The sequence below is a fragment of the Pseudomonas sp. 22189 genome, from assembly GCF_052045635.1.
In the GTDB taxonomy this organism is placed as follows: domain Bacteria; phylum Pseudomonadota; class Gammaproteobacteria; order Pseudomonadales; family Pseudomonadaceae; genus Aquipseudomonas; species Aquipseudomonas parakoreensis.
In genome coordinates this window covers 55683-111302 of sequence record NZ_JBQEPG010000001.1, presented here as the reverse complement: position 1 = coordinate 111302, position 55620 = coordinate 55683, and the positions used below count along the sequence as shown (strand labels likewise).

Annotated in this window: 54 protein-coding genes, 4 tRNA genes, 2 pseudogenes and 1 riboswitch (2 of these 61 running past the window's edge); of the genes and pseudogenes, 23 read left to right on the top strand and 37 right to left on the bottom strand. The window is 59.8% G+C overall.

Features of this window, described 5'->3' with window-relative positions; genetic code table 11:
• Window positions 1-229: the start of a phosphonate metabolism protein/1,5-bisphosphokinase (PRPP-forming) PhnN gene (phnN, locus tag ACTJKS_RS00570; RefSeq protein WP_108183539.1), read on the bottom strand. It extends 341 nt beyond the left edge of the window; only the first 229 of its 570 coding nucleotides appear in the window; it begins with the start codon at window positions 227-229; its stop codon lies off the left edge, out of view.
• 388 nt (window positions 230-617) lie between these two features.
• Here phnN and ACTJKS_RS00565 point away from each other — a divergent pair, with 388 nt between their 5' ends.
• Window positions 618-944: an Arc family DNA-binding protein gene (locus ACTJKS_RS00565; RefSeq protein WP_003178899.1), complete on the top strand. Its 327-nt coding sequence runs from the start codon at window positions 618-620 to the stop codon at window positions 942-944.
• A gap of 147 nt (window positions 945-1091) precedes the next feature.
• Here the strand turns inward: ACTJKS_RS00565 and mgtE are convergent, their stop codons facing one another.
• Window positions 1092-2534, bottom strand: a complete 1443-nt coding sequence (mgtE, locus tag ACTJKS_RS00560) for a magnesium transporter (RefSeq protein WP_007963078.1) — start codon at window positions 2532-2534, stop codon at window positions 1092-1094.
• A 321-nt stretch (window positions 2535-2855) separates the two neighbouring features.
• Between mgtE and ACTJKS_RS00555 the strand changes: the two genes are divergently transcribed.
• Window positions 2856-3374: a cell envelope protein SmpA gene (locus tag ACTJKS_RS00555; RefSeq protein ID WP_440828788.1), complete on the top strand. Its 519-nt coding sequence runs from the start codon at window positions 2856-2858 to the stop codon at window positions 3372-3374.
• Between the two features lie 18 nt (window positions 3375-3392).
• Here the strand turns inward: ACTJKS_RS00555 and ACTJKS_RS00550 are convergent.
• From ACTJKS_RS00550 to ltaE, 8 genes are all read right to left on the bottom strand, one after another.
• A tRNA-Arg gene (locus ACTJKS_RS00550) sits at window positions 3393-3469 on the bottom strand.
• A 72-nt stretch (window positions 3470-3541) separates the two neighbouring features.
• Window positions 3542-3618: transfer RNA gene (locus tag ACTJKS_RS00545), tRNA-Arg, on the bottom strand.
• A 71-nt stretch (window positions 3619-3689) separates the two neighbouring features.
• Window positions 3690-3766: transfer RNA gene (locus ACTJKS_RS00540), tRNA-Arg, on the bottom strand.
• Between the two features lie 107 nt (window positions 3767-3873).
• A tRNA-Ser gene (locus ACTJKS_RS00535) sits at window positions 3874-3964 on the bottom strand.
• A 62-nt stretch (window positions 3965-4026) separates the two neighbouring features.
• Window positions 4027-4215: a carbon storage regulator CsrA gene (csrA, locus tag ACTJKS_RS00530; protein ID WP_002554426.1), complete on the bottom strand. Its 189-nt coding sequence runs from the start codon at window positions 4213-4215 to the stop codon at window positions 4027-4029.
• Between the two features lie 189 nt (window positions 4216-4404).
• The gene (locus ACTJKS_RS00525) at window positions 4405-5646 is read right to left on the bottom strand and encodes an aspartate kinase (RefSeq protein ID WP_025112914.1); all 1242 of its coding nucleotides are present in this window, start codon (window positions 5644-5646) and stop codon (window positions 4405-4407) included.
• A 90-nt stretch (window positions 5647-5736) separates the two neighbouring features.
• The gene (alaS, locus tag ACTJKS_RS00520) at window positions 5737-8355 is read right to left on the bottom strand and encodes an alanine--tRNA ligase (RefSeq protein WP_086794684.1); all 2619 of its coding nucleotides are present in this window, start codon (window positions 8353-8355) and stop codon (window positions 5737-5739) included.
• A 146-nt stretch (window positions 8356-8501) separates the two neighbouring features.
• Entirely contained in the window at window positions 8502-9506 is a 1005-nt protein-coding gene (gene ltaE, locus ACTJKS_RS00515) for a low-specificity L-threonine aldolase (protein WP_108183540.1), read from the bottom strand.
• A gap of 199 nt (window positions 9507-9705) precedes the next feature.
• A riboswitch (FMN riboswitch) is annotated at window positions 9706-9877 on the top strand.
• 101 nt (window positions 9878-9978) lie between these two features.
• On the opposite strand from ltaE, the gene ACTJKS_RS00510 reads away from it, so the two are divergent.
• Entirely contained in the window at window positions 9979-10488 is a 510-nt protein-coding gene (locus ACTJKS_RS00510; RefSeq protein WP_041066540.1) for a 6,7-dimethyl-8-ribityllumazine synthase, read from the top strand.
• A gap of 129 nt (window positions 10489-10617) precedes the next feature.
• Here ACTJKS_RS00510 and astE read toward each other — a convergent pair whose 3' ends face one another.
• From astE to acs, 14 genes are all read right to left on the bottom strand, one after another.
• Window positions 10618-11628 carry a succinylglutamate desuccinylase gene (gene astE, locus ACTJKS_RS00505; RefSeq protein ID WP_108183541.1) on the bottom strand — a complete coding sequence of 337 codons (1011 nt, stop codon included), beginning with the start codon at window positions 11626-11628 and terminating at the stop codon, window positions 10618-10620.
• A gap of 12 nt (window positions 11629-11640) precedes the next feature.
• Window positions 11641-11928, bottom strand: coding sequence for a hypothetical protein (locus ACTJKS_RS00500; protein WP_041066534.1), 288 nt, complete (start codon window positions 11926-11928; stop codon window positions 11641-11643).
• Between the two features lie 57 nt (window positions 11929-11985).
• Complete coding sequence (gene astB, locus ACTJKS_RS00495; RefSeq protein WP_108183542.1) at window positions 11986-13332, bottom strand: N-succinylarginine dihydrolase; 1347 nt, start codon at window positions 13330-13332, stop codon at window positions 11986-11988.
• Between the two features lie 137 nt (window positions 13333-13469).
• Window positions 13470-14939: a succinylglutamate-semialdehyde dehydrogenase gene (gene astD, locus ACTJKS_RS00490; protein ID WP_262948263.1), complete on the bottom strand. Its 1470-nt coding sequence runs from the start codon at window positions 14937-14939 to the stop codon at window positions 13470-13472.
• Window positions 14936-15961, bottom strand: a complete 1026-nt coding sequence (gene astA, locus ACTJKS_RS00485; RefSeq protein WP_027612638.1) for an arginine N-succinyltransferase — start codon at window positions 15959-15961, stop codon at window positions 14936-14938. Before astA ends, astD begins: the two co-directional genes overlap by 4 nt.
• A 51-nt stretch (window positions 15962-16012) precedes the next feature.
• Entirely contained in the window at window positions 16013-17032 is a 1020-nt protein-coding gene (aruF, locus tag ACTJKS_RS00480) for an arginine/ornithine succinyltransferase subunit alpha (protein ID WP_025112905.1), read from the bottom strand.
• Between the two features lie 240 nt (window positions 17033-17272).
• Window positions 17273-18493 carry an aspartate aminotransferase family protein gene (locus tag ACTJKS_RS00475; protein ID WP_047295848.1) on the bottom strand — a complete coding sequence of 407 codons (1221 nt, stop codon included), beginning with the start codon at window positions 18491-18493 and terminating at the stop codon, window positions 17273-17275.
• A gap of 410 nt (window positions 18494-18903) precedes the next feature.
• Window positions 18904-19896 carry a transcriptional regulator ArgR gene (gene argR, locus ACTJKS_RS00470; protein WP_047295850.1) on the bottom strand — a complete coding sequence of 331 codons (993 nt, stop codon included), beginning with the start codon at window positions 19894-19896 and terminating at the stop codon, window positions 18904-18906.
• A 246-nt stretch (window positions 19897-20142) separates the two neighbouring features.
• A complete protein-coding gene (locus ACTJKS_RS00465) occupies window positions 20143-20907 on the bottom strand; it encodes an ABC transporter ATP-binding protein (RefSeq protein ID WP_003227281.1) in 765 nt (254 codons plus the stop codon).
• 27 nt (window positions 20908-20934) lie between these two features.
• Window positions 20935-22047, bottom strand: a complete 1113-nt coding sequence (locus ACTJKS_RS00460) for a M14 family metallopeptidase (RefSeq protein ID WP_262948261.1) — start codon at window positions 22045-22047, stop codon at window positions 20935-20937.
• 1 nt (window position 22048) lies between these two features.
• Window positions 22049-22747, bottom strand: coding sequence for an ABC transporter permease (locus tag ACTJKS_RS00455; protein ID WP_262948260.1), 699 nt, complete (start codon window positions 22745-22747; stop codon window positions 22049-22051).
• A complete protein-coding gene (locus ACTJKS_RS00450) occupies window positions 22744-23433 on the bottom strand; it encodes an ABC transporter permease (protein WP_003227287.1) in 690 nt (229 codons plus the stop codon). Before ACTJKS_RS00450 ends, ACTJKS_RS00455 begins: the two co-directional genes overlap by 4 nt.
• A gap of 91 nt (window positions 23434-23524) precedes the next feature.
• Window positions 23525-24298: an ABC transporter substrate-binding protein gene (locus ACTJKS_RS00445; RefSeq protein ID WP_027612633.1), complete on the bottom strand. Its 774-nt coding sequence runs from the start codon at window positions 24296-24298 to the stop codon at window positions 23525-23527.
• A 732-nt stretch (window positions 24299-25030) separates the two neighbouring features.
• Window positions 25031-26986, bottom strand: coding sequence for an acetate--CoA ligase (gene acs, locus ACTJKS_RS00440; protein ID WP_047295856.1), 1956 nt, complete (start codon window positions 26984-26986; stop codon window positions 25031-25033).
• Window positions 26987-27404: 418 nt separating this feature from the next.
• Here acs and ACTJKS_RS00435 point away from each other — a divergent pair, with 418 nt between their 5' ends.
• The 5 genes from ACTJKS_RS00435 to ACTJKS_RS00415 all read left to right on the top strand — a co-directional run bounded on the left by ACTJKS_RS00435 (window position 27405) and on the right by ACTJKS_RS00415 (window position 32476).
• Window positions 27405-27665 carry a DUF2790 domain-containing protein gene (locus tag ACTJKS_RS00435; protein ID WP_003227290.1) on the top strand — a complete coding sequence of 87 codons (261 nt, stop codon included), beginning with the start codon at window positions 27405-27407 and terminating at the stop codon, window positions 27663-27665.
• Between the two features lie 553 nt (window positions 27666-28218).
• Window positions 28219-29469, top strand: a complete 1251-nt coding sequence (locus ACTJKS_RS00430; RefSeq protein WP_003227292.1) for a ribonucleotide-diphosphate reductase subunit beta — start codon at window positions 28219-28221, stop codon at window positions 29467-29469.
• A gap of 349 nt (window positions 29470-29818) precedes the next feature.
• Entirely contained in the window at window positions 29819-30352 is a 534-nt protein-coding gene (locus tag ACTJKS_RS00425; RefSeq protein WP_108183545.1) for a BRO-N domain-containing protein, read from the top strand.
• A gap of 113 nt (window positions 30353-30465) precedes the next feature.
• On the top strand, window positions 30466-31179 hold the full coding sequence (locus tag ACTJKS_RS00420; RefSeq protein ID WP_108183546.1) for an HNH endonuclease: 714 nt from the start codon (window positions 30466-30468) through the stop codon (window positions 31177-31179).
• 313 nt (window positions 31180-31492) lie between these two features.
• Window positions 31493-32476 (top strand): hypothetical protein, encoded by a 984-nt coding sequence (locus ACTJKS_RS00415; protein WP_262948259.1) that lies wholly within the window; start codon window positions 31493-31495, stop codon window positions 32474-32476.
• A gap of 97 nt (window positions 32477-32573) precedes the next feature.
• Here the strand turns inward: ACTJKS_RS00415 and ACTJKS_RS00410 are convergent, their stop codons facing one another.
• On the bottom strand, window positions 32574-32936 hold the full coding sequence (locus ACTJKS_RS00410; protein ID WP_108183548.1) for a hypothetical protein: 363 nt from the start codon (window positions 32934-32936) through the stop codon (window positions 32574-32576).
• 71 nt (window positions 32937-33007) lie between these two features.
• On the bottom strand, window positions 33008-33823 hold the full coding sequence (locus ACTJKS_RS00405) for a sulfite exporter TauE/SafE family protein (protein ID WP_262948258.1): 816 nt from the start codon (window positions 33821-33823) through the stop codon (window positions 33008-33010).
• 111 nt (window positions 33824-33934) lie between these two features.
• On the opposite strand from ACTJKS_RS00405, the gene ACTJKS_RS00400 reads away from it, so the two are divergent.
• Both ACTJKS_RS00400 and ACTJKS_RS00395 read left to right on the top strand, forming a co-directional pair.
• Window positions 33935-34702: an AraC family transcriptional regulator gene (locus tag ACTJKS_RS00400; RefSeq protein ID WP_262948257.1), complete on the top strand. Its 768-nt coding sequence runs from the start codon at window positions 33935-33937 to the stop codon at window positions 34700-34702.
• Window positions 34703-34795: 93 nt separating this feature from the next.
• Window positions 34796-35110 carry a hypothetical protein gene (locus tag ACTJKS_RS00395; RefSeq protein ID WP_108183551.1) on the top strand — a complete coding sequence of 105 codons (315 nt, stop codon included), beginning with the start codon at window positions 34796-34798 and terminating at the stop codon, window positions 35108-35110.
• 60 nt (window positions 35111-35170) lie between these two features.
• Here the strand turns inward: ACTJKS_RS00395 and ACTJKS_RS00390 are convergent, their stop codons facing one another.
• Window positions 35171-36226, bottom strand: coding sequence for an MBL fold metallo-hydrolase (locus tag ACTJKS_RS00390; RefSeq protein ID WP_262948256.1), 1056 nt, complete (start codon window positions 36224-36226; stop codon window positions 35171-35173).
• A gap of 216 nt (window positions 36227-36442) precedes the next feature.
• Here ACTJKS_RS00390 and ACTJKS_RS00385 point away from each other — a divergent pair, with 216 nt between their 5' ends.
• The 4 genes and pseudogenes from ACTJKS_RS00385 to ACTJKS_RS00370 all read left to right on the top strand — a co-directional run bounded on the left by ACTJKS_RS00385 (window position 36443) and on the right by ACTJKS_RS00370 (window position 39306).
• Window positions 36443-37051 (top strand): TetR/AcrR family transcriptional regulator, encoded by a 609-nt coding sequence (locus ACTJKS_RS00385; protein ID WP_262948255.1) that lies wholly within the window; start codon window positions 36443-36445, stop codon window positions 37049-37051.
• 142 nt (window positions 37052-37193) lie between these two features.
• Window positions 37194-38054, top strand: a pseudogene (locus ACTJKS_RS00380) (PAS domain-containing protein); the annotation flags it as partial.
• Between the two features lie 51 nt (window positions 38055-38105).
• The gene (locus ACTJKS_RS00375; protein ID WP_371260358.1) at window positions 38106-38600 is read left to right on the top strand and encodes a methyl-accepting chemotaxis protein; all 495 of its coding nucleotides are present in this window, start codon (window positions 38106-38108) and stop codon (window positions 38598-38600) included.
• 172 nt (window positions 38601-38772) lie between these two features.
• Window positions 38773-39306 carry a DUF1003 domain-containing protein gene (locus tag ACTJKS_RS00370; protein WP_198759452.1) on the top strand — a complete coding sequence of 178 codons (534 nt, stop codon included), beginning with the start codon at window positions 38773-38775 and terminating at the stop codon, window positions 39304-39306.
• Here the strand turns inward: ACTJKS_RS00370 and ACTJKS_RS00365 are convergent, their stop codons facing one another.
• On the bottom strand, window positions 39307-40248 hold the full coding sequence (locus ACTJKS_RS00365) for a LysR family transcriptional regulator (protein ID WP_041066609.1): 942 nt from the start codon (window positions 40246-40248) through the stop codon (window positions 39307-39309). It lies immediately after the preceding gene.
• A 49-nt stretch (window positions 40249-40297) separates the two neighbouring features.
• On the opposite strand from ACTJKS_RS00365, the gene ACTJKS_RS00360 reads away from it, so the two are divergent.
• Complete coding sequence (locus ACTJKS_RS00360) at window positions 40298-40999, top strand: CTP synthase C-terminal region-related (seleno)protein (protein WP_108183556.1); 702 nt, start codon at window positions 40298-40300, stop codon at window positions 40997-40999.
• The gene (locus ACTJKS_RS00355; protein ID WP_041066466.1) at window positions 40996-41307 is read left to right on the top strand and encodes an antibiotic biosynthesis monooxygenase family protein; all 312 of its coding nucleotides are present in this window, start codon (window positions 40996-40998) and stop codon (window positions 41305-41307) included. Before ACTJKS_RS00360 ends, ACTJKS_RS00355 begins: the two co-directional genes overlap by 4 nt.
• Window positions 41308-41444: 137 nt before the next feature.
• Here the strand turns inward: ACTJKS_RS00355 and ACTJKS_RS00350 are convergent, their stop codons facing one another.
• On the bottom strand, window positions 41445-41771 hold the full coding sequence (locus ACTJKS_RS00350; RefSeq protein ID WP_108183557.1) for a DUF2025 family protein: 327 nt from the start codon (window positions 41769-41771) through the stop codon (window positions 41445-41447).
• Between the two features lie 222 nt (window positions 41772-41993).
• Here ACTJKS_RS00350 and ACTJKS_RS00345 point away from each other — a divergent pair, with 222 nt between their 5' ends.
• The 3 genes from ACTJKS_RS00345 (at window position 41994) to ACTJKS_RS00335 (ending at window position 44920) form a co-directional block, all read left to right on the top strand.
• Window positions 41994-43118 (top strand): glycerophosphodiester phosphodiesterase, encoded by a 1125-nt coding sequence (locus ACTJKS_RS00345; RefSeq protein WP_086791922.1) that lies wholly within the window; start codon window positions 41994-41996, stop codon window positions 43116-43118.
• 159 nt (window positions 43119-43277) lie between these two features.
• Entirely contained in the window at window positions 43278-43583 is a 306-nt protein-coding gene (locus ACTJKS_RS00340; protein WP_041066459.1) for a PepSY domain-containing protein, read from the top strand.
• A 161-nt stretch (window positions 43584-43744) separates the two neighbouring features.
• Window positions 43745-44920: a GAF domain-containing sensor histidine kinase gene (locus ACTJKS_RS00335; protein WP_108183558.1), complete on the top strand. Its 1176-nt coding sequence runs from the start codon at window positions 43745-43747 to the stop codon at window positions 44918-44920.
• 146 nt (window positions 44921-45066) lie between these two features.
• On the opposite strand, the gene ACTJKS_RS00330 is transcribed toward ACTJKS_RS00335, so the two are convergent.
• The 3 genes and pseudogenes from ACTJKS_RS00330 to ACTJKS_RS00320 all read right to left on the bottom strand — a co-directional run.
• A complete protein-coding gene (locus ACTJKS_RS00330) occupies window positions 45067-45513 on the bottom strand; it encodes a hypothetical protein (RefSeq protein WP_108183559.1) in 447 nt (148 codons plus the stop codon).
• A gap of 110 nt (window positions 45514-45623) precedes the next feature.
• The gene (locus tag ACTJKS_RS00325) at window positions 45624-46328 is read right to left on the bottom strand and encodes a methyl-accepting chemotaxis protein (protein ID WP_371260357.1); all 705 of its coding nucleotides are present in this window, start codon (window positions 46326-46328) and stop codon (window positions 45624-45626) included.
• 228 nt (window positions 46329-46556) lie between these two features.
• Window positions 46557-46667: pseudogene (locus ACTJKS_RS00320) on the bottom strand (hypothetical protein); the annotation flags it as partial.
• An 855-nt stretch (window positions 46668-47522) separates the two neighbouring features.
• Between ACTJKS_RS00320 and ACTJKS_RS00315 the strand changes: the two are divergent.
• A complete protein-coding gene (locus ACTJKS_RS00315; RefSeq protein ID WP_198759457.1) occupies window positions 47523-48545 on the top strand; it encodes a transporter in 1023 nt (340 codons plus the stop codon).
• 196 nt (window positions 48546-48741) lie between these two features.
• Window positions 48742-50358, top strand: coding sequence for an inorganic phosphate transporter (locus ACTJKS_RS00310; protein ID WP_041066444.1), 1617 nt, complete (start codon window positions 48742-48744; stop codon window positions 50356-50358).
• A 110-nt stretch (window positions 50359-50468) separates the two neighbouring features.
• Here the strand turns inward: ACTJKS_RS00310 and ACTJKS_RS00305 are convergent, their stop codons facing one another.
• Complete coding sequence (locus tag ACTJKS_RS00305) at window positions 50469-51365, bottom strand: LysR family transcriptional regulator (protein WP_108183561.1); 897 nt, start codon at window positions 51363-51365, stop codon at window positions 50469-50471.
• Between the two features lie 120 nt (window positions 51366-51485).
• On the opposite strand from ACTJKS_RS00305, the gene ACTJKS_RS00300 reads away from it, so the two are divergent.
• Window positions 51486-52241, top strand: coding sequence for an SDR family NAD(P)-dependent oxidoreductase (locus ACTJKS_RS00300; RefSeq protein ID WP_108183562.1), 756 nt, complete (start codon window positions 51486-51488; stop codon window positions 52239-52241).
• Between the two features lie 170 nt (window positions 52242-52411).
• Here the strand turns inward: ACTJKS_RS00300 and ACTJKS_RS00295 are convergent, their stop codons facing one another.
• Entirely contained in the window at window positions 52412-52849 is a 438-nt protein-coding gene (locus ACTJKS_RS00295; RefSeq protein ID WP_262948252.1) for a multidrug/biocide efflux PACE transporter, read from the bottom strand.
• Window positions 52850-52938: 89 nt separating this feature from the next.
• On the opposite strand from ACTJKS_RS00295, the gene ACTJKS_RS00290 reads away from it, so the two are divergent.
• The gene (locus ACTJKS_RS00290; protein ID WP_108183564.1) at window positions 52939-53793 is read left to right on the top strand and encodes a LysR family transcriptional regulator; all 855 of its coding nucleotides are present in this window, start codon (window positions 52939-52941) and stop codon (window positions 53791-53793) included.
• A 106-nt stretch (window positions 53794-53899) separates the two neighbouring features.
• Here ACTJKS_RS00290 and ACTJKS_RS00285 read toward each other — a convergent pair whose 3' ends face one another.
• The 3 genes in view from ACTJKS_RS00285 to ACTJKS_RS00275 are tightly spaced (at most 40 nt apart) and all read right to left on the bottom strand, a layout consistent with a single transcriptional unit that may run on beyond the window.
• Entirely contained in the window at window positions 53900-55129 is a 1230-nt protein-coding gene (locus tag ACTJKS_RS00285) for an RNA polymerase sigma factor (protein ID WP_108183565.1), read from the bottom strand.
• Entirely contained in the window at window positions 55122-55466 is a 345-nt protein-coding gene (locus tag ACTJKS_RS00280) for a YciI family protein (protein WP_262948251.1), read from the bottom strand. The genes ACTJKS_RS00285 and ACTJKS_RS00280 overlap by 8 nt, the downstream gene beginning before the upstream one ends.
• A gap of 40 nt (window positions 55467-55506) precedes the next feature.
• On the bottom strand, window positions 55507-55620 hold the 3' end of the coding sequence (locus ACTJKS_RS00275) for a YybH family protein (protein WP_108183567.1). Its footprint extends 312 nt past the window's final position; only the last 114 of its 426 coding nucleotides appear in the window; its start codon lies beyond the right edge, outside the window; the stop codon is at window positions 55507-55509.

Sequence of the window (55620 nt, the reverse complement as noted above, 5' to 3'; positions counted from 1 at the left end):
CCAGCCCATTGGCGTGCCAGGAAAGCGAGAAATCCCCGGCCTGCTGACGTCGTTCGAATTCTTCGGGCGTTACGCCGATGGCATCCTCTCCCACCGATTCCGCTGATCGGGTAATCACCCTGCGGATGATTTCGCAGTTCAACTGGCGCAATGGCTCACGCGCGGCCTCGATCAGGCTGTCCTTGCCTGAACCGGAAGGTCCCATCAGATAAATAAGCCTGCCATCCATCCTGAAAACGCCCTCCAATGGGGGTTTGCCCTAGTAAATCGGCAAATTGCCACTATCCTGTACAAGTAGGGATCAAGGATTGAAAGCCGCATAGCATGCACGTTCTGACGTCTTCGGACATCAATAGATGTGCAACAGGAAGCGGCCAGTGATGCGGGCCAAGGCAAAGTTTTCAAACCAGTCCGCATTTCTGATAATTGGTGCTGGCATTACGCCTTTACCCAGCTCAATATTTGTCACAGAATTGACGCCAATGATCTGGCAATTTTGAGGCATGATGCGGGCCTCTTAACAATTCAGGTTGAACCATTTGGCGCGGATGCTTGTCCTATCACACATCCTGCGGCCAATCCCGAGAACCGCTCCCCTGAACTAACCGGTTAAATATATGCGCCCATTGAAACAGGCAATTTATTCCAGCCGTACGGCTGACAAGTTTGTCGTACGTCTGCCAGACGGAATGCGTGAACGCATTGCCGAGGTGGCTCGCAATCATCATCGCAGCATGAACTCCGAAATCATTGCGCGCCTTGAGCAGAGTCTTATTCAGGAAGGCGCACTGGGCGAAGAACTGAGCATGCGCCTGGACAGTCCGGAGCTGTCGCTGCACGAGCGTGAGCTGCTGCAACGCTTCCGTCAGCTGTCGCACCGTCAACAGAACGCTCTGGTGTCGCTGATTGCTCACGACGCCGAGATGGCCGCAGACGCGTCCTGAGTAACACCGAACATCTCAAGCCAGCTTAAGTGCTGGCTTTTTTTTGCCTGAAATCTACCCCCTCGCCACAGATCAATACACAAGCACAGATAACTATACAGGCACAAAAAAGCCCGCCATTTCGGCGGGCTTTTGCATGGTGGCGAATCAGAGCAGAAAGATCGTCGCCAACCCCAGGAAGATGAAGAAGCCACCGCTGTCCGTCATGGCCGTGATCATCACGCTGGCGCCCATCGCCGGGTCGCGGCCCATCTTGGCCAGTGTCATTGGGATCAACACCCCCATCAGCGCCGCGAGCAGCAGGTTGAGGGTCATCGCCGCCGTCATCACCACGCCCAGCGACCAACTGCCGTAAAGCAGGTAGGCGACCACACCGATCACCCCGCCCCAGACCAGACCGTTGATCAACGCTACCGCCAACTCCTTGCGCATCAGTCGTGAGGTGTTGCCGGTACTGACCTGGTCCAGCGCCATGGCGCGCACGATCATGGTAATCGTCTGGTTACCGGAGTTCCCCCCGATACCCGCCACGATCGGCATCAGCGCCGCCAGCGCCACCAGCTTCTCGATCGAGCCTTCGAACAGACCGATCACCCGCGACGCGACAAAGGCAGTGATCAGGTTGATTGCCAGCCACGCCCAACGGTTGCGCAGGGATTTCCAGACGGAGGCGAAGATGTCTTCCTCTTCGCGCAGACCCGCCATGTTGAGGACTTCGCTTTCGCTCTCCTCACGAATCAGGTCGACCATTTCGTCGATGGTCAGACGGCCGATCAGTTTGCCGTTCTTGTCGACCACCGGGGCCGAGATCAAGTCGTAACGCTCGAACGCCTGAGCAGCGTCATAGGCGTCCTCGTCCGGGTGAAAACTCACCGGATCGCTGGCCATGACTTCAGCCACCTGTTTCTCGGGGTCGTTGACCAGCAGACGCTTGATCGGCAGTACGCCCTTGAGCACGCCGTCGTAATCGACCACGAACAATTTGTCGGTGTGGCCCGGCAGTTCCTTGAGACGACGCAGGTAACGCAAAACCACTTCGAGGCTGACGTCCTCACGGATGGTCACCATCTCGAAGTCCATCAGCGCACCGACCTGCTCCTCGTCATAGGACAAGGCCGAACGCACGCGCTCGCGTTGCTGCTGGTCGAGCGTTTCCATCAGCTCATGGACGACGTCTCGCGGCAGCTCGGAGGCCAGGTCAGCAAGTTCGTCGGCGTCCATGTCCTTGGCCGCAGCCAGGAGCTCGTGATCGTCCATGTCGGCGATCAGCGTTTCACGAACGGAATCGGATACTTCGAGAAGAATGTCGCCGTCGCGATCAGCCTTGACCAGCTGCCAGAGCGTCAGACGGTCGTCCAGCGGCAGGGCTTCAAGGATGTAGGCAACGTCGGCGGAGTGCAGATCATCGAGTTTGCGTTGCAGTTCGACGAGGTTCTGCCGGTGAACCAGGTTCTCGACCCGGTCGTGATGCGCGCCTTCCTGGCGATGAGTCAGGTCTTCGACGACCTTTTGGCGCTGCAGCAGCTCAACCACCTGAGCCAGGCGATCCTGCAGGCTTTCCTGGGTTTTCTTTACTTCGATTTCGGACATAGGCGAACTCCACTCCCAGCAGCGGGGCACGCCGGAAGGATCAATCAGTCAATTCATGATTGGTGAAACGGGCTACTGAGTAACTACTGGGTAAGTCCATGGAGGTTTTCCATAAGCCCCGGCGGGGCTGACGGGCGCAATGATACACCGCCTGACGGTTTTAAACGTTAAAAAATCGCGGTCGAAACAAGTGCTTGCGCGACAAAGTTGAGCGCTGTCCTGACCCGTGCAGATGCGACGACTCATCTTGAAAAGAAAACACACCGGCGTTGAAAAATGTAGCGACTACCCTTGAGCGTAGACCGTCACGGAGGACGTCGAATGCTATCCAGAACATCCCGTTTTGTAGTCGCCAGCCTGCTCTGCCTGCCACCCGCCGGGGCCGCTACCACCCTTCACCGATGCGAAGCGCCCGACGGCGGCATCACCTTCACCAGCCTGAGTTGTGCCAACGATGAACAGCTCTCGGTGCAGCAGGTTCACCCTTACATGCCCGGCTCCGTCGTGCCGATCATGCCGGAACACAATCACGAAGAAATATCCGGCATGGCAATCAAGGGACGTGAACCAGGCATCGTTGGCCGCCTGGAGGACAAATGCGGCAACCTGATCAATGCCAGGCAGCGCCGCGAAGCGATCATCAATCGTCGCGTTATCGCCGGTATGAGCCAGCGGGATGTCGAGAGCGCTCTCGGCAAACCGGACAAGGTGAATATTCGAACGTCGACAACGAGCTATCGCTATGACCTGAAACGAGGCCGTAGTGCTCAAGTCGATTTTGATGAGAGGGGATGCGTGAAAGGAAAAACCAAATCGCAGACAACAAAAAGCCCGCGTTAAACGCGGGCTTCTTGAATATGGTGCACTCGACAGGATTCGAACCTGTGACCGCTCGGTTCGTAGCCGAGTACTCTATCCAGCTGAGCTACGAGTGCATTTTGTGTTTTTAAACCAGACCACAACTGGCTGAAGCCAAGTTACCTGCATCACTGCAACTAACTCTTAAATGGTGCACTCGACAGGATTCGAACCTGTGACCGCTCGGTTCGTAGCCGAGTACTCTATCCAGCTGAGCTACGAGTGCATTTGTGTTTTTTGACCAGACCACAACTGGCTGAAGCCGAGTTCTTTATATCGCTATAAACAACTCTTAAATGGTGCACTCGACAGGATTCGAACCTGTGACCGCTCGGTTCGTAGCCGAGTACTCTATCCAGCTGAGCTACGAGTGCATTTGTTGCGCCGCATTATAGCCCGTCTAATCTCTATTCCAACCACTTTTTCTAATAAATTCAACAACTTACAGAAAAAGCCAGATTACAACGTACTAAGCAAATAATGGCGGAGAACGGGGGATTCGAACCCCCGACACCCTTTTGAGGTGTACTCCCTTAGCAGGGGAGCGCCTTCGGCCACTCGGCCAGCTCTCCGCAACACGGGGCGTATATTAACCACCTTCTTCCCCGTTTGCAAACATAAAAATCGATAAAAATTAATGGCTTGGTTCTTCGTCCTTCTCTTTCTTTATACGCAGGTAAATTTCCTCACGGTGCACGGCAACCTCTTTCGGGGCGTTGACGCCGATACGCACTTGATTTCCTTTGACGCCGAGCACGGTCACGGTGATTTCGCCATCACCGATAATCAGGCTTTCTGCGCACCGACGAGTCAGAATCAGCATACCTTTCTCCTCACGCATTTCATTTCAGGGACAACAGTCTGCAAAAAAAAGGCACCCGACCTACAACCGGAGCGATCGTAGCCCTACATGCCTGAGTATTGACCAGCGCGAGCAAAAGAACAGTTCAGGGGGCTCGCGCCATTCAAAAAATAAAGGGCGCGGTCAGACCGCGCCCTTCAGGTGACCGGATTACTCGCCCTGACGGGCCGGAGCGTCCAGTTCGAAAGCCGTGTGCAGGGCGCGCACAGCCAGTTCCAGATATTTCTCTTCGATCACCACGGAAACCTTGATTTCCGACGTCGAGATCATCTGGATGTTGATGCTTTCCTTGGCCAGGGATTCGAACATGCGGCTGGCCACGCCTGCGTGGGAACGCATGCCGACGCCGACGATCGAGACCTTGGCAATCTTGGTATCGCCTACGACTTCACGGGCACCGATCTCGCGAGCGGTGTTTTCCAGCACGGTCTGTGCGGCCTGGTAGTCGTTGCGGTGCACGGTGAAGGTGAAGTCGGTGGTGTTATCGTGCGCGACGTTCTGCACGATCATGTCGACTTCGATGTTCGCGGCACTGATCGGGCCGAGAATCTTGAACGCCACGCCCGGGGTGTCTGGCACGCCACGGATGGTCAGCTTGGCTTCATCGCGGTTGAAAGCGATGCCGGAAATGATCGGCTGTTCCATGGTTTCCTCTTCATCAATAGTAATGAGGGTACCCGGACCCTCCTTGAAGCTGTGCAGTACGCGCAGCGGAACGTTGTACTTGCCGGCGAACTCCACCGCACGGATCTGCAGCACCTTGGAACCGAGGCTGGCCATTTCCAGCATCTCTTCGAAGGTGATCTTGTCCAGACGCTGAGCGACTGGCACCACGCGCGGGTCAGTGGTGTAGACACCATCGACGTCGGTGTAGATCTGGCACTCGTCAGCCTTCAACGCAGCCGCCAGTGCCACGCCCGTGGTGTCGGAACCGCCACGACCGAGGGTGGTGATGTTGCCGTGCTCGTCGACGCCCTGGAAACCGGCGACAACCACCACGCGACCTGCTTTCAGATCACCGCGAATCTTCTGGTCATCAATCTGCAAGATACGCGCTTTATTGTGCGCACTGTCTGTCAGGATCCGCACCTGATTACCGGTGTACGACACCGCCGGCACACCGCGCTTGATCAGTGCCATGGCCAACAGGGCAATCGTCACCTGCTCACCGGTGGAAACGATCACGTCCAGCTCACGCGGAACCGGTTGCACGTCGCCACTGATTTGCTTGGCCAGATCGATCAGACGGTTGGTTTCGCCGCTCATTGCAGACAGCACAACCACCAGGTCATCGCCGGCATCGCGGAATTTCTTAACCTTGTCGGCGACCTGCTCGATTCTCTCGACAGTGCCGACCGAGGTGCCTCCAAATTTCTGTACGATCAAAGCCATTTCAAAGCCGCCTCTGCCCATGAAGGGCGCCCAATAATCACTCGAACAGCCGCCGGACCCGCCACTAGACTGCGGGCCCGGCGGGCCGTCTTATAAACCCTGCTCGACGAATGGAACGGTCAGCGCCAGGGCGCCATCCAGTGCGCCGGCGTCGACACCGCCGCCCTGCGCCATGTCCGGACGACCACCGCCCTTCCCGCCCACTGCCGCAGCAGCCTGTTTCATCAAATCACCGGCTTTGAGTTGGCCAGTCAGGTCCTTGGTTACGCCTGCAACCAGTACGACCTTTTCCTCATGGACACTGCCGAGCAGGATCACTGCGCGGCCGAGTTTGTTTTTCAGCTGATCGACCAGCGCCAGCAGCGCCTTGCCGTCCTGACCATCCAGACGTGCAGCCAGAACCTTCACGCCTTTGACGTCGACTGCCGAGTTCGACAGATCGTCGCCGGCGGCGCTGGCGGCCTTGGCCTGCAACTGCTCGAGTTGCTTTTCCAGCGCGCGATTGCGCTCCAGCACAGCCGACAGCTTGTCGATCAGATTGTCGCGGCTGCCCTTGACCAGGTTGGCCGCTTCCTTGAGTTGTTCTTCAGCAGCGTTCAAGTAGGCCAGTGCTGCAGCACCGGTGACTGCCTCGATACGACGCACGCCCGATGCCACACCGCCTTCGCTGATGATTTTCAGCAGGCCGATGTCGCCGGTACGGTTGGCGTGGATACCGCCACACAGCTCGACGGAAAAATCGCCGCCCATGCTCAGCACGCGCACGTTGTCGCCGTACTTCTCGCCGAACAGCGCCATCGCGCCTTTCTGCTTGGCGGTTTCGATGTCGGTTTCTTCGGTTTCAACCGCGGAGTTCTTGCGGATCTCGGCGTTGACGATGTCTTCCAGCGCTTTGATCTGCTCAGGCTTGATCGCTTCAAAGTGGCTGAAGTCGAAGCGCAGACGCTGGCTATCCACCAACGAACCCTTTTGCTGAACGTGCTCGCCCAACACCTGACGCAGCGCAGCGTGCAGCAAGTGAGTCGCGGAGTGGTTCAGCGAGGTCGCGTGACGCACTTCGGCATCGACGTGGGTTTCCACTGGCGCGCCGATGGTCAGGCTGCCGGAATCCAGCACGCCGTGGTGCAGGAACGCGCCGCCGGTCTTGGTGGTGTCACGGACGTCGAAACGTGCGTTACCGGCCTGCAGGAAACCGCAGTCGCCGATCTGGCCGCCGGATTCAGCGTAAAACGGCGTCTGGTTCAGCACGATCACCGCCTCTTCGCCTTCACTCAAGACGTCGACCGACTGGCCATCTTTATAGATAGCGACGATTTTTGCCGAGCCGCTGGTGTCGGTGTAGCCGGTGAACTCGGTAGCCACATCAACCTTGACCAGGGTGTTGTAATCCAGACCGAACGAGCTGGCCGAACGCGCACGCACACGCTGGGCTTCCATTTCACGCTCGAAGCCGACTTCGTCGACGGTCAGGCCACGCTCGCGAGCGATGTCAGCCGTCAGGTCCATCGGGAAACCGTAGGTGTCGTAGAGTTTGAACACTACGTCGCCCGGCACCACGGTGCCTTTGAGTTCCAGCAGATCCTGTTCGAGGATCTTCAGGCCGTGCTCCAGGGTCTTGGAAAACTGCTCTTCTTCAGCCTTGAGTACGCGCTCGATGTTGCTCTGCTGCTTCTGCAGTTCCGGGAAGGCTTCGCCCATCTCGGCGACCAGCGCCGCGACGATCTTGTAGAAGAAGCTGCCAGTGGCGCCCAACTTGTTGCCGTGACGGCAGGCGCGACGGATGATCCGGCGCAGCACGTAACCGCGACCTTCGTTGGACGGCAGTACACCGTCAGCGATCAGGAAGCCGCACGAACGGATGTGGTCGGACACCACTTTGAGCGACGACTGATCGCCGTTTTCGCAGCCGATGGCTTCAGCCGAGGCTTTGAGCAGGTTCTTGAACAGGTCGATGTCGTAGTTGGAATTGACGTGCTGCATCACCGCACTGATCCGCTCCAGGCCCATGCCGGTGTCGACCGACGGCGCTGGCAACGGATGCAACACGCCATCGGCGGTGCGGTTGAACTGCATGAACACGTTGTTCCAGATCTCGATGTAACGGTCGCCGTCTTCTTCCGGCGAACCCGGTGGGCCGCCCCAGATGTGGTCGCCGTGATCGTAGAAAATCTCGGTGCAGGGGCCGCACGGGCCGGTATCGCCCATGGTCCAGAAGTTGTCGGAGGCGTAAGGCGCGCCTTTGTTGTCGCCGATGCGGATCATGCGCTCGACCGGCACACCGATTTCTTTGGTCCAGATGTCATACGCTTCGTCGTCGGAGGCGTAGACGGTGACCCAGAGTTTTTCCTTCGGCAGTTTCAGAACGCCAGTCAGGAAGGTCCAGGCAAAGGTAATCGCGTCGTGCTTGAAATAGTCACCGAAGCTGAAGTTACCGAGCATTTCGAAGAAGGTGTGGTGACGAGCGGTATAACCGACGTTTTCCAGGTCGCTGTTCTTGCCACCGGCACGCACGCACTTCTGGCTGCTGGTTGCGCGGGTGTACGCGCGCTTTTCCTGGCCCAGGAAGCAGTCCTTGAACTGGTTCATCCCCGCGTTGGTGAACAGCAGGGTTGGGTCGTTGCCCGGAATCAAAGAGCTGGAGGCTACACGGGTGTGGCCTTGCTCTTCGAAGAAGCGAAGGAAGGCTTCACGGATTTCTGCGCTTTTCATTAGGTTCTTCCACGGAGGCTGCGGCCAAAGGCCTGTACGAAACGTCAACAGACGAAACGACGGCAAAGGGCCGCATTATATCGGCCCTTCGCGCGGGGTACAGCGTGTTTATACGATAGTAACGGTCAATTGGACGGCTAACGCTGTCACTTGCGCGAAAACTCGACGAATGTCGCGATCACTTGTTCGATTTGCGAGCGATTGACGTCCATGTGCGTGACCATGCGCAAGCGCGCGGCGGCGCTCAAATTGATCCCGCGCTCGGCGGCAAACGCTTTAAGCGCTTCGGCACGGTCGCCCATTTGCACGTAGACCATGTTGGTCTGCACCGGCTCGACGCTGAACCCGGCCTCGCGCAGGCCTTCAGCCAGAAATTTCGCATTGGCATGGTCATCCGCCAGACGCTCGACGTGGTGATCCAGCGCGTACAGCCCCGCCGCCGCGAGCAAACCGGCCTGACGCATGCCGCCGCCGACCATTTTGCGCAGGCGGCGGGCCTTGCCGATCAACTCGGCTGAACCGCACAGCACCGAACCCACCGGCGCGCCAAGGCCTTTGGACAGGCACACCGACACCGAATCAAAGTACTGAGTGATTTCCCGTGCATCGACGCCCAGCTTGACCGCGGCGTTGTAAAGGCGCGCGCCGTCGAGGTGCAGTTGCAAGCTTTTATCCTGAGTGAAGCGCCGGGCGCGGGCCAGATACTCCAGCGGCAGCACTTTGCCTTGCATGGTGTTTTCCAGCGCCAGCAAACGGGTCCGGGCGAAATGGAAGTCGTCCGGCTTGATCGCTGCCGCGACCTGATCCAGATCCAGCGAACCGTCGGCCTGCACTTCCAGCGGCTGCGGCTGGATCGAGCCGAGCACCGCCGCGCCACCGCCTTCGTACTTATAGGTGTGCGCCTGCTGGCCGACGATGTATTCGTCGCCACGTTCGCAGTGCGCCATCAGGCCCAGCAGGTTGCTCATGGTGCCGGTCGGCACGAACAGCGCAGCGGCGAACCCCAGGCGCTTCGCCAGTTCCGCCTCCAGACGATTGACCGTCGGATCTTCGCCGTACACATCGTCACCGGTGGCCGCCGCCGTCATCGCGTCGAGCATGGCAGGAGTCGGTTGGGTAACGGTGTCGCTGCGAAGATCGATAATGCTCATGAACCTGGCCTCAGAGTCAGCAGGGGAAATCCCTTTTCGAAGGTGAATTACTGCGGTCATGGCGCCGATTAATCAACCCTTGGGGCAAGAATTCTCGCCACGAACATTCAACAAACTCGATAGCAATCATCACAAAGGCGCAATGCACCGCTCGCTGATCTGTGATAAAAACGCTGCGCCGCCCGAGAACGGGCGGCAAAAACGTTCTCAGGGCGGGGTGTAATTCCCCACCGGCGGTAATTGCGCGCAACGCGCATAGCCCGCGAGCGCTTGACGACGGACACTGCATTGGCGGCGCACGACGACAAGGTCAGCAGACCCGGTGTGATTCCGGGGCCGACGGTCATAGTCCGGATGAAGAGAGAACGGGATTGACACCAAAGGGCCGCCCGCGCGCCTGTGTGCTCGTGCGTACCCTTGAATCCCTTTCGATTCATAACGCCCTGTTTTTTACACAAACAGGAGTCAGAACATGCAACCCACCGCTATCGACAGCAAAAGCAAACACCCCCACGGCGAACGTGTTGCGTTCATCCAGGCCTGCTGGCACAAGGAAATCGTCGACCAGAGCCGTAAGGGCTTCGTCGCCGAAATGCTCGTTCAGGGTTATCAGGAATCGGACATCGATTTCTTTGAAGTCGGCGGCGCCTTTGAAATGCCTCTGCACGCCAAGTTGCTGGCCAAGACCGGCCGTTATGCCGGCATCGTCGCGGCTGCTCTGGTCGTGGACGGCGGCATCTACCGTCACGAGTTCGTTGCCCAGTCAGTGGTCAGCGGCCTGATGCAGGTGCAGCTGGAAACCGAAGTGCCGGTGTTCTCGGTATCGCTGACCCCGCATCACTTCCATGCCGGTGAAGAGCACCAGAAATTCTTCTTCGAGCACTTCGTGCACAAGGGTCAGGAAGCGGCGCGGACTTGCGCGGATACGCTGCAGAAGGTTCGCGCACTGCGTCGCAGTGAGCCGCGCGCAGTCGCCGTCTGACCACAACGCTCCCCTGTAGGAGCTGTCGAGTGAAACGAGGCTGCGATCTTTTGATCGTCTAAAAACAAGATCTAAAGATCGCAGCCTTCGGCAGCTCCTACAGGAATTTCTGTCAGCTCAGAGACGGCATCAGGCGAGGTTTTCGTCGGTGGCCGGCACGATCAGAATGCCCGCGCGCAAGCCGTTCTTGACCTTGGGGTTCGGGAAGATGATTCGTGCGCCCTCTTCCTCGATGATCCAGCGGGTGTTGGCCAGATCTTCGGCCAGCAGATAACCCACATCCAATTCAGAAAAGTTCTCGATGTCCGCCGGCAGGTTCAGGCGGAAGGCATCGCTGTGCTTGATGATCTCCCGCGCGACGCTGAACAGCTGCAAACCGTCCAGGCCTTGTTCGGCCAGATCCGGCTCATTGCCTTCGATGATCTGCTTCAGACGGGTTTCCAGGCGCGAAACATCCACCCCTTGGTTCTGCCCGAACGGCCGTGCCTTGCCCAGCTCAAGAGTGAAAGCCTCGGCACCGAGCTTGTCGTAGGTGTAGGAACTGAACACGATCGACGGCTTGTTCTGCAGCAGCACCGCTTCCATCCCGGCGGCGCGCAGACGCGCCAGTTCGCGGCGCGAATGCTGGCGTCCTTCTTTCCACGGATACAGGGCGAACTGCTCGATCTTCGAACCACGAATCGCGGTGTGCAGGTCGTAGTGCAGACGCTGACGGTCTGGCAGGCTGAAGAAACTCGCCGCCAGCCGTTCCAGCTCGCAGGCGCGGATGGCTTCGGAACCACTGGTTTGTTCATGCCGGCCGTTGAACAGCCGATTGACGTCCTGCTCGACGAAGCGCTCGCCCTTGCGGATCGCTTCCGGGTTGCCGAACAGGAACAGAATGCGTGCGCGCGGCTTCAGATCGCCGCGAGCGATGTCATGCAGCAGCCGGTCGAGCAATTCGATCGGCGCTGTTTCGTTGCCGTGAATACCTGCCGACAGCAGCAGGTCCAGGCCATTGTCGCGCGCTTCGGGTGGCCGGACTTCCAGCGCACCCTCGCTCAACCAGCGCATGCGCACGCCTTCGACAGTCAGTTGAGTCTTCTCCGCCGGTTCGCGGCCGGCGAGGGTCAGTTCAAGCAGTTTGCCGAGGGCGAGCATAGAGCGGTTTCCTTAGTGATCGTGGTTGCAATCCGGGCCGTGCACGTGGTCTTCGTCGCCGACGTCAGCCGGTTCCATCTCCAGTTGCAGACTGACCAGATTAGTTGCCAGTGGGCGCAGCAGCAGGTTGGCGTACTCTTCGTCACCTTCCTCGACGTCCACGCCGATCAGCAGTTGGCCACGGCCGTCCTGCTGGATCCACAGCTCTTTGCCTTGCCACATGACCGCGACGCGGGTGCACGAGGTTTGCAGTTGCGTGCCGTCGGTGTCTTCAAGGATCAGCTGCAGGGAATCGCTCATGTTTTTACTCTCTTGGGGAGACAAGCCGCGCGTCGCGTTCAGGCGACGCGCCGGCCATCAATTGATCTGGAATGGATAAACCGCGCCCAGTTTAAGGATTTGCGTCAGTTCATCCAGTGCCGTCCGGCATTCAAGCAGCAATTGCGGGTCCGCCAGATCGGTTTCGCTCAGGCGGTCGCGGTAGTGCTTTTCAACCCATGCGGTCAACGAACCGTACAACGGTGCGGTCATGATAACCCCTGGGTTGACTGCTGCCAGCTCGGTTTCGTTGAGCGCGACGCGCAGTCGCAGGCACGCCGGGCCGCCGCCGTTCTGCATGCTTTGCTTGAGGTCGAAGACTTTGACTTCGCGGATCAGGCCGCCGGAGCTGGTCAGACCTTGCAGGTAGTTCCACACGCGCTCGTTGCCACGGCACTCCTCCGGCACGATCAGCAGCATCGAGCCATCCGGACGCGACAGCAGCTGGCTGTTGAACAGATAGGAACGCACCGCATCATCCACGGTGACCGCCGAACGCGGCACGCAGATCGACTGGAACTGGCCGCCGACCTTGGCCAGTTTGCCCTGCAACTCGGCCAGCATCTGTTCGGTGTCGAGGAACGCGTCCTCGTGATAGAACAGCACCTCGCCGTTACCCACCGCGATCACGTCGTTGTGGAATACGCCCTGGTCGATCACCGCCGGGTTTTGCTGGGCGTAAACCACGCCTTCGTCACGCAGACCGTGCAGACGCGCCACCGCTTGCGACGCTTCCAGAGTCTGGCGCGCCGGGTACTTTTGCGGCGCCGGGTAGCGAGTGTCGAACGCACTGCGACCGAACACGAAGAACTCGACACCGGCCTCGCCGTACTCACGGCAGAAGCGCGTGTGGTTGGCCGCGCCTTCGTCACCGAATTGCGCCACCGCCGGCAACGCGGCGTGGTGGGCGAAGTGCTGCTGATCAGCGAACATCGCACCGAGCACGCGGCTGGTGGTCGGGTGTTCGATACTGCGGTGGTATTTGCAGTTGAGGTTGGCGGCGGTGAAGTGCACGCGACCGTCAGCAGTATCGGCACTCGGGCTGACGGTGGCGGCGTTGGCCACCCACATGCTCGACGCCGAGCAACTGGCAACCAGCAACGGCATGGCTTCTTTCGCGGCGCGTTCGATCACTTGCGCGTCGGTGCCGCTGAAACCCAGACGGCGCAACGCGGCCACGTCCGGACGCTCCTGCGGCGCCAGCACGCCTTGCTGAAAGCCCATTTCCATCAGCGCTTTCATTTTCGCCAGGCCTTGCAGCGCCGCTTCCTTCGGGTTCGAGGACTGCTGGCTGTTGCTCTGGGACGCAACGTTGCCGTAGGACAGACCACCGTAGTTATGGGTCGGCCCCACTAGACCGTCAAAATTGACTTCATAGGATTTCATCAGCGAGGCTCCACGAGAATCTGTTGTTATAGGCTTCAGTAACTATTCTTTGAGACCGCGGCGCGGCCATCGCTGGCAAGCCAGCTCCCACAGGGATCTCATCGCACTTGTGGGAGCTGGCTTGCCAGCGATAGGCATCACGCCATTTTCACGCCAGGCGTCAGGGCCGCCGGCAACACCAGACTTGGGGTTTCTAGCGAGGCCACCGGGTACGCGCAATAATCCGCCGCGTAATAGGCACTGGCGCGATGGTTGCCCGAAGCGCCGACACCACCGAACGGCGCGCTGCTCGCGGCACCGGTCAGTTGTTTGTTCCAGTTGACGATACCGGCGCGGCTTTCCAGCCAGAACTGCTGATAACGATCTTCGGAATCCGACAGCAAGCCAGCCGCCAGGCCATAAGCGGTATCGTTGGCCTCAGCGATCGCCGCAGCGAAATCGGCGTAGCGGATCACTTGCAGCAACGGGCCGAACAGTTCTTCGTCCGGGCGCTCGGCCACAGCGGTCACATCAAGAATGCCCGGGGTCAGCAAGGCCGATTGCGCTTGCGGCTGAGTCATCGCCAGCAGCGATACCGCGCCATTGGCCAACAGATGTTGCTGGGCATCCATCAGCGCTTTCGCCGCGCCAAGGGAAATCACCGAGCCCATGAACGGCGCCGGCTGTTGATCGAACGCACCGACTTCGAGGGTCGCGCTGACGTCCACCAGACGCTTGAGCAGGCTGTCGCCCCACGCGCCTTGCGGCACCAGCAGACGACGCGCGCACGTGCAGCGCTGGCCGGCAGAGATGAAGGCCGACTGAATGATCGTGTAAACGGCTGCGTCCAGATCAGTGACCTGATCGACCACCAGCGGATTGTTGCCGCCCATTTCCAGCGCGAGGATCTTGTCCGGACGCCCGGCAAACTGCTGGTGCAGGTGATTGCCGGTACGGCTCGAGCCGGTGAAGAACAGACCGTCGATGCCCGGGTTCGCCGCCAGGGCGATACCGGTTTCGCGAGCGCCTTGCAGCAGGTTCAACACGCCGGCCGGCAGACCGGCTTCAATCCAGCACTTGACCGTCAGCTCGGCGACTTTCGGCGTCAGCTCGCTTGGCTTGAACAGCACACTGTTACCGGCCAGCAGCGCCGGCACGATGTGGCCGTTCGGCAAGTGGCCCGGGAAGTTGTAAGGGCCGAACACCGCTACCACGCCGTGTGGTTTGTGGCGCAACACGGCGGTGGCGTCGCCCAGCGGGCCGCTCTTCTCGCCGGTACGTTCGCGGTAGCTCTGCACCGAGATCGCAATCTTGTTGACCATGCTGGTGACTTCGGTCGCGGCTTCCCACAGGGGCTTGCCGGTTTCCTCGCCGATGGTGCGGGCCAGTTCGTCGCTGTGGTTTTTCAGGGCCGCGGCAAAGGCTTCGAGGACGCTGATGCGCTCATCCAGCGAACGCCGCGCCCAACCCGGAAAGGCCTGGCGCGCCGCCTGCACGGCGGACTCGACCTGAGCGGCGGTGGCGCCCTCCCCCGACCACAGCACTTGCTGGGTCACCGGGTTCAGCGACTGGAAGGCTTCGCCCTGACCGGCCAGCCATTCACCTGCGATGTATAGCGAATTCATTATTTCGACTCCCGAGCAGCAGACAACGCCACGGCGCGCACTTGATCGCCGGCGTTGAGTTGAAGACGTTTGGCGGTCAGCGGATCGACCACCAGCGTGCCGGCAGCCAGACGGGCCGGGGCAGCCGTAATGCGGCAGTCTTCGCGCTTGCGGTTATGGATGATGAACGGCGTGGCGTCATCGCCCGGCGTACCGATCGCCAGCACCAGCGCTTCGCTGTCGCGCACCGCGCGGATCTTGCTGGTTTCGCACTCGATGGCCGGGCCGGCATCGAAGATATCGACGTAGCCCTGATAGCTGAAACCTTCGCTCTTGAGCATCGCCAGCGCCGGCTCGGTGTCCGGGTGCACCTGACCGATGACGTTGCGCGCATCCGGCGACAGGAAGCAGGTGTACAGCGGGAATTTCGGCATCAGTTCGGCGATGAACGCCTTGTTGCCGACGCCGGTCAGGTAATCGGCCTGGCTGAATTCCATCTTGAAAAAGTGCCGACCGAGGCTTTCCCAAAACGGCGAACGACCGGCCTCATCGGAAACACCACGCATCTCGGCGATGATTTTGTTGCCGAACAGTTCCGGAAACTCGGCGATGAACAGCATGCGTGCCTTGGACAGCATGCGGCCGTTCAGGCCGGTGCGGTAATCGGCGTGCAGGAACAGCGAGCACAGCTCGGAGTTGCCGGTCAAGTCGTTGGCGAGGAACAGCGTCGGAATCTCGCGATAAATGTTCAGCTCTTGCGAGGCGCTGACGGTCAGGCCGACGCGGAAGTTGTACCACGGCTCACGCAGACCGACCGCGCCGGCAATGGCGGAAATCCCCACCACGCGACCGTTGTCGTCTTCGAGCACGAACAGGTAGTCCGCATCGCCACGGCCGGCTTCGCCGCGAAAGGTCTTCTCGGCCCAGCCGACCCGGTGAGTCAGGCGTTCTTCGTTGGCCGGCAACGTGGTCAGGCCGGTGCCGGTGCTGCGGGCCAGGTCGATCAGCGCGGATAAATCGCTGCTGCGTACGGGACGAACAATCATGCTATCTCCTCAAACGGGCCGCCTTCGCCACCCGTGAAACTCGCTAAGGCGTTAAACCGCCACCAGGCGCACGCTGGCACCTTCACCGACGCCCAGGGCTTCGGCTGCTTCCAGATCCAGGGTCACCGGTTTACCCGGCGCGTAATCGAGTTCCAGCAGCACCGCGCGGTAATCCTGCAACTGCGCGTTGGCCACCAGGTACTGGCGCCCGGCACCTTTGACCGGCTCGCCGATCTTCACCGGCACCACACGGCTCTGGGCGATCGAACGGATCCCCGAAACACGCGCATGCAGGGTCGGGCCACCGTCGAAAATGTCGATGTAGTGATCGGTCTCGAAGCCTTCGCGCATCAGGATGTCGAAGGTGATCTGCGCACGCGGGTGCACCTGGCCCATCGCTTCCTGAGCGGAATCCGGCAACAGCGGCACGTAGATCGGGTAATGCGGCATCAGCTCGGCGAGGAACGTGCGGCTCTTCAGGCCACACAGGCGCTCGGCCTCGGCGTAGTTGAGGTCGAAGAAGTTGCGGCCGATTGCATCCCAGAATGGCGAGTCGCCGTTCTCGTCGCTGTAGCCGACAATCTCGGTCACCACCGAATCGGCGAAACGCTCCGGGTGACTGGCAACGAACAGCAGGCGACCACGGGAGTTGAGCTCGGCCCACGGCGACCCCACCAGTTCACGCTGCACGTAGAAACTGGTCAGCAAGCTGTTGCCGGTCAGGTCGTGGCATTGCGAAAGCACGTGGATCTTGTTGTGGATCTTCAGCTCACGGGAGGCGTGAACGAAGGTCTCGTTGCGAAAACTGTAAAACGGCTCCGAGTAGCCGGCCGAGGCGACAATGGCCGAGCAGCCGACCAGTTTGCCGGTGGCGGTGTCTTCGAGGACGAAGAAGTAGCTCTCCTCGCCGTTGAAACTCACTTCGGCAGCAAACGAGGCTTCGCTTGCGGCGATCTTGTCGCTCAGACGTTCCACGTCATCCGGCAAGGAAGTGACACCAATCGGACTGTCCGCAGCCAGACGCTGTACCTCGCCCAGATCAGCCATTTGCGCAGGGCGCATCACCAGCATGGTGTCACTCCTTTCTCTTATAAAAATTTACTGAAGAAAACACCGGACACTGTGGGAGCGGGCTTTTGTGGTGAGGGGATTTATCCCCGATGGGGCGCGTAGCGGCCCTCAAAAAGCTTGGGGCTGCTGCGCAGCCCATCGGGGATAAATCCCCTCACCACAAGCCCGCTCCCACATTTGATATTGCCCGGTATCAAAATTGGGTTCGACGCCCGAGATCCTCAGGCGTCGAAGGGTCTATCAGGCTTGCGTCAGTGCGGCGGCGGCGCGTTCGAAGCGGTCCAGACCAGCGTCGATATCGGCGTCTTCCACCACCAGGCTCGGGGCAAAACGAATCACGTCCGGGCCGGCCTGCAGAATCATCAGGCCTTCTTTTTCAGCGGCGTTGAAGATGTCCTTGGCTTTGCCTTTCCAGGCATCGCTCAGCACGCAACCGATCAACAGACCGAGGCCACGCACCTGAGTGAACAGGCCGTACTTCTCGCCAATCTGCTGCAGGCGGGTCTTGAATTTGTCGTGCTTGGCGTTGACGCCGTTCAGCACCTCAGGGGTGTTGATCACGTCGATCACCGCTTCGGCTACCGAACACGCCAGCGGGTTGCCGCCGTAAGTGGTGCCGTGGGTGCCGACCACCAGATGCTTGGCCAGCGCTTCGGTGGTCAGCATCGCGGCGATCGGGAAACCGCCGCCCAGGCTCTTGGCGCTGGTCAGAATGTCCGGGGTCACGCCGTAGTGCTGGTAGGCGAACAGATGGCCGGTACGGCCCATGCCGGTCTGCACTTCGTCGAACACCAGCAGCGCGTTGTGCGCGTCGCACAGTTCACGGGCACCTTGCAGGTAAGCCAGTTCGGCCGGCAGTACACCGCCCTCGCCCTGGATCGGTTCGAGCACGACCGCACAGGTCTTGTCGGAAACCGCCGCTTTCAGCGCGGCCAGATCGTTGTAAGGAACGTGGGTGATGCCGGTGATTTTCGGACCGAAACCGTCGGAGTACTTCGACTGGCCACCAACGTTGACGGTGAACAGGGTACGGCCGTGGAAGCTGTTGAGCGCAGCGATGATCTCGTACTTCTCGCTGCCGAACCGGTCGAACGCCACGCGACGGGCCAGCTTGAAGGCGGCCTCGTTGGCTTCGGCGCCGGAGTTGCAGAAGAACACGCGCTCGGCGAACGTGGCGTCGATCAGCTTGTGCGCCAGGCGCAGGGCCGGCTCGTTGGTGAACACGTTGGACACGTGCCACAGCTTGTTCGCCTGTTCGGTCAGCGCACCGACCAGCGCCGGATGCGCATGGCCCAATACGTTAACGGCAATCCCGCCGGCGAAGTCGATCAGCTCGCGGCCGCTCTGGTCCCAGACGCGGGAACCGGCGCCACGCACCGGAATAAAAGCGGCAGGCGCGTAGTTGGGAACCATTACCTGGTCGAAATCGGCGCGTTCTACCGCAGCGTGCTCAACGGACATCGGAGTCTCCTGAAGAGGAACACCCGCCTGAAACTGGCGAGCGATGGGGGGATTGTAAGGACAGTTTTCAGCCCGGCCTTGTCGCCAAGCGACAACTTCTTATAGCGCAAACCCCGGATTTTCCCGGGTTTACGGCAATGCGACATATAGCGTCGCAAAGGCGCAGTTTAACTGGCCGCAGCCGTTTGCGGCAGCTTGCTGATTTGTACCCGAGAACGAATTGGCGAGTGCGGTATATATGTACCGCACATCACCCTGAAGAGCCGTTTTTACCGGGCGGACTTTTCCAGCGCAGGCAACCGCCCACGCGCCGAAACAACCGGGCAACCCGATACACCCACGAAGGAGAGATAAAAGAGGCCAGGGTCGACGCTGCGAAACACTCGGCCCGCCCCTGAACAGGACGCGGATCAACCGCGCTCTGGCGGCACCGACGACAGTTCGAAAGGACTGCTGCTGCGCCGCTGGTTGCGATCTTCCCGCGGCGTCGCGCCGAAGAAGTTGCGGTAGGCACTGGAGAAATGCGGCCCCGAAGAGAAACCGCAGGACAGGCCGATCTGGATGATCGACTTGCTGGTCTGCATCAGCATCTGCCGGGCCTTGTTCAGGCGCAACTCCAGGTAGTACTGGCTCGGCACGCGGTTGAGGTATTGCTTGAAGATCCGCTCCAACTGGCGACGGGACACGCACACGTGCTGGGCGATTTCATCAGTGGTCAGCGGTTCTTCGATGTTGGCTTCCATCAGCAACACCGCTTGCGTGAGCTTCGGATGGCTGGAACCGAGGCGGTTCTGCAGCGGAATGCGCTGGCGTTCGCCGCCCTCGCGGATGCGCTCGACCACCAGTTCTTCGGACACCGCACCGGCCAGCTCGGCCCCATGATCACGGGCCAGCACCGCCAGCAGCAGATCCAGCACCGACATGCCGCCACACGCGGTCAGGCGATCACGGTCCCAGTCGAACAGGTGACTGGTGGCGATGACTTTCGGGAAGCGTTCAGCGAAATCGTCCTGCCAGCGCCAGTGTACGGCTGCACGATAACCGTCGAGCAGACCGAGTTGCGCCAACGGATAGACACCGGCCGACAGCCCACCGATCACGCAGCCAGCACGTACCAGTTGCTTGAGCGCACTGCTGAGGGCCGGGGCCAGGGTGGTCGGCGGCTCGTCGGCGAGCAGGAACAGTTTCTGGAAGTTTTCCAGCTTGCCGGTCCAGGCTTCGCCGGGCAGTTGCCAGGCTCCGTCGGCCGCCGCTTCAGGATTGGCTTCGGCCTGCAGGAACGACAGTTCGTAAACCACCTCCGGATGCACCCGCTGAGCAACACGCAAGGCCTCCTCCGCCAGCGCCAGCGTCAGAGCTTTAGTGCTGGGCCAAATCAGGAAACCAATTCGATGGGCAGTCATGGGCGGGCAATCCGAAACGAAGAACGGTGATGAAGGCATGGGCCAATGCTAGCCCGTAAATGAACGCAAATCTCGAAACCTGCAAAGCTCCCACTGTAGGAGCTGTCGAGTGAAACGAGGCTGCGATCTTTTGATTGTCAAAAGCAAGGGCAAAAGATCGCAGCCTTCGGCAGCTCCTACAGGGGATTGGAGCCAACCTTCAGGCTGCGAAGCATGCACTATTTGGGTGCATATCGGCAGCTCTGATTACTTGAGACTGCCCGACAGGAACTGCTGCAGACGCTCCGATTGCGGATTGACCAGCACTTCGCGCGGGTTGCCGCTCTCTTCCACCACACCTTTGTGCAGGAACACCAACTGGTTCGACACTTCACGGGCGAAGCCCATCTCGTGCGTGACCACGACCATGGTGCGACCTTCCTGAGCCAGCGCTTGCATCACCTTCAGAACGTCGCCCACCAGTTCCGGATCGAGCGCCGACGTCGGTTCGTCGAACAGCATCACTTCCGGCTCCATCGCCAGCGCACGGGCAATCGCCACACGCTGCTGCTCGCCACCGGACATGTGCCCCGGGAACGCGTCTTTACGATGGGCCACGCCAACCTTGTTCAGGTAGTGCTCGGCCTTCTCGCGCGCTTCAGCCTTGGACACGCCCAGCACGTGGACCGGCGCTTCCATGATGTTTTCCAGCGCGGTCATATGCGACCACAGATTGAAGTGCTGGAACACCATCGACAGGCGCGAACGCATGCGCTGCAGCTGTTTCGGATCAGCGGCTTTCAGCGCGCCGTCTTTGTTGGCCACCAGCTTCAGCTCTTCGTTGTTGAGCAGGATCTTGCCCGCGTGCGGCTGCTCAAGCAGGTTGATGCAGCGCAGGAAAGTACTTTTGCCGGAGCCACTGGAGCCGATGATGCTGATCACATCGCCGGCTGCCGCCTTCAGGGACACGCCCTTGAGCACTTCGTGACTGCCATAGCGTTTATGCAGGTCTTGGACTTCAAGTTTGTACATGCGGTCGGTTCTCACAAAAACAGTCAGTCAGTCGTTGAGCAAGCGCCCGTGACGCAGCGCTTCGCGCCCCGCCACCTTGGCCAGCCAGAAACCGGGTTGGGCATAGCGCAGCCGTTCAATGGCAAACAGCACCCCGGAGGTACCAGCACACACCGTGCTGACCCGATCGGACACAGGATCGATCACTTCGAAAATCTCATCCCCGGCTTCAACCCACTCGCCGGGTTTACGCAGAAAACTCACCACACCGGGGTGCGGCGCCAACAGTAATTCAGTGCCTTCGAACGGCATGCCTTCGCACGGTTCATTGGCCGGCTTCGGCCACTCGCCAGTGATCAGGCCTTGCTCGGCGAGGAACGCCAGAATGCCTTCGGCCCAGGCCAGCGCATCGTCGCGATCGGTGTTGGCCTGACCGCCCAGCTCGACAGTCGTCGCCAGGCACGCCAGCGGAATCTGCGCGTCCGGGAACTGCCGCGACAAACGCAGCCACGGTAACGAGCACGCCTCATCGAAGGAGCTGCCACCAGAGTCTTCCGCTAGCAAACCGACCTTCACATTCAGGTGCGCGGCCAGCGAACGCCACTGCGGCCAGTGCTGAGGCAGTGCATACATGTGCAGCGCGGCTTCGGCATCGCAGTGCAAGTCCAGCACCACATCGGCGGTGCAGGCATGGCTGAGCAACACGCGCTGCATGCCTTGCAACTGGCTGCTCGCCTCGGGCAATGCCGCCAGATGATCAGCCATGGCCTGACGGATCAGGCGAATGTTGGCGTGCGGATCGTCACCGAGACGCTCGGCCAGCGCCGCTGCAACCGGCGCGCTCAGCTCGACGAAATCGCGGTTGAAATTCTTGCCGCTGCCCGCCTCGAAGCGCCCCTGATGACTGCCTTGCAGCAATTGGCCGAGGCCCAGCGGGTTGGCGACTGGCACCAGCTCGATCACGCCGTTGAGCAGGCCTTGGGCTTCGAGTTCGCCAAGGCGCTTTTTCAGCTCCCAGGCGGTGCGCATACCCGGCAGTTCATCAGCGTGCAGGCTGGCCTGAATGTAGGCCTTGCGCTCGCCGCTCCCAAAACGGAAGACCGAGATCTTGCGCTCGCTGCCCAGATGGCTCCACGGCAATACGTGGTCGATGCGTTCCATATCAGTGCTTCCGCGGGGCCAGGTAGCTCAGCCAGCGACGCTCGGCCAGCTTGAACAGCTTCACCAGAATGAAGGTCAGGCACAGGTAGAACAGGCCAGCGGTGATGTACGCCTCGAACGGCAGGTAGTACTGCGCATTGACGGTACGGGCCGCGCCGGTGATGTCGATCAGGGTCACGATGGACGCCAGACTGGTGGTCTGCAGCATCATGATCACTTCGTTGCTGTATTGCGGCAGCGCCCGACGCAAGGCCGATGGCAACAGGATGCGCTTGTACATCTTGAAGCGCGACATGCCCATCGCCTTGGCGGCTTCGATCTCGCCGTTCGGCGTGGCCTTGAGGCTGCCGGCGATGATTTCGGCGGTGTAGGCGCTGGTGTTGATCGCGAAGGCCAGGCACGCACAGAACGTCGCGCTGGACAGCCACGGCCACATGAAGCTTTCACGTACCGCTTCGAACTGGGCCAGACCGTAGTAGATCAAGAACAGCTGCACCAGCATCGGCGTGCCGCGGATCACGTAGGTATAAAGCCACGCGATGCCGTTGACCGCGGTGTTCTTGGAAACGCGCATCAGGCCCAGCGGCAGTGCCGCCAACAGACCGAACAACAGCGACAGCGCGAGCAGTTTGAAGGTGGTCAGCAGGCCGCCGAGGTACAGCGGCATGGCCTCCCAAATGACGTTGTAGTCGAAGATCATAGATCAGCCGCCCTTACGCCTACCGAGTAGCGCTTCTCAAGGTGACGCAGCGCCAGCAACGAGACACTGGTGATCACCAGGTACATCGCCGCCACTGCGAGGAAGAAGGTGAAAGGCTCGCGGGTGGCGTCTGCCGCCTGCTTGGCCTTGAACATCATGTCTTGCAGACCGACTACCGAAATCAGCGCGGTGGCCTTGGTCAGCACCAGCCAGTTGTTGGTGAAGCCGGGAATCGCCAGGCGAATCATCTGCGGCACCATCACCCGGAAAAACACCTGAAAACTGCTCATGCCGTACGCCATGCCCGCTTCGGCCTGGCCCTTGGGGATCGCCATGAACGCACCACGGAAGGTTTCCGACAGGTAGGCACCGAAGATGAAACCGAGGGTGCCGATACCGGCGGCCAGCGGGTTCAGGTCGATGTAGTCGTCATAGCCAAGCATCGGCGCGACGCGGTTGAGCAGGTCCTGACCGCCGTAGAAGATCAGCAGGATCAGCACCAGGTCGGGAATCCCGCGAATCACCGTGGAATACAGATCGCCCAGCCACGCCAGCCAGCGAATCGGCGACAGGCGCAACGCGACCCCGATCAGCCCGAGAACGATGGCCAGGGCCATGGACGACAAGGCGAGCTGAAGCGTCAGCCATGCGCCATCGAGGATGACAGCCCCGTAGCCTTTCAACATGATTCAGGTCCTCGAAAGTTGGGATGAAAAAATGGCGCAAACCGCAGAGATCCTGTTGCTTGCGCCATTTCTGACTTGTCGCAGAGACGTGTTACTTGCCGTAGATATCGAAGGCGAAGTACTTGTCCTGGATAGCTTTGTATTTACCGTTTTCACGGATAGCCGCGATCGCCGCGTTGATCTTGTCTTTCAGCGCGTCGCCCTTGCGCACCGCGATGCCTACGCCGTCGCCGAAGTATTTGACGTCGGTGAACTGCGGGCCGACGAAGGCGAAGCCTTTACCGGAGTCAGTGTTCAGGAAGCCGTCCTGCAGCAGGGTGGCATCCGCCACGGTACCGTCGAGGCGACCGGCGGCCACGTCGAGGTAGATTTCGTTCTGCGAACCGTATGGCTTGATCTCAGCACCCAGCGGAGCCAGGACTTCGCGAGCGAAACGCTCGTGGATCGAACCACGCTGCACGCCGATGTTCTTGCCCTTGAGCTCAGACAGGTTGTCGCTGACAACGGTGCCTTGCTTCATGACCAGACGGGCCGGGGTGTTGTAGTACTTGTTGGTGAAGTCCACGGATTTCTTGCGGTCTTCAGTGATCGACATGGACGACAGGATCGCGTCGATCTTGCGCACTTTCAGTGCCGGGATCAGACCGTCGAACTCTTGCTCGACCCACTGGCACTTGACCTTCATTTCTTCACACAGGGCATTGCCGATGTCGTAGTCGAAACCAACGATGCTGCCATCCGGCGCTTTGGAAGCGAACGGAGGATAAGCCGCTTCGATACCGATCTTCAGAGGTTTTTCATCAGCGAAGGAATTCAGCGACAGCACGGACAGTGCCAGGGCGCCAAGCAGCACAAGTTTCTTCATCTTGGGACTCCATCGGTAAAGGGCAAAAACGGCAGAGTGAGCGACAGCCCAATATGCGAATGGGTGAATCGGGAAAGCGGTGCAGCATCGGTGGGAAATTTCCCGTTGAAACCACCAGGGGTTTCAACGTCAGCCACGATGAGCGAGTGATCGGCATTCTAACGACAGGCCCGAAGCCGATATTTCTTCAATGCGACAACTAATTACAGATGCACAGAGAAACCCGCTTGAGCGCATTGACAGCCTTGCAAATTCATGCAAGAGCGAAAGACAGTGAACCGATCTATGCTGCAAATTGCGGGCCTATTATTCGCAAACCCTTCTAATCCGGCAAGCGCAGCGTTGGGTCTTATTTTTCAGCGGGGATTTTGAGGCTCTAAAACGGGGCGATGCGTTTCCCTTCGCCCCGGTTTGACGCGGGCGGTTACACATTCGGTTACGTGGAAGGCAGGCGGTAACAGCGGGAAATGTCTTACGGGGGAGATCGATAATTATTGGTTGGGTGGTTTGGGTTTCTGACAGGGGAATACTGCGGCGTCTGACAGATGGCTATCGCTGGCAAGCCAGCTCCCACAGGGATTTCGATTGAGATTGAAATCCCGTTCACACCTCGGAAACCTGTGGGAGCTGGCTTGCCAGCGATGAGGCCGGCACAGCCAGCACAAACCCACCTGACACAAAAAAGCCCCGCCCGGCATCACCGGACAGGGCTTTTCAATGCATCAGAGAGGCTTAAGCCACATTCATCGTCTTGTGCGTATCAATCAAATGCTGCACCACACTCGGGTCCGCCAGGGTCGAGATATCGCCCAGCCCTTCGTACTCCGCCGTGGCGATCTTGCGCAGAATCCGCCGCATGATCTTGCCCGAACGAGTCTTCGGCAGCCCCGGCGCCCACTGGATCACATCCGGCGAAGCAATCGGGCCGATCTCTTTGCGCACCCAGTTCTTCAGTTCCAGGCGCAGTTGCTCGCTCGGCTCTTCGCCATTCTTCAGGGTGACGTAGACATAAATGCCCTGCCCCTTGATGTCGTGCGGCACACCGACCACCGCCGCTTCGGCGACTTTCGGGTGGGCGACCATTGCGCTTTCGATCTCGGCGGTACCCATGCGGTGGCCGGAAACGTTGAGCACGTCGTCCACGCGCCCGGTGATCCAGTAGTAACCATCGGCGTCACGCCGCGCACCGTCACCGGTAAAGTACATGCCGCGGAAGGTCTTGAAATAGGTGTCGACGAAGCGGTCATGGTCGCCATACAAAGTGCGCGCCTGACCCGGCCACGAATCGAGAATCACCAGATTGCCCTCGGCCTCGCCCTCGATGATGTTGCCGAGGTTGTCGACCAGCGCCGGCACCACGCCGAAGAACGGACGTGCCGCCGAACCCGGCTTCAGTGCATGCGCACCGGGCAGCGGGCTCATCATGTTGCCGCCGGTTTCGGTCTGCCACCAGGTATCGACGATCGGGCAGCGCGACTTGCCGACATTCTTGTAGTACCAGTCCCAGGCTTCCGGGTTGATCGGCTCGCCCACCGAACCGAGCAGACGCAGGCTACTGCCATCCGCACCCTCAACAGCAGCGGTACCCGACGCCATCATTGCGCGGATCGCGGTCGGTGCGGTGTAGAGGATGTTGACCTTGTGCTTGTCGACGATCTTCGCCACCCGGGTGATGTCCGGGTAGTTCGGCACGCCTTCGAACAGCACGGTGGTCGCACCATTGGCCAGCGGGCCGTAGACGATGTAGCTGTGGCCGGTGACCCAGCCGACGTCGGCGGTGCACCAGTAGATTTCGCCCGGACGATAGTCGAACACGCGCTCGTGGGTCATTGCCGCGTACAACAGATAACCGCCGGTGGTGTGCTGCACGCCCTTCGGCTTGCCGGTCGAACCCGAGGTGTACAGGATGAACAGCGCTTCTTCAGCGCCCATCTCTTTCGGCGCGCAGACGGTGCCCGCCACTTTCATCAGGTCTTCGTACCAGATGTCGCGATGCTGGTTCCATTTGATGTCGCCACCGGTGCGCTTGCACACGATGACTTTCTGGATGCTGCTGGTTTCCGGGTTGGTCAGCGCGTCGTCGACGTTGGCCTTCAGCGAGATCTTCTTGCCGGCACGAATGCCTTCGTCAGCGGTGATCACCACTTTCGATTTGCAGTCGATGATCCGCCCCGCCAGGGCTTCCGGCGAGAAGCCACCGAACACCACCGAGTGAATCGCACCGATCCGGGTACAGGCCAGCATGGCGACCACGGCTTCGGGGATCATCGGCATATAGATAGTCACCACGTCGCCGCGATGCACGTCCTGACCACGCAGGGCGTTCGCCAGTTTGCACACTTGTTCGTGCAGTTCGCGGTAGGTGATGTTGCGGCTTTCGGAAGGATCGTCGCCTTCCCAGATGATTGCGACTTGATCGCCGCGCTCGGCCAGATGACGGTCGAGGCAGTTGTAGGAAACGTTCAGGGTGCCGTCGGCGAACCATTTGATGTCGACATGGTGATCGTCGAAGGAAGTCTGCTTCACCGTGGTGAAAGGCTTGATCCAGTCGAGGCGCTTGGCTTGCTCGCGCCAGAAACCGTCAGGGTTGACGACCGACTGCTGGTACATGGCTTTGTAGGTCGCCTCGTCAGTCAGCGTATTGGCCAGAACCTCGGGACGAACGGGATACAGAGAAGCCGCACTCATCTTTCTTACCTCGGTGGAATAGTTGTTTTTGTATGACCCCGTTGTAGCCGGGCCGGCCCCATAGAACCATTCGACGATGGTTGTAGGAGCTGCCGCAGGCTGCGATCTTTTGATCTTGCTTTGCAAAAATCAAAGGCGAAAGATCGCAGCCTTCGGCAGCGCCTACAAGGGTTGGGCGGTGTTTTGTGGGGATTGTTACCAAAACCACCAAAAGTGTTTATCAAAACCCCACCTGTTTACCCCCACCCCACCTGCCTAAAATCCACCTCGCCGACAAGGCAAACGCGATTAACAACGTTACAGCCCCCACGAAGGCCGTTAATCCAGCTCTCAAGTAATAACTGCAAATGATGAAGTTCCACACGCAACCCTAAAAAGGTTGCGTGACCCCACTCGACCTCAAAAAGGTAAATCTGAAATGAAAGCTTTATTGGTTCTGGCCCTCAGCAGTCTGTGCGCAACCGCCATGGCAGACGAGGTCCCGACTGATGTCGCACAGCAACAACCGGCTATCGAGGAATACACTTACTCGACTCACCTGGACATCGCCAACGTAGTGTCCATGAGCGAAGTTCCAAACGTCTGCGAAGTTGTTCCGATGAAAATGGAGTACGACGACTCCAAGGGTCAGCGCCACATCCTGCGTTACAGCGTCATGGGCAATGGCTGCACCAATTGATGATTGAGACTGCACCGAATCGGACCGCTCAACGCCTCATTTGAGGGTCGATTCCAGCCCGGCTTCGGTCGGGCTCAGTTGTGTCTGGAGTCGTCAAAAATGCTTGCAAAACACTAGATGTAGTGAAAACCCGGTTTTTTTGTTCGTTTTTTGAGCAATTCCACAATCGCGAGATTTTTACGAAAAAAAATCTATCCCCGGCAAAGCCCTGTAAACCCGCACTCTCATCGAAAAACCAGCCTCCTCGACCGCGCCATGCGCGGATTCGCCTCAGCACAGCCGTGTTTTTTTCCCTATAATGCCGCCCTAATCGGGTCAGCAATATTCCCTTACAGGGAGCAAAAGCCATTCTGAAGCCCCGCAGCAGCGTCAACGCTGATCTGCGCCCGTCAGAGGCTCTCGGAAACCCGTACAAAATTCTGTTTTATTGCCTGCCTTGGCTGCCGCAAAAAACGATTCCTTAAGATCCAACGCGGTCTGTACGACCGTGTGAAAAACCAACCAATCAGGTTTCACACGGGGCGACAGGCCCTCACGCAGGAGACGACACGTCATGCTGAGCTGGGACGAATTCGACAAAGAAGACAGTGAAGTAGCAACCGTGAAAGGCGCCAACGCCGGCCACGCTACTGAAGCCAACATGGACCGCCTCGACAGCGCCGGCGGTGCCGCAGCGCTGGAAGCCCGCGCCGTGACCGCCGACGACTCGGCCGCCGTGGCCCGCGCCAAGGCTGCACTGGATTCCCTCGACGTCGCCGAAGGCCTCGCTGAACTCGAAGGCGCCTCCGCCCGCGTCGCCGTTGACGAAAAGCGCATGATCAACTGCCGCGCCGACCTCAACCAACTCGTACCATTCAAGTACGACTGGGCCTGGCAGAAGTACCTGGACGGCTGCGCAAACCACTGGATGCCGCAAGAAGTCAACATGACCGCCGACATCGCCCTCTGGAAAAACCCGGAAGGCCTGACCGACGACGAGCGCCGCATCGTGATGCGCAACCTCGGCTTCTTCTCCACCGCCGACTCCCTGGTTGCCAACAACCTGGTGCTGGCCGTGTACCGCCTGATCACCAACCCGGAATGCCGCCAGTACATCCTGCGCCAAGCCTTCGAAGAGGCGATCCACACCCACGCCTACCAGTACTGCATCGAATCGCTGGCCATGGATGAAGGCGAGATCTTCAACATGTACCACGAGATCCCATCGGTCGCCAAAAAGGCAGCCTGGGGCCTGAAGTACACCCGTTCGATCTCCGATCCGAAGTTCGAAACCGGCACCCCGGACACCGACAAAGAACTGCTGCGCAACCTGATCGCCTACTACTGCGTACTGGAAGGCATCTTCTTCTACTGCGGCTTCACCCAGATCCTCTCCATGGGCCGCCGCAACAAAATGACCGGCGTCGCCGAGCAGTTCCAGTACATCCTGCGCGACGAATCCATGCACCTGAACTTCGGCATCGACGTGATCAACCAGATCAAAATCGAAAACCCACACCTGTGGGATGCCGAGATGAAGGAAGAAGCGACCCAGATGATCCTGCAGGGTACGCAGCTGGAAATCGAATACGCCCGCGACACCATGCCTCGCGGCGTACTGGGCATGAACGCGGCGATGATGGAGGACTATCTGAAGTTCATCGCTAACCGTCGTTTGTCGCAGATTGGTTTGAAAGAAGAGTACCCAGGGACGACTAACCCGTTCCCTTGGATGAGCGAGATTATGGACTTGAAGAAAGAGAAGAATTTCTTTGAGACTCGTGTGATCGAATACCAAACTGGTGGTGCGTTGAGCTGGGACTAATGGTCTCGCTTGGCACGATTTGGCGATTGCTGCTTGAGTCGCCAAGTCGAGAATGCGAAAAGCCCCGATCTGATCGGGGCTTTTTTATGGACGGTTGGTAATCGTTTTTTACGCCTACGTCACAGCGCTCAATCTCCTACAGCACTTACAGCCGCGTCCCATTGAAGCCCGCTACAAGCACTACTAAGCTCTATCGCAGGTGCCTAAGAAACGCCCAACGTAGAAAGCTTGGTCAGTGACAGAGACGTGTGATTCGTCGGTGACAACTGCTCTGCTCGTTGGGATTTCTTAAGTCCGCTCTACGTTGGGGTCAGGTCCTCCCAAAATCCAAAACGTAGAGGTCATAGATATGTCTGATCCATGCTCGGTAACAGTATTCTCTCGCCACAACCTTTCTCTGCATGCCCTTCTACTCGAAAACCAGCCATGGTTCTCCGCCCGGGATGTTGGCCGTTTGATGGGCTTCCACCTGAATGATCGGGTGGTCAACAAGCTAGATAGCGATCAACGCCGCGTCATGTGGATTGAGTACTTTCGAGAACCTGAACAGCATCTGATGCTCAGTGAATCTGGGGTGTACGCGCTGTTGGTTTATCACTACGTTCCGGGGAATCGGTTGTTTCGCGAGTGGCTGACCAACGAGGTAGTGCCGACATTGCGGGATGCTGCGGATTCAGGAGATTCAAATCGGCCAATGTTGAGTTTGTTGGATTGGCCGGAGATGTCTTTGAGTTTGCTGCATTGGCAGGATGAGGGCTGGATTCGGCTTCGGGATATGCCTTACCTGTTAAATGATCAAAATCTACGACGAGCTTCTCTAGAGAAACCCTGGTGGCGGAGGGTTACGCAGGTGTTTCAGTCCTCGAAGCACTCGATGGGCTAGGGAGAGGTTTGTAGGATTGCGCGGGATCCGTCGCTGTTTTCTGTAGGAATTTTCGTAGACAGCAGTAATGGCCACTCAGTATCGTCCGAGGGTTTTCAACCCTCGGCGACTGTATGGATACGAAAAAGGAACAAAAAGGCTGGACCGATGAAGAATTGGAAGCCTCTGTCGATGCCTATCTCTCGATTCAAGTGAGATATCCAAACGATGAAAAATTCAACAAGTCTGCGGAGCACAAGCATCTGCAGGACGGTGTACTTGCTAATCGTAATACCAAGTCGATCGACTATCGCCTGCAGAACATCTCGGCATTGTTTGATGAGCTGGGGCTGAAGACGATTGTTCACTACAAACCAAAAGTTAACCTTGGTTCAGGTATCACTGCGCGCCTAACCAAAATTTTAGAGTCAAAAGCTATTCTGACTCGGAGTATCGGCTCTCCTTCTGACGAGGCTGCAATTCGCAATCGCCACATAAAGCCCACTAGAACACCGAACTTCGTAAGCGAACCGGAAAATGATGCACCGCCTCAACAAGGGGTGACCATAACCAAATACTTTGTTCGAAACTCCAAAATCAAAGGTTGGATTCTCGATAACGCTAAGGGTATCTGCGAAGGCTGCGGGCAACCGGCTCCGTTCGAAATGGATGGAGAGCCATATCTTGAAGTTCATCACGTTAAGCATTTGGCACAGCAGGGTAGAGATCGCAAAAGCAACACAGTTGCACTGTGTCCGAATTGCCATAGACGCTGCCACCATTCTAGCGATCGGAAGGAATTCACAGATTCGCTTTATCAAAAAGTGAAGCGACTGAAGCGCGAGTAACTGGTTTATATGGAACCTGTAGCGAGGGGATTCATCCCCGATCGACTGCAAAGCGATCGCCAAACTAACACTTTCTGACGATCGCTTTTTAATGGCTTGGGTCAGCTCCGCTGCCCATCGGGGATAAATCCCCTCACCACAATTGAGATGTGTTGCTGCAAAGTGGGTATCTGGCAGCAGGACTGAGTTGATGCCCGGGATCGCCAGCAGGCTGGCTCCCACAAATTCCGCATCATCTTGAAAACAATCAGTGCAACCCGCCGCGCCTCCCGCTATTAATACCTCTCCCCCACTCAAGGATCCGAGCCCCACCATGAAATTCGATCTCGCCTACTGCCTCAGCCTCGACGACAAGTTGTCGATCTATGACGTTCGCGATCTCAATTTCGATGAGACGGTGGCGTTCGATTCGGCCAAGGAACACTTCCAGTGCCCCAACGATGCCTGTCGTTTGGCGTTTGATGCCTCTAACGAGTTGGGCACGTTCAACGCCAAGAATGTGAATTACGTTCGCACGCCGCACTTCAAAAACCTGCCCGGTACGCAGCATGTGGCAGGTTGTCCGTATGTGAGTTTGAAGGCGTCGGCATCTGGCGTTGAGGCGGCGGATGGCGAAACGGATGACGCTCGCGAGGAGCATTTTCCGTCGGAGTTGTTGCTGACACGGCGTGAATATGTGCGCAAGCCTGCTGCGCCGGCGGGGGCGGCGGATGTGTTGCGGGATGATCCGGTGCGGGTGGCGCAGATGAGTTCCAGGGAGTCGCCGGGTCGTGAGACGGCGCCGGACAAGACCAGTGTGTTTGCGCATCCGGTGGAGTGTTTTGTGTCGAACTTCGCCGACAAGGAGTTGCTCAAGCGTATGCCGTTGAAAGTTGGCGAGCACACGGCGCCTTATGGCTCGTTCTTCAAGAAGATTGAGTATCTGACGGACAACAAGGGGCTGATTTACTGGGGCAAGATCAAGGAGATCAAGGATTACACCCAGAGTTTTCGCATCGATTTCGAGCAGAAGGTCTGGTTCAAGCAGGCGGATGAGGCGAAGAAGAAGCCGTATTCGGTGAACGTTTACTTGAGCAAGAAGTTGATCGACAACTACCGCAAGCGCAAAGCGTTTCTGGAAGAGATCAAGCACGCGATCGACAGTGACAAGGAGTTGTTCTGTTTCTTCTATGGCGTGACGCCGGAGTTGAAGCAGGTGCCGAGCAAGAAGAACCCCGAACAGACGTTCGGGGTGTTCAGTGCCAACATCGAGAACCTGGATCACTTTATTGTGCGGGAGGCGCCGGGGTTGGCGTGACGGTTGCGCCGGTACGTCTGGAAAGGCGCTGGTAAATTTAGCGGCGGATCATGACGGGGACTCGCAGCGGATGAAGGTAACAGATACGGAGCGCAGGTCACTCATCGCGGACAACATCGTCAACCCACTCAATTTCGTAGGGGCGGCGCACAATGTCGGAAACCAGCTTACGGGCGTCATCGCTCAAGATCGACAACTCTGCATCAGTCAGCAGGTCATGCGAAACCATCAAGGTCAATTTCCATAACGCGGAGGATCGAGCGAGGCCATCGAACATGCGCGCCATATCGCGATTGCGATCATTGATCAGTCCGTAAATCATGCCGTAACGGGTATGCGCCGAAAGGGCTCCGTGCTGGGTGATGGTTTTAGTATCGGCGAGAACGCCTTGGCAAAATCGGTCGAGTGCGATCTTGCGCAGTTCCTTGAACTTCTTCCAGTCACTTTCAATGATCGACATTGTTTCCCTCCGCGCTGTTTCTTGAGCTGTTCGATTGTTTCGGCCGGATGTCGAAGATACAAAGCAGCGGCTCATTTAGTCCACATACTCAGCATCACCAAGACCAGCAATCCGATATAGACCCAAGCATGCACCCGATCCGGTATCCGCCCGATCCACGGCGTGGCCAATCGAATCCCGACCAACGCCCCCAGCGTCAGCACCGTAAACGCCAGCAAATCCACACACCCGATAAACCACACGCCCAGATCCGTCTCGCTGAAACCGGCTAGCGCTATATACGTCAGCGTCCCGGCCACGGCTACCGGCACGCTCAGCGGATTCGCCATGGACGTTGATTGAGACATGCTCAACCCGCAGCGGCGCAGGAGTGGCACGGTCATGACGCTTCCTCCTACGCCGAGGAACGTGGCGATGGCGCCGATGCCTACACCGCCGGCGGATATTTCCTTGCGATTCAATCGGCGTGGGATGACGCCTTCGTCACGGATGAGGAAGCCGCGTCTGAGCAGGCAGTCGATGATGGTCACGCCGAGGTAGGCGATGAAGGCGTAGCGGATGACCTCGCCGCTGACCCACACCGCGGCGATCGCGCCGATGATCGCGCCCAGGGCGATGAAGCCGCCGAGGGGCCACAGGTAATGGCGGATCAGGTTGCCGGCGCGGCGGTGTTTGTCGGTGGCGATCAGGGCGTTGACGATCATCACGCAGGTCGAGGTGGCGACGGCGATGTGCATGGCCGATTGGTTGATGGGGTCGTCGACGCCATGACTGGCGCTGAGCATGCGGTAGAGCAGCGGCACGACGACGAAGCCGCCGCCGAAGCCGAAGAGCACAGCGGTGATGCCGGTCATACAGCCGAACAGGGTTAGCAGGAGGTAGAACACGGCGCGTCTTCCGGTGATGGGGAGCGGTCGACGATAGAGCGACGCGGCTTGGCCTGCTTCAGCAACTCAGCCAATAATGTTTGCGTTTACGCCAACTACCGGAAACGCTCGATGCGCAATATTTCGATCAATCTGCTGGATGACACGCCGCGCCCGGTGGTGGCGATCGGTACGGATTATTCCCACGGCCATCTGTTGCCATTTCATACGCATCGACGGGCGCAATTGTTGTACGGCGCGACCGGGGTGATGCAGGTTCGTACCCATGACGGCAACTGGGTGGTGCCGCCGCAACGGGCAGTGTGGATTCCGCCGGGAGTGGCGCATGAGGTGCTGATGCTGGGCGTGAGCACGCGCAGTCTGTACATCGAGCCGGGGTCGGTGGATTTGGGGCAGCGCTGCCAGGTGATCAGCGTTTCGCCGTTGATGCGGCACTTGTTGATGGAGGCGGTGGAAGTGCCGCTGGCCTATGACCTCGAAGGACGCGATGGCGTACTGATCGACTTGCTGCTGCATGAACTGGCGCGCAGTGCCCCTCTGCCCTTGCACATTCCGCTGCCGACTGACGGAAAGCTCCTCGCTCTGTGTCAGAACTTTCTGCATCAGCCGAACGCCCATCAGTCACCGCAACACTGGGCCGAGCAGTTGCACATAAGCTTGCGCACCTTCAACAGAGTGTTTCGGCAGCAGACCGGGTTGAGCTTCAGTCAATGGCGGCAACAGGCCTGCGTGGTGCTGGCGCTGGCGCGGTTGTCCGCCGGTGAAGCGGTGACGCGGATCGCCCTGGATTTCGGTTATGAGAGCCCGGCGGCGTTCTCGACGATGTTCCGGCGCATCCTCGGCCAGGCACCGTCCGTCTGGTTGGAGGCGGCGAACTAGGGCAAATCAAAAAATGCGTTTGATCCCGGCCGAAAACAACTGTACAAAAACCCAGTACATTTTCAATCAGCACTCTTGAGCCCGGAGCACACCATGGCCTCTCTTGCGATGAACCACATCCTCGAACGCATTGCCCTTTTCCAGTTCACCCCGACGCACTGCGTCCAGGCCCGAGCGATGCTGAGCTGGAGCGTGGAACAACTGTCGCGCGAGGCGGAGGTTGCGGTGGACGACATTCAGCGGTTTGAAGCGCAGCAAGATGTGGCGGATGCTGCGCGGCTGGCGCTGGCTTACCGGTTTGAGGCGCAGGGGCTGGTGTTCTTTCCGGGGTTTGCACCGGGTCGCAGTGCGAGTATGGGTGCGCCATCGGATGCAGTGGGGCGTGGGGATTATGCGATGGCTGAATGAACATTTGTGGTGAGGGGATTTACCCCCTCACCACCAAACATCAGCATTCACTAATGGGGGTCAGGCGTTCTGCACCACCCCTTCACTCTCCCCTTCAACCGCCAACCACCACGCACTCCCGCGCTGTGGTTGCATCAGGTTGAACGCCTCGCCCATTTGCGGCGTGGTGATCGCCACACTGCGCTCCCAGGCCAGTGACAGGATGCGATCAAACGGTTCGTGCCAGGCGTGCATGGCCAGGTCGAAGGTGCCGTTGTGGATCGGAAACAGCCAGCGGCCCTTGAGGTCGATGTGCGCTTGCAGGGTTTCTTCGGGTTGCATGTGCACGTGCGGCCATTCGACGTTGTAGGCGCCGGTTTCCATCAGGGTCAGGTCGAACGGGCCGTATTGTTCACCGATGCGTTTGAAGCCGTCGAAGTAGCCGCTGTCTCCGCTGAAGAAGATGCGGGTGTCGCCATTGATCATCACCCACGAGGCCCACAGCGTGCTGTTACTGTCGAACAGGCCGCGGCCGGAGAAGTGCTGCGAGGGCGTGGCGACGAAGCGGATGCCGGCGATTTCGGTGCCCTGCCACCAGTCGTACTGGCGGACTTTGCTGGCATCGATGCCCCATTTGACCAAGGTATCGCCGACGCCCAGCGGGGTCAGGAAGTAGTTGGTTTTGGCCGCCAGTTTCAGCACTGCCTGGTAATCGAGGTGATCATAGTGGTTGTGCGAGAGGATCACCGCTTCGATCGGCGGCAACTGGTCGATACTGATCGGCGGCTGGTGAAAGCGTTTCGGGCCGGCCCACTGCACGGGCGAAGCGCGCTCGGCGAAGACCGGGTCGGTGATCCAGAATTTGCCGCGCATTTTCAGTAGCAGGGTCGAGTGGCCGAGGCGATAGACGCTGTGGTCAGGCGCGGCCAGCAGGTCTTCAGTTGTCAGCGACTGCACCGGGATCGCAGCGGCGGGACGGGTATTGCGCGGCTTGTTGAAAATCATGTTCCACATGATCCGCAGCATCTTGCGCCCACCTTCGCGTTGCACCGGCGCATGGTTACGGAATAGCCCTTGATCCTGGCGAGAGGCTTCAGGCGTGGAAGTTTGATCCGCAGAAAAATCTGGATTGGCCATGACTGAGAGACTCCAGAAAAACCGCGCAATTCACGGTTTTTCACGGTGGGACGATAAATGGCCAAGGCACGCACGCATCAGCCGAACTGTCTGGTTTTTAGGTTGCGCGGATTAACGCAACATTACACTCGACGGTGTAGTTTCTAGGTTGCATCAAACCGGATGACAAGTAAACTGCGAAGTGTAATTCCACTCTTTCTCTGCCGAAGCGTACTTATGACAGCTGCACAGCGCCTTACCGACCGCAAACGCGAAGCCATCATCCAGGCGGCGATAGCCGAATTCCGGGCCAACGGGTTCGAGATCACCAGCATGGACAAGATCGCGGCTACCGCCGGGGTGTCGAAGCGCACGGTGTACAACCATTTCCCCAGCAAGGAAGAGCTGTTCGCCGAAATTCTCAACCAACTCTGGGCACGAATTACCGAAGAGCAGACGGTGAGCTACCGCGCCGATCAGCCGCTGCGCGAGCAACTGCTGCCCATGTTGCAGGCCAAACTGCAGATGATGGCCGATGACAATTTTCTCGGGCTGGCGCGGGTGGCAATTGCTGCCACCATTCATTCACCGGAGCGCGCGCAAGACATGGTGGCGCGCATGGGTGAGCGGGAAGAAGGCCTGACAGTGTGGATTCGCGCCGCATTGGCCGATGGTCGGTTGAAAACCGTGGATGCCGATTTCGCCGCGCAGCAGGTGCAGGGACTGTTGAAGTCATTCGGTTTCTGGCCGCAGATTTCCATGGGTTTGCCGCCGCTGGATGCAGACACTCAAAAAGCCGTGGCCGAGTCGGCACTTGAGATGTTTCTGGCACGTTATCAGCTCTGAACCGGCATTTTCGGCAGCCGCCCGGTGTCACCGACTCGAACTTTGAAAAACCGAAACCGTACCGACGCGCATTTTCTTGTACAACTCAAATGGGTTTGTATAAGATCAGCTCGTCAGCCTGGATGCTGGCACTTTGCAGTCAATGACAAATGCTCATCCAGCATTTGCTCTGCCAGCGCGGAAACAGGGACACAAACCTCGTCTTTCCCTACTTCCAGGTACTGCCTCTATGTTTTTCAAACGCCATCAGGCCGAGCTCAACGAGCTTCAACACACCATCACCGAACAAAACGGCCTGCTTGAAGCGATCAATCGCTCCATGGCGGTGATCGAGTTCGATCTTGAAGGCGTGGTGTTAAAGGCCAATGACAACTTCCTCAAAACCATGGGTTACCGCGCCGAACAGGTGATCGGCCAGCCGCATCGCTTGTTCTGCACCCCGGAGTTTGGCCGTAGCGCGCAATACACCGAACTGTGGTCGCGCCTGAAAAACGGTCAGTTCCAGTCCGGCACTTTCGAACGGATCAACAGCCAGGGCCAGCCGATCTGGCTGGAAGCCAATTACAACCCGATCAAGGATGCGTCGGGACGCGTGGTCAAAGTGGTCAAGTTCGCCATGAACGTGACGACCAAGGTGCAGCAGGAAAGCGAGGCCAACGCCAAACTGCAGGCAATCGACCGGGCGATGGCGGTGATCGAGTTCGACCTCGACGGTGGCATTCTCACGGCCAATCAGAATTTTCTGACACGCATGGGTTACACCCTCGCTGAACTCAAGGGTAAACATCACCGTTTGTTCTGCCGCGCTGAGCTGGTCAACAGCAGTGCCTACGAGGACTTCTGGCGACGCTTGAATCAGGGTGAACTGTTCCAGGGCCAGTTCGAACGCGTTGACAAGCGCGGCCAGAGTATTTGGCTGGAGGCCAACTACAACCCGGTGTATGACGCCGCCGGACGTTTGTGCAAAGTGGTGAAATTCGCCACGGACGTCACCGCCCGCGTCGAGCAGCACGAGCACGATGCCCGTAGCGCCAGCGCCGCTTATCACATCTCCGTGGAAACCCGGAAAGTCGCCGAGCAAGGCACTCAGGTGATCCAGCAGGCGGCCAGCGAAATGCGTGAAATTGCTGACGACATCGCGCAGTCATCAACGCTGATTGCGCAACTTGGCGAGCGCTCGGAGCAGATCACCGCGATCGTCAATACGATCCGCGCGATTGCCGACCAGACCAATCTGCTGGCGCTCAACGCGGCAATTGAAGCGGCGCGCGCCGGGGATCAGGGCCGCGGTTTTGCCGTGGTGGCGGACGAAGTGCGGCAACTGGCGGCGCGCACCAGCGGCTCGACGGCGGAGATTTCCAACATGATCGGCCTGATCCAGAGCGAGACACGGCAGGCGATCAAGAGCATGGAAGGCACCCGCGGGCGGGCGGCGCAAGGCGTTGAACTGGCGGATCAGGCCGGCAGCGTGATTCTGCAGATCCGCGATGGCGCCAGTGAAGCGGTGCAGGCGGTGAGCATGTTTGCCAATGAGCGGGCGCCGGGCTGAGAGACCGCGTCGCGGCTTTCGCGAGCAGGCTCGCTCCCACAGGTTCTGGGTTGATCACAAGTTAAGTGATCGACTCATCAATCCCTGTAGGAGCGAGCCTGCTCGCGAAAGGGCCATCAGCCTCGATGCAGGACTATAGTGACCTCCAGTCCCAAGTCCTGCCGAGCCCACCATGACCACAGAAAAACCCAACGTCCCCGCGCCCGCCCCGGTCGATCACCTGCGCTTCCACCGCCCCCACGCCCACCTCAACACCACCTTCGGCAACGATGCGTTCGCCCTGCGTGCCGAGGCCTTCGCACGGTTCTTCGGCACGCCGCTGTTTCTCGGCGCGCAAACGCTGATCGTCGCAGTGTGGATCGGCCTCAACGTCTCGGGCGTGACGCAGTTCGACGTCTACCCGTTCATCCTGCTCAACCTCGCGTTCAGCCTGCAAGCCGCCTACGCCGCGCCGTTGATCCTGCTGGCACAAACCCGACAGGCCGCGCGGGACAAGGCGCAGTCGGACGCCGACGCGCAACACCGTGAAGCGCTGGCGGTGGCCAACAGCGAGCGCCAGGCGCAGGCCGCACAGACCACCGCGCAACTGCTCGAATTGCTGGAACAGAACACCCGACTCACCGAGATGACCAAGAGCCTGACTGAACGCATCGAAGGCCTGACCCGCGAACTGCATGCGCACATCTGCCAGGATCCGCAACGCTGATCATGGCAGACGCAGCGCCCGCCCCAGTTCATCGAACAGCGTGACCACCGCGCGCAACGCGCGGCAGTCCGCGCGGGTCAGCAGCCACAGCGCGGTGTCATAGCCGTGCAGCGGTGCGCTGAGGGGCTGCAAACCTTCCGTGATCAGAAAGTCCGGCAACGCCGCCACGCCGAGACCGCCGCGCACCAGTTCCGTCACCGAGAGCATGCTGTTGCAGCGATAACTCGGGATCACGCCGGGCAACTGTTGGCGGCGCCAGGCGACGGTCGGGTGATCCGGCAGAAACTCGTCCGGGGCGATCCAGGTCAGCGCTGCCAGATCCGTCGCATCCACATTCTGCAGATACCGCGCACTGGCGCAGACCCGGTAGGAAACCTTCGCCAGTTGCCGTCCGACCAGATGCTCCGGCGGTGTACGCGTCAGGCGCAGGGCGATGTCGGCATCACGCCGGCTGAGGTTGGCGAAATCGTTGGAGGTGCTCAGCTCAAGAGTCAGCGCCGGGTAGTTCGGCATGAACTGCGCCAGCGCCGGCAACAGCAGGCCTTGCAGCACCGAATCGGTACAGGTCAGGCGCACCGTACCGCTGACCACTTCTCCGCCCTGCTCGACACCGATTCGCGCTGCTTCCAGCGCCTGCTCGGCGCGCTCGGCCTGCTCGGCCAGCGTCTGCGCGAGGGTGGTGGGCAAATAACCGGCGCGGCTCTTTTCGAACAATTGCTGGCCCAGCGCCGACTCCAGACGACGCACTGCGCGAAACACCGTCGACACGTCGACCCTGAGCAACTGCGACGCCCGGGCCAGAGAGCCGCCGCGTACCAAAGCGAGAATCAGCGCCAGATCGGGGTAGTCGAGTCGATAGTGCGTCGCTGCATTGATCACTTGGGAAAACGCCAATATTGAGTGCGTGAACGCCAATCTATAGTGAGCCCCGGTGATCGACAACTGCACACCCTCACCACAGAGGTTTACTTACTCAAATCAAGGAAATCCCATGGACGCCATTTCCATCGCCCTGATCGGCGATCACGACCCGCAAGTCACCGCCCACCAGGCGATCCCCGTTGCCCTCGGCATGATCGCCGAGCAGTCCGGCCACAATGTGCAATTCGACTGGCTGGCCACGGATCAAATCCACGTCGATACACCATTGGCACACTACGACGGCTTCTGGTGCGTTCCGGCCAGCCCTTACAAAAGTGAGGCCGGTGCACTCAGGGGCATCCGTTTTGCCCGCGAACAACAGCGCCCTTTCCTCGGTACCTGCGGCGGTTTTCAGCATGCGCTGCTGGAATTTTCCCGCAATGTGCTGGGCTGGGCCGATGCCGAGCATGGCGAAACGTCACCGGATTCGCCGCGAGCGGTACTGACGCCGCTGACCTGTTCGTTGGTGGAGGCGGTAGACAGCATTCATCTGGTCGCCGGTTCGTTGATCGCCAAGGCGTACGAAACGTCTGAAATTCATGAAGGTTATCGCTGCCGATTCGGTGTGAACCCACAGTTCGAAAAGGAATTACTGACCCCTCCGCTACGTGCCGTGGGGCACGATTCGGCGGGCGACTTGCGCGCGATCGAATTGACTGACCATGTGTTTTTTGTCGCCACGTTGTTTCAACCGGAACGTGCGGCGCTCAGGGGCCATGTCCCGCCGCTGGTGCGGGCGTTTGTCGAAGCGTGTGCGGAGCGACGTCCATGAAGCCGAACGAATCCTGCTTCGCGGTGATTTTCACCTCGACCCGCACCGAAGGTGACAACGGTTATGCCGCGGCCTCCGAGCGCATGATGGAGCTGGTCAGCCAGCAACCGGGGTTTCTCGGGATTGATTCGATTCGCGGGGAAGATGGCGTCGGGATCACCATTTCCTACTGGGAGAGCGAGGCGGCGATTCTGGCCTGGCGCGAGCATCCTGAGCACCGGGTGATTCAGGCGCGTGGGCGGGCGCAGTGGTATTCGACGTTTCAGACGCGGGTGTGCCGGGTGGAGCGGGAGTATCGGTTTGGGTAGGGAGTTGGGTGGTGTTCTCACTGGCCTCATCGCTGGCAAGCCAGCTCCCACAGGTACTGCGTGATCTTCAGAACAACGAATAACCTGTGGGAGCGTGGCTTGCCCGCGATGCGGCCAGTAGCGTCAATACAAAAACCTCAGCCCTGCACCAGACTGCGCACCGCCACAATCTCCGGCACCTCAACCTTGCTCATGTACACCCGCAACGGCTCAGTGATGTTGATCCGCTCATCGATGTTCTGATCCAGCAGCAACTGAATCAGCTCGCGCTTCAAGGTCATGGTGGTATCCGAAACCGGCGCCCAGACAAATTCGCTGGTGGGAATGATGCCGTCATCGGCCACGTCCATGCCGAACGAATCCTCGCTGAATCGCACGATGTACTGACCGGTCTTGCGGTTGAGGCCGACAAAACCCTTGAGGTCATCGGCGGCCTGACAGATGAGTTGGGAAGTGATGCGCATGGTAAACCTCACGAAAAATCATCGATGGTTTACACGCAGGGCAACAGACTCGGCGCGCCCTCTGCCGGAGCGTCTGCCGAGGCCAAGCGTACTGCAAACCGCGCCACAAAAGTGCAGGAAAAATCGCTTTTAATACGTTTATGTCGGTCTGGCGATAGCACGCAACCGATTCAGTTGTTAAAAGGTACGTCTTTGAAAATGCCCTGCGAAAGGAACTCGAACATGCCCGCCACTTTCACCAAAAGCGCCCTCATGCTGAGCCTGATGCTCGGTCTCGGCCAGGCCCACGCCGCCGCGACTGACGTCAACGCGCTGGCCGCCGCCCATGGCATCCCGCATCCAGCCGTGATCGCACACCGTGGCGCGTCCTTCGATGCGCCGGAGTCCACCGCCGCCTCCTACAAACTGGCCCGCGACCTCGGCGCCGACTACCTGGAAATGGACTTGCAGCGCAGCAAGGACGGCGTGCTGTTCGCCCTGCACGACAACAACCTGCAACGCACCACCGACGTCGCCACCAAATTCCCCGAGCGCAAAGACAGCCCGGCCACCGCCTTCACCATGGCCGAACTGAAAACCCTCGACGCCGGCAGCTGGTACAACAAGGCTTACCCGGATCGTGCACGTCCGACCTATGCCGGGCTGAAAATCCTCACCCTCGATGAAATCATCGACATCGCCCAGGCCAACCCGAAACACAAGCCGGGCCTGTACATCGAAACCAAGGAACCGCAACTGTTTCCGGGGATCGAGCATGACCTCAAAGAGAAACTGCAGGATCGCGGCTGGCTGAGCCCGGCCGGTTCGAAACTGGCCAAGAGCGAGCTGGGCGTCGGCCAGGGCAAAGGCAAAGTGATCCTGCAGACTTTCGAGAAGAACAGCCTCGAACTGCTGCAAAAGGAAATGCCGCAAGTACCGAAGATCCTGCTGCTGTGGGTCGGTGAAGGCAGCATCGAGCCAAAATCCAAGGTGACCTTTGCCGAATCCGGCGAGAAGGACAAGAACGTGTTCTACGGTAAGCAGGAGCCGAAGTCCGAAGCCGAATTCAAGCAATGGGTGGATTTCGCCAAGGCTCACGGCGCCATCGGCACCGGCCCTTCGGCCAAACTGACCCAGGGTGGCGATCAGAGCTACTCGGATCTGGTGCAACCGTGGATGAACCAGTACACCCACGATCAGGGCATGCTGGTGCACGTGTACACCGTCGATGAACCGGTGGACTTCGAGAAAGTCATGGCGGCCGGGGTTGATGGCATCTTCACCAACCGCGCCAGCGAATTGTTGAAGTTCTACAAGCGTCCGGCCAGTGCCAGTGTTGATCAGGTGTTGAAGAACAACGGGTTCTGATCTGAAAAAACCGAGGCGCCTTCATCGCGGGCAAGCCACGCTCCCACAGGTTTTGTGTCGGGCATGGCTTGCCCGTTTTGTATTCGGGGTTTTAAGGGTGAATTAAGTTGTGGTGGTTAACCTGAGCCCACTTCAACGAACAACCCAAGGAATGACCCGATGAAAACTTTGACTGCCCTGTTTACCGCCGCTGCCCTGACCCTGACTGCTGGCCTGGCCCAAGCCGATGTGCGTGTCGACCAGATCCCTGAGTTGGTCAAATCCGGCAAGATCAAGTCGCTGGAGTCGATGAACGCCGAAGCGCTGAAACTGCATCCGGGTGCGACCATCACCGACACCGATCTGGATAACCACTTCAACGGTTACGAGTACGAAGTCGAGCTGAAAACCGCCGATGGCAAAGAGTATGACGTCGACTTCGATGCCACCACCGGCAAGGTGCTGAGCAACAAGCAAGACACCTGATACACCGCCAACGCAAAGCCGCACGATCCCGGATCCTGCGGCTTTTTTGCGTCCGTTGCCCGGCGAATCACGCGGATGCCGCCTGAAGGGATGCCAAAACCGCCATCAGACGGCTAGTATGGCGACCATCAGATAAACAATTGCAGCCGAGAGCGATGGGCATGGGGCAGACAGCGGCAGCAGACATCGCAACGATCAAACGGATCAGCGCGGTTCCGGCGATTCTTCAGGTGATTCGCGAACTGACCGGCCTGCGCTTCGCCGCCGTGGCGCGGGTTACCGAGGAGTCATGGACAGCCTGCGCCGTCCTCGACCAGCTGGATTTTGGCCTGCAGGTCGGTGGCGAACTGGATGTGGTCACCACGCTGTGCCACGAAATCCGCGCTGCCCACACTTCGGTAGTGATCGACAAGGCCAGCGAAGACCCGCTCTACCGCGATCATCACACCCCGCGCCTGTACAAATTCGAGAGCTATATCTCGGTGCCGGTGTTCCGCACCGACGGGCGGTTTTTCGGCACGATCTGCGCCCTCGATCCGAACCCGGCACAGCTCAAGTCCAGCAGCATCCAGAGCACCATGGAGTCGTTCGCGCGGATGCTTGCGTTGCAGATCGAAGCCGAGGAAAACGCGCAGCTCACCGAAACCGCGTTGTTGCAGGAGCGCGAAACCGCCGAGTTGCGCGAACAGTTCATTGCCGTACTCGGCCACGACTTGCGTAACCCGTTGTTCGCGATCAGCGCTGGCGCCGAGATGCTCCTGCGCAAGCATCCGGATCCGGCCATCGACGTTCGGGTACGCAATATCCTCGGCAGTGCGCAACGGGCAACCCGGCTGGTGGATGACGTACTCGACTTTGCTCGCGGACGCTTGGGCAAGGGCATTCCGGTGAATATCCAGCCCTGCGCCGATTTGACCGAAGCCGTGCAGCAAGTGGTAACGGAAATTCGTAACGTGCATCCGCAGCGCACCATTCACGCGTCCATCGGTGACTTGCAGGGCTTGCCCTGTGACCGCGCGAGAATTGCTCAACTGCTGTCGAACCTGCTGGCCAATGCCGTGGCCCATGGCGACCCGGCGGGTGACATTGAGGTCATCGCGCAAGTCGAGCACGGCGCGTTGATGCTGGCGGTGAAGAATCAGGGGCATATTCCCAAGGCGGTTTTGCCGCATCTGTTCCAGCCTTACTCGCGCCCAAGCGCCAGCACGCCACAGGCTGGGCTCGGTCTGGGGCTGTATATCGCCAGTCAGATCGCCCAGTCCCATGGCGGGCATTTGCATGTGGCGTCCACCGCACAGAGCGGCACGCTGTTCACCTTCAGCCTGCCCACTGCCTGAAACACCACAAACTCAAATCCACCACAGATCCCTGTGGGAGCGAGCCTGCTCGCGAAAGCGGTCTGTCTGCCACATCTGAGGCGACTGGCACTGCGCCTGCGCGAGCAGGCTCGCTCCCACATTGGACCTTCAGTGCTCTTGAGAAATCAGGCCGACGTGCTGACCAACGACCCCGAGCTGCTCGACCCGGAATCCTGCAACGCCTGCAACAATGCCGCCGTCGCGGTCTGCAACGAAGCCGAAGTGCTGGAGATTTGCGACTCGGCGGAGGCCACGTCAGCCGCTTTGGCATCAGCGTCTTCCTGCTTGGCCTGAGCCGCTTGCAGCGCTTGCTGTTGCTCCTGCAATTGCTTTTGCAGCTCGGCGATCTGCTTGCGCAGTGCTTTCACCGAATCCGATTCACCGCTGCTGTCGGAACTGCTGTCGCCTGCCGGAGCCGCGCCCCCGCCGGCCGCCACTTTGCTGGTATCGGCGCTGACGCTTGCGCTGCTGGTTGCAGTGGCCGAGGTGTCTTCACTGGCGTCACTGATTTTGGTTTTGCTGGTGGCGGTGGTGACGGTTTGATTGATTGAAACAGAGGTGATGCTGACCATGGGCTGGCTCCAATGCCGGTTATAGATAACCGGCCATCGGCGGCACTCGCACGGATTTGAGATCGACTGTGTACCGACTCGGTAACCGAACCGGTACACGTCGGCGGACGTCAGGCGCTCAGGCGCGCGGTGACCTCATTGAGTTGCCCGGACAGGCCATGCAGATTCTGGCTGGCACTTTCGGTGCGCTGCACGCTGTTGAGGTTGGTGCTGGCGATGGACGTGATCTCGGTCAGGTTGCGCGAGATGTCTTCGGCCACCGAGGTCTGCTCTTCGGCGGCGGTGGCGATCTGGCGGTTCATGTCGCGGATCGCTTCCACCGCATGGGTGATGCGCTCCAGCATCGCACCGGCCTGAGTCACTTGTTCGACGCTTTCGTCGCTGCGCGCCTGACCGCTTTCGATCGCTTGCGCGGCATCCACGGCACCGGTCTGCACGTTCTGAATGATCTGATTGATCTCGATGATCGACTCGGCGGTACGCTGCGCAAGGTTGCGCACCTCATCGGCGACCACCGCGAAACCGCGTCCGGCCTCACCGGCCCGTGCCGCTTCAATCGCTGCGTTGAGCGCCAGCAGGTTGGTCTGTTCGGCGATGCCGCGAATCACTTCCAGCACCTTGCCGATGCGCCCGCTGTCGCTTTCCAGGCGACGAATCACTTCAGCGGTGTTGGCGATTTCGCCACGCATCCGGGTGATGGTGTGGATGGTGCCCTGCATGACCTTTTCACCCTGCTGGGCGGACTGGTCGGCATCGTCGGCAGCCCGCGCCGCATCCGCCGCATGCCGGGCGACTTCCTGGGCGGTGGCGGACATTTCGTTCATTGCCGTGGCCACCTGATCGGTGCGGTTGAACTGCTCGTTGGTGCCGCCGGCCATGGTCGTGGCGATCGCATTCAGTTCGCCGCTGGCGCTGTCCAGATCACTGGCACTGCGTTGCAGGTGAGTGAAGGTTTCGGCGAGGAAATCGCGCAGGGTATTGGCGGCGGCCGCAAGGTTGCCCAACTCGTCCTGACGGTCGTTGGCGACGCGCTCGGCGAGGCGCCCACGGCTCAACTGGGTGACGTAATCGATCAGTTTGCGGATCGGTTCGATCAGGTTGCGGTTGACCAGCCACAGGCTGAGCAAGCCGATCAGCAGACCCGAACCGAGCATCACCACAATCCCCAGCAGCACGGTGCTGTCGGCACTGGCGCTGTTTTGCGCCGACTGTTCGGTGCCCTGCTTGCGCAGCTCGGCGACCAGTTCGCTCATCTGATCGCTGGTGGCGCGGTCCACGCCTTTGACCGCACTGTCGCCAGCCGTTGGATCGGCACCGGCCGCGACGTAGGCATCGCGACCTTTCTGGTAGGCGCTGCCGAGTTGGCGGTGCTCTTCACGCAGGCGTTCGATGCGGGTTTTCAGCGCCGGCTCCAGGCCTTTCTGGCCGGCCAGTTCACCGAGAATGTTCTGCACATCGCGCTGACGATCTTCGAACTGGCTCCAGTATTTGGCCAGGTCCGCCGGTTGCTTGCCGCGCAGCAAGACGTTTTTCCACTCCTGCACCTGCACCTTGAATTGCAGGTTGGCCTCGTCGATCAATTGTGAGGTGTGCAAGGGGCCGGCGATCAATTGGCTGTAGTTCTGCACGCCATTGGACAGGAAATGAAAGCAGGCCAGTGCGATCAACAGCATCGCCAGCAGGCTGCCGCTCAGCAGGGCGAGAATTTGTGCTCTCAGGGATTTTTGCAGCATCGCGAGATACTCAGGACAGGGATGAGGCACGCCCGATAAGGCGTGGAATTTTGCCGGACATCCGTGTCGGCGAGCCTTGGCTCATGGCCAAGCGCGCGCAACGTAACCCAAGCGTGATCGGCGCACCAGAGCGCTTCTTGAAGGAAATCCGACCGCCGGTAAGACATTGATCTGGCGTCATTTTGTCGTCACACAAGTGTCATATCCGGTTGCGATGATGCGGCTCAGGTGAATCTGAAAACTCCACGCCAGACGCCCTCCTCGCAGCGAGCCTCCATGAACCACAGCCTCGACCTCAGTCATCGCGATCCTGATTTGTTCGGTCTGCTTTACGGCTTCCGTTTTCGTCCCGGTGAGCGTGGCCGCGAAGTCGATTCGGCGACCGCCCTGCGTTGTCTGCAAGACGACAGCGACCGTGATGAATTCCTCTGGCTGCACCTGAACCTGGCGCACGCCGCGTGCGAGCGCTGGATGAAAAGTCATCTGCAATTGCCCGAAGAGTTTTTCGAGGCGCTGCACGAAGGTTCGCGCTCGACGCGCATCGAACACGTTGACTCGGCGTTGCTGGCAGTGGTCAACGACGTGGTGTTCAACCTCAGCAGCATGGTGTCCTCAGACGTGTCGACGCTGTGGGTCTGCGTGCGCAGCAAACTGATCGTCAGCGCACGCCTGCAACCGCTGCACTCGGTGGACAAATTGCGTTCATCGGTAAAGGCCGGCGAATGCTTTCGCTCGCCGTCGGAACTGCTGGTGCACTTGCTGCGTGATCAGGGTGAAGTGCTGACGCAGATCGTGCGCAAGACCAGCATGAGCGTCGATCTGGTCGAGGACGAATTGCTCTCCTCACGCCTGTCGACCAACCGCGCCGAACTCGGCGCCAACCGTCGGGTGCTGGTGCGCCTGCAACGCCTGTTGGCGCTGGAGCCGGGCTCCTTGCTGCGCTTGCTCAACCGGCCGCCGGCGTGGCTGCAGAAGGAGGACGTCAAGGAGCTGCGCAAGTCCACCGAGGAATTTGCGCTGATCATCAACGACCTCACCGCCCTCGGCGAGCGGATCAAACTGCTCCAGGAAGAAATCGCCGCCAACCTCAACGAACAGAGCAACCGCACGCTGTTCACCCTGACCGTGGTCACGGTGCTGGCGCTGCCGATCAACATCATCGCCGGTTTCTTCGGCATGAACGTCGGCGGCGTGCCGCTGGCGACGGATCCCGAGGGGTTCTGGATTCTGGTGGCGCTGGTCGCGACGTTTACCGTGATTGCCGGGCGCTGGGCGTTTCGCAAGCGTGGGGATTATTAAGATCAAAAGATCGCAGCCTGCGGCAGCTCCTACAGGGCACGGTAANGTAGGAGCTGCCGCAGGCTGCGATCTTTTGATTTTCGCTATCAGATCAGCGGTGAGCTAATCCGCCAAACACTGATCTATCGCAGTCTCTCTGTAATATTTAGCAACGATCATGACGAACAAACCTTCCCTCGCTCAGGATTGTCCGCTCATGGCTACTCCCTCCCTGACCGCCGCCCGCCCCGCGTCCGCCCACGGCGGCCGGCCGGCACTTGATAAGAAACCCGGTCCGTTCACTTACGTGGTGTTCTTCGCGGTTCTGGCCATGGGCATGTTGTTCACCGCTTACAGCCTGATGCACGACATGCATGAGCTGGGCACCACCGTCACCACCTGGACCCCGTTCCTGTTGCTCGGCGTGGCGTTGCTGATTGCGCTGGGCTTCGAGTTCGTCAACGGTTTCCACGACACCGCCAACGCGGTCGCGACGGTGATCTACACCCACTCGCTGCCGCCGAATGTGGCGGTGGTCTGGTCGGGCTTCTTCAATTTCCTCGGGGTGCTGCTGTCCAGCGGCGCGGTGGCGTTCGGCATCATCGCCCTGCTGCCGGTGGAGCTGATTCTGCAGGTCGGTTCGTCCGCCGGTTTCGCGATGATCTTTGCCCTGCTGATCGCGGCAATTCTGTGGAACCTCGGCACCTGGTGGCTGGGCCTGCCGGCCTCCTCTTCCCACACGCTGATCGGCTCGATCATCGGCGTCGGCGTGGCCAATGCCCTGATGCACGGACGCGACGGCACCAGCGGCGTGGACTGGGCGCAGGCAACCAAGATCGGTTACGCGCTGTTGCTGTCGCCACTGGTGGGCTTCGGCTGCGCGGCGCTGTTGCTGCTGGCCATGCGCGCCTTTATCAAGAACCGCGCGCTGTACAAGGCGCCGCAAGGCAACAACCCGCCACCGTGGTGGATTCGCGGTTTGCTCATCGCCACCTGCACCGGTGTGTCTTTCGCCCACGGCTCCAACGATGGGCAGAAAGGCATGGGCCTGATCATGCTGATTCTGGTCGGCACCCTGCCCATGGCTTACGCCTTGAACCGCACCATGCCCGCCGATCAGGCGCTGCAGTTTGCCGCTGTCGCCGAAGTCACCCAGCAAGCGCTGGTGAAAAATACCCCGCTGCCAGCCCCGGTCGATCCGCGTCCGGTGCTGTCGGATTACGTGCGCAGCAAGCAAGCCACGCCGCAACTGATCCCCGCCCTCGCCGCCCTGACCGGGCACATTGGCGAAGAGGTCAAAGGCTATGGTTCGCTGTCGAAAGTCCCGGCCGAAGCCATGGGCAACGTGCGCAACGACATGTACCTGGCCAGCGAAAGCATTCGCTTGATGGAGAAGAACAAGGTCGGCAATTTCGACGCCGACACCACGGACAAACTGCAACTGTTCAAACAGCAGATCGACAACGCCACACGCTTCATTCCACTGTGGGTGAAGATCGCCGTGGCCATCGCCTTGGGGCTGGGGACCATGGTTGGCTGGAAACGGATTGTGGTGACGGTCGGCGAAAAGATCGGCAAGACCCACCTGACCTACGCCCAGGGCGCCTCGGCGGAAACCGTGGCGATGCTGACCATCGGCGCGGCGGACATGTTCGGTTTGCCGGTCTCGACCACCCATGTGCTGTCATCGGGCGTGGCCGGGACCATGGTCGCCAATGGCGGTGGCTTGCAGATGAAGACCATCCGCAATCTGCTGATGGCGTGGGTGCTGACCTTGCCGGCGGCGATTCTGCTGTCGGGCAGCCTGTACTGGCTGTTCACCCAAATCTTCTGACTCCACAAATCCCTGTAGGAGCTGCGGCACGCTGCGATCTTTTGNGATCTTTTTGTTAGAAGCAAAATCAAAAGATCGCAGCGTGCCGCAGCTCCTACAGGGGGATGTCGTCAGAGCGTCGAGCGGATGACCTCCCCCAACCACTCCATGAACACCCGCACCCGCAGCGGCAAATGCCGTTGCCGCGCATACAGGATTGAAATGCCCATCGCCGGCGCGGTGAACTGCGGCAGCACCGTCACCAGCTCTCCGGTGTCCAGGTGCGGCTGCATGCCGGTGCGCGGCACCTGGATCAGGCCGAACCCGCCAAGACAGGCCGACTCATAGGCATCGGTGCTGTTGACCGTGACACTGCCGGCCATCGGCAGGCGCCGCACCTGACCGCCCTGTTCATACACAAACCCTTCCGAGCGCGAACCGAGCACCCCGACGTAATGCACCAGTCGATGCTGCGCCAGATCCTCCAGCGTCTGCGGCACGCCGTAGCGTTCAAGGTACGCGGGGCTGGCGCAGTTGATCATCGGGAAGTCGCCCAAATGCCGCGCCACCACCGACTGATCCGGCTGCGCGCCGATGCGCACCACGCAATCGAAACCCTCGCTGAGCAGATCGACGCGGCGGTCGGTGCTGCTGATTTCCAGTTCCAGATTCGGGTGGCGCGCCATGAACTCCGGCAGCAGCGGCATGATCAGGCGCCGCGCGAGGATGTTCGGCATGTCGACACGAATCCGCCCGCTCAGCGAGGCCGGATCCTGGCGAAACAGCCCCTCGATCTCGTCCATGTGCGACAGCAGATCCTTGCTGCGTTCATACAGCACCAGACCGTCCTGCGTCGCCTGCACCTTGCGCGTGGTGCGTTGCAACAGGCGCGTGCCAAGCAGGCTTTCCAGGGCCTGCACATGCTCGGACACCGTCGAGCGCGGCAGCCCGAGACTCTCGCCGGCCAGGGTGAAACTCGACAGTTCGCTGACCCGGACGAAGGTGCGCAGCAGTTCCAGTTTGTTCATAAGAACACCCGTTGATTGTTCGGCTGATCCGATCAGTGATTCCGGTTTCAGCCTGTTTATCACCCCATGGCGGATAAATAAACTTTGCTCATCCCCACTCACCGCAATCGAGGATTTCACATGAGCCGCAAAATCGCATTGATCACCGGCGCCAGCCGTGGCCTGGGCAAGAACGCCGCCCTGCACCTCGCCGCCGAAGGCGTGGACATCATCGGCACCTACAACAGCCGCGCCGATGAAGCCCAGGCGCTGGTGGCTGAACTGGAACAACGCGGCGCCAAAGCCGTGATGCTGCAACTGGATGTGGGCCGCAGCGAAACCTTTGCCGATTTCGCTTCGCGGGTTGAGCAGGCGTTGCAGTACTTTGATCGTCCGCGCTTCGACTTCCTGATCAACAACGCCGGGATTGGCGTGCACGCGCTGTTTGCCGAGACCACCCCGGAACAGTTCGATCTGCTGATGAATATCCAGCTCAAAGGGCCGTTCTTCCTGACTCAGCAACTGCTGCCGCTGATCAATGACGGTGGACGTATCATCAACATTTCCAGTGGGCTGACCCGCTTCAGCCTGCCGGGCTACGCCGCCTACGCAGCGATGAAAGGTGCGATGGAAGTGTTGACCCGCTATCAGGCCAAGGAGCTGGGGGCGCGGCAGATCGGCGTGAACATTCTGGCGCCGGGCGCTATCGAGACTGATTTTGGTGGCGGCGCGGTGCGCGACAACGCGGCGTTGAACGCGATGGTCGCCAGCAACACCGCACTGGGTCGCGCCGGGCAACCGGATGACATCGGTGGCGCACTGTCGATGCTGCTGGCGCCGGGTGCGCAGTGGATCAACGGGCAGCGGGTTGAAGCATCGGGCGGGATGTTCCTCTAAACCCCCGACTCACTAAAAACTTTCTTGGTGAGAGCCTCTGTGGCGAGGGGATTTATCCCCGATGGACTGCGCAGCAGGCCCTTCTTTTCTTGANAAAAAGAGGGGCCGCTACGCGCCCCATCGGGGATAAATCCCCTCGCCACAGGTTTTGCATTAGCCACAGGTTGTGGTTATCCCGCGCATACCCGGCGGGTCACAAACCGCTCGCGCACCACGTCATACCCCCAGTGATACACATAGGTGTACGGCAGGAAAAACAGCAGCACGCCGATGTCCAGCAAGAACGCCTGCCACAGGCTGACCGACAGCCACCAGGCAATCAGCGGTACGCCCATCACGATCAACCCGCCCTCAAACAGCAGCGCATGAACCACACGCGTCCAGGCGTTGTGCGCGACGTGCAGGCGTTTGAGCATGCGGTCGAAAAAGCCGTTGAACAGCACGTTCCACGCCAGCGCCAGCGCGGCAATCAGCACGGTCACCGCGCCCATGTCCAGCAGCGGTTTGTCCATGATCCACGCCAGCAACGGCGTGCAGATCAGGATCGCCAGACACTCGAAACCGATGGCCTGGAGGATACGTTCAGTAATGGATTTGCTGGCAGTCATGGCCTGACTCCTTGAGTGAAGATAGTTGCCATGATCCATCGTCGCCCCGATACTTCATAACCAATAACCATCGATCAAGGCGATAGTTCATGGCTTCGCAGGAAGTGCTGTTGGCGTTTGTGCAAGCGGCCACTCAGGGTTCGTTTTCGGCAGCGGCGCGCAAACTGGGACGCAGTCAGTCGACCATCAGTGCGGCGGTGGCCAGTCTGGAGATCGATCTGGATCTGATGCTGTTCGACCGCAGCAGCCGCAAACCGACCCTGACCCCGGCCGGGCATGTGATGCTGCAACGGGCCGAGGCGATTCTGGCGGCCACCCATCGTATGGCAATGAGCGCCCGGCAACTGGCCCAAGGCGTCGAGCCGAAGCTGACCGTGGCGATTTCCGACACCTACCAGTCAGCGCGATTTGAAGCGGCACTGGTCGATTTCGAGCAACGTTATCCGGACCTGGAGCTGGAATGCCTGATTGCCGAATGCGACGACCTGATCGAACTGGTTCAGCGTGGCCGCGCCCATCTGGCGTTTGCGGAGATGCGCGACAGCTATCCGCCGGACCTGGTGACCTCGACGGTCGCCGAGCGCACCGACATCGCGCTGTTCGTCAAACGTGACCACGTGCTGACCAGCCTCGAACAGGTCGATCAGCAGGTGCTGGAGCAGCATCGCGAGTTGCGCCTGGCGACCATCGTCAATCCCTACGACAGCCGGGCCAAAGGCCGGGTGTGGTCCGCCCCGAGTTACCTGATGCTGATGGAGATGGCGGAGATGGGCTTCGGCTGGGCGGCGTTGCCACGCTGGCTGGTGGCGCGTTTCGGCAATGGCTCGCTGGTGGAGCTGACGGTGCGTGGCTGGCCACGGCCGGTGTATGTCGATGCGTTGTGGTCGCGGGTCTATCCGCCGGGGCCGGCGGGGAGCTGGTTGCTGAGCAAGATGCTGGAATAGCGGCGCGCCCATTCGCGAGCAGGCTCGCTCCCACAGAGAAATGCATTCCAAAGGTGGGAGCGAGCCTGCTCGCGAAGAGGTCGGCAGTGCCAGCGAAGCGTTCAGCTCAGTCCAGTTCGCTCAGCCGCCCCTCGATAAACCGCCGCTCCGGCTCTTGCCGGGTCAGCTCCAGTGCTCGCCGATACGCCGCCCGCGCCTGCTCTACCCGACCCAACTGCCGACAAAATTCCGCCCGCGCCGAATGCGCGAGGTGGTAATCCTGCAATTCGCCGCGATCCAGAATCCCCTCGATCAGCGTCAGCCCGGCCAGCGCCCCATCGCGCTTGGCCACTGCCACCGCGCGGTTCAACTCGATCACCGGCGACGGCACCGCCCGCAACAGCACGTCATACAGCCCGACGATCTGCTGCCAGTCCGTATCCGCTGCTGAAGGCGCCTCAGCATGCACCGCAGCAATCGCCGCTTGCAGGCAATAAGGCCCGAAACGCCGCGTACTCAGCGCACGCTCGATCAGCGCGCAACCCTCGGCGATCAACCCGGCATCCCAGCGCGAGCGGTCCTGATCGTCGAGCAGAATCAACTCCCCTTGGGCCGAGGTTCGCGCCGGTCGCCGCGACTCATGCAGCAGCATCAACGCCAGCAAGCCCATGACCTCCGGCTCCGGCAGCAATTCCATGAGCAAACGCCCGAGCCTGATCGCCTCACGGGTCAGGTCTTCACGGATCAACTCAGCGCCCATCGACGCCGAATAGCCTTCGTTGAACACCAGATAAATCACCCGCAACACACTGTCGAGGCGCTCCGGCAACTCGTTCAGGCTCGGCACCTGATAAGGGATTTTCGCATCGCGAATCTTCGCCTTCGCGCGCACGATGCGCTGAGCAATCGCCGCCGGAGCCGAAAGAAACGCGCGGGCGATTTCCTCGGTGGTCAGGTCGCAGACTTCACGCAAGGTCAGCGGCACTTGCGCATCCGCCGCCAAGGCCGGGTGACAGCAGGTGAAGATCAGCCGCAAGCGGTCGTCTTCCACGTCTTCGCCACTCCAGTCGGCCTGTTCCAGTTCTTCGAGCTGCGCCAGCAACAGCGGCTGCGAGGCCTTGAAGCGGGCGCGGCGGCGCAACACATCGATGGCCTTGAAACGCCCGGTGGACACCAGCCAGGTGCGCGGATTGTCCGGCACACCGTCGCGCTGCCAGCGCTCGACCGCGACGAAGAAGGCCTCGTGCAAGGCTTCTTCGGCGAGGTCGAAATCGCCGAGCAGGCGAATCAGGGTTGCCAGAATCCGCCGCGAGTCTTCGCGATAGACCTGCTCGACCCGCGCCCGGACTTCAGACATTCAACTGCCGCACCGGACGCACTTCGACGCTGCCGACCCGGGCCGCCGGAATGTGGCCGGCGACCTGAATCGCTTCGTTCAGATCCTTGGCATCGATCAGGTAAAACCCGGCCAGTTGCTCCTTGGTTTCAGCGAACGGGCCATCGGTGATCGACAGCTTGCCGTTGCGCATGCGCACCGTGGTCGCCGTCTGCACCGACTCCAGCGCTTCGGCGGCAACCATCCGCCCGCTGCCCTCAATCGACTCGGCATAGGCCCAGCACTCGGCGTCTTCCGGGCTGTCGGGCGAGGTGTGCAGCAGGCGCTCATCGCTGTAGACCAGGCATAGATACTTCATGGCTTTCTCCTGAATCGAACGGATCAACTATGGCTGAAGATCAGGGTTGCACATCGAACAGCGTGCTGCCGCTCATCGGATCGAACGGCGCCGACCAGTGCTCGTGAGCGATTTTCCACGTCCCGCCGACCTGCCGATAGCACGCGGTGGCGCG

Coding starts and splice junctions, on each gene's coding strand:
- ACTJKS_RS00565 (WP_003178899.1), top strand. CDS start 618: ATGCGCCCATTGAAACAGGCAATTTATTCCAGCCGTACGGCTGACAAG.
- mgtE (WP_007963078.1), bottom strand. CDS start 2,534: ATGTCCGAAATCGAAGTAAAGAAAACCCAGGAAAGCCTGCAGGATCGC.
- ACTJKS_RS00555 (WP_440828788.1), top strand. CDS start 2,856: ATGCTATCCAGAACATCCCGTTTTGTAGTCGCCAGCCTGCTCTGCCTG.
- csrA (WP_002554426.1), bottom strand. CDS start 4,215: ATGCTGATTCTGACTCGTCGGTGCGCAGAAAGCCTGATTATCGGTGAT.
- ACTJKS_RS00525 (WP_025112914.1), bottom strand. CDS start 5,646: ATGGCTTTGATCGTACAGAAATTTGGAGGCACCTCGGTCGGCACTGTC.
- alaS (WP_086794684.1), bottom strand. CDS start 8,355: ATGAAAAGCGCAGAAATCCGTGAAGCCTTCCTTCGCTTCTTCGAAGAG.
- ltaE (WP_108183540.1), bottom strand. CDS start 9,506: ATGAGCATTATCGATCTTCGCAGCGACACCGTTACCCAACCGACTCCT.
- ACTJKS_RS00510 (WP_041066540.1), top strand. CDS start 9,979: ATGCAACCCACCGCTATCGACAGCAAAAGCAAACACCCCCACGGCGAA.
- astE (WP_108183541.1), bottom strand. CDS start 11,628: ATGCTCGCCCTCGGCAAACTGCTTGAACTGACCCTCGCCGGCCGCGAA.
- ACTJKS_RS00500 (WP_041066534.1), bottom strand. CDS start 11,928: ATGAGCGATTCCCTGCAGCTGATCCTTGAAGACACCGACGGCACGCAA.
- astB (WP_108183542.1), bottom strand. CDS start 13,332: ATGAAATCCTATGAAGTCAATTTTGACGGTCTAGTGGGGCCGACCCAT.
- astA (WP_027612638.1), bottom strand. CDS start 15,961: ATGATTGTTCGTCCCGTACGCAGCAGCGATTTATCCGCGCTGATCGAC.
- aruF (WP_025112905.1), bottom strand. CDS start 17,032: ATGCTGGTGATGCGCCCTGCGCAAATGGCTGATCTGGGCGAGGTACAG.
- ACTJKS_RS00475 (WP_047295848.1), bottom strand. CDS start 18,493: ATGTCCGTTGAGCACGCTGCGGTAGAACGCGCCGATTTCGACCAGGTA.
- argR (WP_047295850.1), bottom strand. CDS start 19,896: ATGACTGCCCATCGAATTGGTTTCCTGATTTGGCCCAGCACTAAAGCT.
- ACTJKS_RS00465 (WP_003227281.1), bottom strand. CDS start 20,907: ATGTACAAACTTGAAGTCCAAGACCTGCATAAACGCTATGGCAGTCAC.
- ACTJKS_RS00460 (WP_262948261.1), bottom strand. CDS start 22,047: ATGGAACGCATCGACCACGTATTGCCGTGGAGCCATCTGGGCAGCGAG.
- ACTJKS_RS00455 (WP_262948260.1), bottom strand. CDS start 22,747: ATGATCTTCGACTACAACGTCATTTGGGAGGCCATGCCGCTGTACCTC.
- ACTJKS_RS00450 (WP_003227287.1), bottom strand. CDS start 23,433: ATGTTGAAAGGCTACGGGGCTGTCATCCTCGATGGCGCATGGCTGACG.
- ACTJKS_RS00445 (WP_027612633.1), bottom strand. CDS start 24,298: ATGAAGAAACTTGTGCTGCTTGGCGCCCTGGCACTGTCCGTGCTGTCG.
- acs (WP_047295856.1), bottom strand. CDS start 26,986: ATGAGTGCGGCTTCTCTGTATCCCGTTCGTCCCGAGGTTCTGGCCAAT.
- ACTJKS_RS00435 (WP_003227290.1), top strand. CDS start 27,405: ATGAAAGCTTTATTGGTTCTGGCCCTCAGCAGTCTGTGCGCAACCGCC.
- ACTJKS_RS00430 (WP_003227292.1), top strand. CDS start 28,219: ATGCTGAGCTGGGACGAATTCGACAAAGAAGACAGTGAAGTAGCAACC.
- ACTJKS_RS00425 (WP_108183545.1), top strand. CDS start 29,819: ATGTCTGATCCATGCTCGGTAACAGTATTCTCTCGCCACAACCTTTCT.
- ACTJKS_RS00420 (WP_108183546.1), top strand. CDS start 30,466: ATGGATACGAAAAAGGAACAAAAAGGCTGGACCGATGAAGAATTGGAA.
- ACTJKS_RS00415 (WP_262948259.1), top strand. CDS start 31,493: ATGAAATTCGATCTCGCCTACTGCCTCAGCCTCGACGACAAGTTGTCG.
- ACTJKS_RS00410 (WP_108183548.1), bottom strand. CDS start 32,936: ATGTCGATCATTGAAAGTGACTGGAAGAAGTTCAAGGAACTGCGCAAG.
- ACTJKS_RS00400 (WP_262948257.1), top strand. CDS start 33,935: ATGCGCAATATTTCGATCAATCTGCTGGATGACACGCCGCGCCCGGTG.
- ACTJKS_RS00395 (WP_108183551.1), top strand. CDS start 34,796: ATGGCCTCTCTTGCGATGAACCACATCCTCGAACGCATTGCCCTTTTC.
- ACTJKS_RS00390 (WP_262948256.1), bottom strand. CDS start 36,226: ATGGCCAATCCAGATTTTTCTGCGGATCAAACTTCCACGCCTGAAGCC.
- ACTJKS_RS00385 (WP_262948255.1), top strand. CDS start 36,443: ATGACAGCTGCACAGCGCCTTACCGACCGCAAACGCGAAGCCATCATC.
- ACTJKS_RS00370 (WP_198759452.1), top strand. CDS start 38,773: ATGACCACAGAAAAACCCAACGTCCCCGCGCCCGCCCCGGTCGATCAC.
- ACTJKS_RS00360 (WP_108183556.1), top strand. CDS start 40,298: ATGGACGCCATTTCCATCGCCCTGATCGGCGATCACGACCCGCAAGTC.
- ACTJKS_RS00355 (WP_041066466.1), top strand. CDS start 40,996: ATGAAGCCGAACGAATCCTGCTTCGCGGTGATTTTCACCTCGACCCGC.
- ACTJKS_RS00350 (WP_108183557.1), bottom strand. CDS start 41,771: ATGCGCATCACTTCCCAACTCATCTGTCAGGCCGCCGATGACCTCAAG.
- ACTJKS_RS00345 (WP_086791922.1), top strand. CDS start 41,994: ATGCCCGCCACTTTCACCAAAAGCGCCCTCATGCTGAGCCTGATGCTC.
- ACTJKS_RS00340 (WP_041066459.1), top strand. CDS start 43,278: ATGAAAACTTTGACTGCCCTGTTTACCGCCGCTGCCCTGACCCTGACT.
- ACTJKS_RS00335 (WP_108183558.1), top strand. CDS start 43,745: ATGGGGCAGACAGCGGCAGCAGACATCGCAACGATCAAACGGATCAGC.
- ACTJKS_RS00330 (WP_108183559.1), bottom strand. CDS start 45,513: ATGGTCAGCATCACCTCTGTTTCAATCAATCAAACCGTCACCACCGCC.
- ACTJKS_RS00325 (WP_371260357.1), bottom strand. CDS start 46,328: ATGTCCGCCACCGCCCAGGAAGTCGCCCGGCATGCGGCGGATGCGGCG.
- ACTJKS_RS00315 (WP_198759457.1), top strand. CDS start 47,523: ATGAACCACAGCCTCGACCTCAGTCATCGCGATCCTGATTTGTTCGGT.
- ACTJKS_RS00310 (WP_041066444.1), top strand. CDS start 48,742: ATGGCTACTCCCTCCCTGACCGCCGCCCGCCCCGCGTCCGCCCACGGC.
- ACTJKS_RS00305 (WP_108183561.1), bottom strand. CDS start 51,365: ATGAACAAACTGGAACTGCTGCGCACCTTCGTCCGGGTCAGCGAACTG.
- ACTJKS_RS00300 (WP_108183562.1), top strand. CDS start 51,486: ATGAGCCGCAAAATCGCATTGATCACCGGCGCCAGCCGTGGCCTGGGC.
- ACTJKS_RS00295 (WP_262948252.1), bottom strand. CDS start 52,849: ATGACTGCCAGCAAATCCATTACTGAACGTATCCTCCAGGCCATCGGT.
- ACTJKS_RS00290 (WP_108183564.1), top strand. CDS start 52,939: ATGGCTTCGCAGGAAGTGCTGTTGGCGTTTGTGCAAGCGGCCACTCAG.
- ACTJKS_RS00285 (WP_108183565.1), bottom strand. CDS start 55,129: ATGTCTGAAGTCCGGGCGCGGGTCGAGCAGGTCTATCGCGAAGACTCG.
- ACTJKS_RS00280 (WP_262948251.1), bottom strand. CDS start 55,466: ATGAAGTATCTATGCCTGGTCTACAGCGATGAGCGCCTGCTGCACACC.